At 68.4% G+C, this 53,032-nt stretch carries 68 protein-coding genes (1 of these 68 running past the window's edge); 18 read left to right on the top strand and 50 right to left on the bottom strand.

Features of this window, described 5'->3' with window-relative positions; genetic code table 11:
* The 4 genes from BLS25_RS13700 to BLS25_RS13680 form a co-directional block, all read left to right on the top strand.
* On the top strand, positions 1–1,036 hold the 3' portion of the coding sequence (locus BLS25_RS13700) for a UDP-glucose dehydrogenase family protein (RefSeq protein WP_074696573.1). 290 nt of this gene lie to the left of the window's left edge; 1,036 of the gene's 1,326 nt are visible here — the last part of the coding sequence; its start codon lies off the left edge, out of view; the stop codon is at positions 1,034–1,036.
* A gap of 208 nt (positions 1,037–1,244) precedes the next feature.
* The gene (locus BLS25_RS13695; protein ID WP_056226389.1) at positions 1,245–1,469 is read left to right on the top strand and encodes a hypothetical protein; all 225 of its coding nucleotides are present in this window, start codon (positions 1,245–1,247) and stop codon (positions 1,467–1,469) included.
* Between the two features lie 29 nt (positions 1,470–1,498).
* Positions 1,499–1,906: an MFS transporter permease gene (locus BLS25_RS13690; RefSeq protein WP_074696464.1), complete on the top strand. Its 408-nt coding sequence runs from the start codon at positions 1,499–1,501 to the stop codon at positions 1,904–1,906.
* Positions 1,907–2,158: 252 nt separating this feature from the next.
* Positions 2,159–4,162 carry an ABC1 kinase family protein gene (locus BLS25_RS13680; protein ID WP_074696461.1) on the top strand — a complete coding sequence of 668 codons (2,004 nt, stop codon included), beginning with the start codon at positions 2,159–2,161 and terminating at the stop codon, positions 4,160–4,162.
* A 71-nt stretch (positions 4,163–4,233) separates the two neighbouring features.
* Here BLS25_RS13680 and BLS25_RS13675 read toward each other — a convergent pair whose 3' ends face one another.
* Positions 4,234–4,437, bottom strand: a complete 204-nt coding sequence (locus BLS25_RS13675; protein WP_074696459.1) for a hypothetical protein — start codon at positions 4,435–4,437, stop codon at positions 4,234–4,236.
* A gap of 241 nt (positions 4,438–4,678) precedes the next feature.
* Positions 4,679–4,954: a helix-turn-helix domain-containing protein gene (locus BLS25_RS13670; RefSeq protein WP_056226374.1), complete on the bottom strand. Its 276-nt coding sequence runs from the start codon at positions 4,952–4,954 to the stop codon at positions 4,679–4,681.
* 673 nt (positions 4,955–5,627) lie between these two features.
* Here BLS25_RS13670 and BLS25_RS13665 point away from each other — a divergent pair.
* A complete protein-coding gene (locus tag BLS25_RS13665; protein ID WP_256335598.1) occupies positions 5,628–8,078 on the top strand; it encodes a LuxR C-terminal-related transcriptional regulator in 2,451 nt (816 codons plus the stop codon).
* A 201-nt stretch (positions 8,079–8,279) separates the two neighbouring features.
* On the opposite strand, the gene BLS25_RS13660 is transcribed toward BLS25_RS13665, so the two are convergent.
* The 3 genes from BLS25_RS13660 to BLS25_RS13645 all read right to left on the bottom strand — a co-directional run bounded on the left by BLS25_RS13660 (position 8,280) and on the right by BLS25_RS13645 (position 10,225).
* Positions 8,280–8,972 carry a DUF998 domain-containing protein gene (locus tag BLS25_RS13660; RefSeq protein ID WP_056226368.1) on the bottom strand — a complete coding sequence of 231 codons (693 nt, stop codon included), beginning with the start codon at positions 8,970–8,972 and terminating at the stop codon, positions 8,280–8,282.
* Between the two features lie 570 nt (positions 8,973–9,542).
* Positions 9,543–9,851, bottom strand: coding sequence for a hypothetical protein (locus tag BLS25_RS13650; RefSeq protein ID WP_056226363.1), 309 nt, complete (start codon positions 9,849–9,851; stop codon positions 9,543–9,545).
* On the bottom strand, positions 9,848–10,225 hold the full coding sequence (locus BLS25_RS13645; protein WP_056226360.1) for a DUF7882 family protein: 378 nt from the start codon (positions 10,223–10,225) through the stop codon (positions 9,848–9,850). The genes BLS25_RS13650 and BLS25_RS13645 overlap by 4 nt, the downstream gene beginning before the upstream one ends.
* Positions 10,226–10,305: 80 nt before the next feature.
* Here BLS25_RS13645 and BLS25_RS13640 point away from each other — a divergent pair, with 80 nt between their 5' ends.
* Positions 10,306–10,899 carry a MarR family winged helix-turn-helix transcriptional regulator gene (locus BLS25_RS13640; protein WP_081349853.1) on the top strand — a complete coding sequence of 198 codons (594 nt, stop codon included), beginning with the start codon at positions 10,306–10,308 and terminating at the stop codon, positions 10,897–10,899.
* Positions 10,900–10,980: 81 nt separating this feature from the next.
* The gene (locus BLS25_RS13635; RefSeq protein ID WP_074696455.1) at positions 10,981–12,834 is read left to right on the top strand and encodes a DUF2207 family protein; all 1,854 of its coding nucleotides are present in this window, start codon (positions 10,981–10,983) and stop codon (positions 12,832–12,834) included.
* A gap of 9 nt (positions 12,835–12,843) precedes the next feature.
* Here the strand turns inward: BLS25_RS13635 and BLS25_RS13630 are convergent, their stop codons facing one another.
* Positions 12,844–13,548, bottom strand: coding sequence for an esterase/lipase family protein (locus BLS25_RS13630; RefSeq protein ID WP_074696453.1), 705 nt, complete (start codon positions 13,546–13,548; stop codon positions 12,844–12,846).
* A 111-nt stretch (positions 13,549–13,659) separates the two neighbouring features.
* On the opposite strand from BLS25_RS13630, the gene BLS25_RS13625 reads away from it, so the two are divergent.
* A complete protein-coding gene (locus tag BLS25_RS13625; protein WP_074696451.1) occupies positions 13,660–13,902 on the top strand; it encodes a hypothetical protein in 243 nt (80 codons plus the stop codon).
* Positions 13,903–14,112: 210 nt separating this feature from the next.
* Here the strand turns inward: BLS25_RS13625 and BLS25_RS13620 are convergent, their stop codons facing one another.
* Positions 14,113–14,301, bottom strand: coding sequence for a hypothetical protein (locus tag BLS25_RS13620; protein ID WP_056226347.1), 189 nt, complete (start codon positions 14,299–14,301; stop codon positions 14,113–14,115).
* Between the two features lie 89 nt (positions 14,302–14,390).
* Positions 14,391–16,997 carry an MMPL family transporter gene (locus BLS25_RS13615; RefSeq protein ID WP_074696449.1) on the bottom strand — a complete coding sequence of 869 codons (2,607 nt, stop codon included), beginning with the start codon at positions 16,995–16,997 and terminating at the stop codon, positions 14,391–14,393.
* Between the two features lie 120 nt (positions 16,998–17,117).
* On the opposite strand from BLS25_RS13615, the gene BLS25_RS13610 reads away from it, so the two are divergent.
* The 3 genes from BLS25_RS13610 (at position 17,118) to BLS25_RS13600 (ending at position 20,036) form a co-directional block, all read left to right on the top strand.
* Positions 17,118–17,687 (top strand): TetR/AcrR family transcriptional regulator, encoded by a 570-nt coding sequence (locus BLS25_RS13610; protein WP_074696447.1) that lies wholly within the window; start codon positions 17,118–17,120, stop codon positions 17,685–17,687.
* Between the two features lie 245 nt (positions 17,688–17,932).
* Positions 17,933–18,955: a TerC family protein gene (locus BLS25_RS13605; protein WP_056226338.1), complete on the top strand. Its 1,023-nt coding sequence runs from the start codon at positions 17,933–17,935 to the stop codon at positions 18,953–18,955.
* A gap of 115 nt (positions 18,956–19,070) precedes the next feature.
* Entirely contained in the window at positions 19,071–20,036 is a 966-nt protein-coding gene (locus BLS25_RS13600) for an LLM class F420-dependent oxidoreductase (protein WP_056228305.1), read from the top strand.
* Between the two features lie 33 nt (positions 20,037–20,069).
* Here BLS25_RS13600 and BLS25_RS17255 read toward each other — a convergent pair whose 3' ends face one another.
* The 5 genes from BLS25_RS17255 to BLS25_RS13575 form a co-directional block, all read right to left on the bottom strand.
* Entirely contained in the window at positions 20,070–20,963 is an 894-nt protein-coding gene (locus BLS25_RS17255) for a helix-turn-helix domain-containing protein (RefSeq protein ID WP_056226335.1), read from the bottom strand.
* 314 nt (positions 20,964–21,277) lie between these two features.
* The gene (locus BLS25_RS13590; RefSeq protein ID WP_056226331.1) at positions 21,278–21,769 is read right to left on the bottom strand and encodes an FBP domain-containing protein; all 492 of its coding nucleotides are present in this window, start codon (positions 21,767–21,769) and stop codon (positions 21,278–21,280) included.
* Positions 21,770–22,027: 258 nt separating this feature from the next.
* Positions 22,028–22,405: a PPOX class F420-dependent oxidoreductase gene (locus BLS25_RS13585; RefSeq protein WP_081349852.1), complete on the bottom strand. Its 378-nt coding sequence runs from the start codon at positions 22,403–22,405 to the stop codon at positions 22,028–22,030.
* Positions 22,399–22,932 carry a 2'-5' RNA ligase family protein gene (locus BLS25_RS13580; RefSeq protein ID WP_074696445.1) on the bottom strand — a complete coding sequence of 178 codons (534 nt, stop codon included), beginning with the start codon at positions 22,930–22,932 and terminating at the stop codon, positions 22,399–22,401. The genes BLS25_RS13585 and BLS25_RS13580 overlap by 7 nt, the downstream gene beginning before the upstream one ends.
* Before the next feature lie 16 nt (positions 22,933–22,948).
* Positions 22,949–23,326, bottom strand: coding sequence for a DoxX family protein (locus tag BLS25_RS13575; RefSeq protein ID WP_056226325.1), 378 nt, complete (start codon positions 23,324–23,326; stop codon positions 22,949–22,951).
* Positions 23,327–23,494: 168 nt separating this feature from the next.
* Between BLS25_RS13575 and BLS25_RS13570 the strand changes: the two genes are divergently transcribed.
* Positions 23,495–23,788, top strand: coding sequence for a sigma-70 family RNA polymerase sigma factor (locus tag BLS25_RS13570; RefSeq protein ID WP_074696443.1), 294 nt, complete (start codon positions 23,495–23,497; stop codon positions 23,786–23,788).
* Positions 23,789–23,791: 3 nt separating this feature from the next.
* Here BLS25_RS13570 and BLS25_RS13565 read toward each other — a convergent pair whose 3' ends face one another.
* The gene (locus BLS25_RS13565; protein WP_074696441.1) at positions 23,792–24,118 is read right to left on the bottom strand and encodes a DUF7882 family protein; all 327 of its coding nucleotides are present in this window, start codon (positions 24,116–24,118) and stop codon (positions 23,792–23,794) included.
* Positions 24,119–24,302: 184 nt separating this feature from the next.
* Between BLS25_RS13565 and BLS25_RS13560 the strand changes: the two genes are divergently transcribed.
* Positions 24,303–24,758 (top strand): MarR family winged helix-turn-helix transcriptional regulator, encoded by a 456-nt coding sequence (locus BLS25_RS13560; RefSeq protein ID WP_056226316.1) that lies wholly within the window; start codon positions 24,303–24,305, stop codon positions 24,756–24,758.
* Positions 24,759–24,764: 6 nt separating this feature from the next.
* Here the strand turns inward: BLS25_RS13560 and BLS25_RS13555 are convergent, their stop codons facing one another.
* Positions 24,765–25,085, bottom strand: a complete 321-nt coding sequence (locus BLS25_RS13555) for a DUF7882 family protein (RefSeq protein ID WP_056228297.1) — start codon at positions 25,083–25,085, stop codon at positions 24,765–24,767.
* 75 nt (positions 25,086–25,160) lie between these two features.
* Here BLS25_RS13555 and BLS25_RS13550 point away from each other — a divergent pair, with 75 nt between their 5' ends.
* Complete coding sequence (locus tag BLS25_RS13550) at positions 25,161–26,186, top strand: glycoside hydrolase family 6 protein (RefSeq protein ID WP_074696439.1); 1,026 nt, start codon at positions 25,161–25,163, stop codon at positions 26,184–26,186.
* 121 nt (positions 26,187–26,307) lie between these two features.
* Positions 26,308–27,246, top strand: coding sequence for a response regulator transcription factor (locus tag BLS25_RS13545; RefSeq protein WP_176786377.1), 939 nt, complete (start codon positions 26,308–26,310; stop codon positions 27,244–27,246).
* A gap of 92 nt (positions 27,247–27,338) precedes the next feature.
* Here BLS25_RS13545 and BLS25_RS13540 read toward each other — a convergent pair whose 3' ends face one another.
* On the bottom strand, positions 27,339–28,808 hold the full coding sequence (locus BLS25_RS13540; RefSeq protein WP_056226312.1) for a glycosyltransferase family 2 protein: 1,470 nt from the start codon (positions 28,806–28,808) through the stop codon (positions 27,339–27,341).
* A 143-nt stretch (positions 28,809–28,951) separates the two neighbouring features.
* On the opposite strand from BLS25_RS13540, the gene BLS25_RS13535 reads away from it, so the two are divergent.
* A complete protein-coding gene (locus BLS25_RS13535) occupies positions 28,952–30,031 on the top strand; it encodes a hypothetical protein (protein ID WP_056226309.1) in 1,080 nt (359 codons plus the stop codon).
* 15 nt (positions 30,032–30,046) lie between these two features.
* Here the strand turns inward: BLS25_RS13535 and BLS25_RS13530 are convergent, their stop codons facing one another.
* The gene (locus BLS25_RS13530) at positions 30,047–30,844 is read right to left on the bottom strand and encodes a hypothetical protein (protein WP_056228290.1); all 798 of its coding nucleotides are present in this window, start codon (positions 30,842–30,844) and stop codon (positions 30,047–30,049) included.
* 180 nt (positions 30,845–31,024) lie between these two features.
* Here BLS25_RS13530 and BLS25_RS13525 point away from each other — a divergent pair, with 180 nt between their 5' ends.
* Together BLS25_RS13525 and BLS25_RS13520 are read left to right on the top strand one after the other, a co-directional pair.
* On the top strand, positions 31,025–32,692 hold the full coding sequence (locus tag BLS25_RS13525; protein ID WP_081349851.1) for a sensor histidine kinase: 1,668 nt from the start codon (positions 31,025–31,027) through the stop codon (positions 32,690–32,692).
* Complete coding sequence (locus BLS25_RS13520; protein ID WP_056226306.1) at positions 32,692–33,807, top strand: hypothetical protein; 1,116 nt, start codon at positions 32,692–32,694, stop codon at positions 33,805–33,807. The genes BLS25_RS13525 and BLS25_RS13520 overlap by 1 nt, the downstream gene beginning before the upstream one ends.
* On the opposite strand, the gene BLS25_RS13515 is transcribed toward BLS25_RS13520, so the two are convergent.
* The 33 genes from BLS25_RS13515 to rpsJ form a co-directional block, all read right to left on the bottom strand.
* Entirely contained in the window at positions 33,808–34,446 is a 639-nt protein-coding gene (locus BLS25_RS13515; protein ID WP_074696435.1) for a hypothetical protein, read from the bottom strand. It lies immediately after the preceding gene.
* A gap of 113 nt (positions 34,447–34,559) precedes the next feature.
* Positions 34,560–35,252: an endonuclease/exonuclease/phosphatase family protein gene (locus tag BLS25_RS13510; protein WP_074696433.1), complete on the bottom strand. Its 693-nt coding sequence runs from the start codon at positions 35,250–35,252 to the stop codon at positions 34,560–34,562.
* Positions 35,253–35,321: 69 nt separating this feature from the next.
* Positions 35,322–36,179 carry a tRNA pseudouridine(38-40) synthase TruA gene (gene truA, locus BLS25_RS13505; RefSeq protein WP_056226297.1) on the bottom strand — a complete coding sequence of 286 codons (858 nt, stop codon included), beginning with the start codon at positions 36,177–36,179 and terminating at the stop codon, positions 35,322–35,324.
* Positions 36,180–36,282: 103 nt separating this feature from the next.
* Complete coding sequence (gene rplQ, locus BLS25_RS13500) at positions 36,283–36,846, bottom strand: 50S ribosomal protein L17 (RefSeq protein WP_056226294.1); 564 nt, start codon at positions 36,844–36,846, stop codon at positions 36,283–36,285.
* A 42-nt stretch (positions 36,847–36,888) separates the two neighbouring features.
* On the bottom strand, positions 36,889–37,878 hold the full coding sequence (locus BLS25_RS13495; RefSeq protein WP_056226291.1) for a DNA-directed RNA polymerase subunit alpha: 990 nt from the start codon (positions 37,876–37,878) through the stop codon (positions 36,889–36,891).
* Between the two features lie 178 nt (positions 37,879–38,056).
* The gene (rpsK, locus tag BLS25_RS13490) at positions 38,057–38,455 is read right to left on the bottom strand and encodes a 30S ribosomal protein S11 (protein ID WP_013583990.1); all 399 of its coding nucleotides are present in this window, start codon (positions 38,453–38,455) and stop codon (positions 38,057–38,059) included.
* A 36-nt stretch (positions 38,456–38,491) separates the two neighbouring features.
* The gene (gene rpsM / locus BLS25_RS13485) at positions 38,492–38,866 is read right to left on the bottom strand and encodes a 30S ribosomal protein S13 (protein ID WP_056226287.1); all 375 of its coding nucleotides are present in this window, start codon (positions 38,864–38,866) and stop codon (positions 38,492–38,494) included.
* Positions 38,867–39,009: 143 nt separating this feature from the next.
* Positions 39,010–39,126, bottom strand: a complete 117-nt coding sequence (rpmJ, locus tag BLS25_RS13480; RefSeq protein WP_005050492.1) for a 50S ribosomal protein L36 — start codon at positions 39,124–39,126, stop codon at positions 39,010–39,012.
* A gap of 61 nt (positions 39,127–39,187) precedes the next feature.
* Positions 39,188–39,409 carry a translation initiation factor IF-1 gene (gene infA / locus BLS25_RS13475; RefSeq protein ID WP_013583992.1) on the bottom strand — a complete coding sequence of 74 codons (222 nt, stop codon included), beginning with the start codon at positions 39,407–39,409 and terminating at the stop codon, positions 39,188–39,190.
* Between the two features lie 141 nt (positions 39,410–39,550).
* Positions 39,551–40,255, bottom strand: coding sequence for a DsbA family protein (locus BLS25_RS13470; protein ID WP_056226285.1), 705 nt, complete (start codon positions 40,253–40,255; stop codon positions 39,551–39,553).
* Complete coding sequence (gene map, locus BLS25_RS13465) at positions 40,255–41,094, bottom strand: type I methionyl aminopeptidase (protein WP_074696431.1); 840 nt, start codon at positions 41,092–41,094, stop codon at positions 40,255–40,257. The genes BLS25_RS13470 and map overlap by 1 nt, the downstream gene beginning before the upstream one ends.
* Before the next feature lies 1 nt (position 41,095).
* Positions 41,096–41,692, bottom strand: a complete 597-nt coding sequence (locus tag BLS25_RS13460; protein ID WP_056226282.1) for an adenylate kinase — start codon at positions 41,690–41,692, stop codon at positions 41,096–41,098.
* Positions 41,689–43,011 (bottom strand): preprotein translocase subunit SecY, encoded by a 1,323-nt coding sequence (gene secY, locus BLS25_RS13455; protein WP_056226277.1) that lies wholly within the window; start codon positions 43,009–43,011, stop codon positions 41,689–41,691. The genes BLS25_RS13460 and secY overlap by 4 nt, the downstream gene beginning before the upstream one ends.
* 109 nt (positions 43,012–43,120) lie before the next feature.
* Positions 43,121–43,654: a 50S ribosomal protein L15 gene (gene rplO, locus BLS25_RS13450; protein WP_074696429.1), complete on the bottom strand. Its 534-nt coding sequence runs from the start codon at positions 43,652–43,654 to the stop codon at positions 43,121–43,123.
* Positions 43,654–43,839, bottom strand: a complete 186-nt coding sequence (gene rpmD, locus BLS25_RS13445) for a 50S ribosomal protein L30 (protein WP_013583998.1) — start codon at positions 43,837–43,839, stop codon at positions 43,654–43,656. Before rpmD ends, rplO begins: the two co-directional genes overlap by 1 nt.
* Complete coding sequence (gene rpsE, locus BLS25_RS13440; RefSeq protein ID WP_056226274.1) at positions 43,839–44,519, bottom strand: 30S ribosomal protein S5; 681 nt, start codon at positions 44,517–44,519, stop codon at positions 43,839–43,841. The genes rpmD and rpsE overlap by 1 nt, the downstream gene beginning before the upstream one ends.
* Positions 44,516–44,875: a 50S ribosomal protein L18 gene (rplR, locus tag BLS25_RS13435; protein ID WP_056226271.1), complete on the bottom strand. Its 360-nt coding sequence runs from the start codon at positions 44,873–44,875 to the stop codon at positions 44,516–44,518. The genes rpsE and rplR overlap by 4 nt, the downstream gene beginning before the upstream one ends.
* 2 nt (positions 44,876–44,877) lie before the next feature.
* Positions 44,878–45,414 (bottom strand): 50S ribosomal protein L6, encoded by a 537-nt coding sequence (gene rplF / locus BLS25_RS13430; RefSeq protein WP_056226268.1) that lies wholly within the window; start codon positions 45,412–45,414, stop codon positions 44,878–44,880.
* Positions 45,415–45,420: 6 nt separating this feature from the next.
* Positions 45,421–45,819 carry a 30S ribosomal protein S8 gene (gene rpsH, locus BLS25_RS13425; protein ID WP_013584002.1) on the bottom strand — a complete coding sequence of 133 codons (399 nt, stop codon included), beginning with the start codon at positions 45,817–45,819 and terminating at the stop codon, positions 45,421–45,423.
* Positions 45,820–45,911: 92 nt separating this feature from the next.
* Positions 45,912–46,502, bottom strand: a complete 591-nt coding sequence (rplE, locus tag BLS25_RS13420; protein WP_056226265.1) for a 50S ribosomal protein L5 — start codon at positions 46,500–46,502, stop codon at positions 45,912–45,914.
* A gap of 2 nt (positions 46,503–46,504) precedes the next feature.
* Positions 46,505–46,864, bottom strand: coding sequence for a 50S ribosomal protein L24 (gene rplX / locus BLS25_RS13415; protein ID WP_056226262.1), 360 nt, complete (start codon positions 46,862–46,864; stop codon positions 46,505–46,507).
* A gap of 2 nt (positions 46,865–46,866) precedes the next feature.
* A complete protein-coding gene (gene rplN / locus BLS25_RS13410) occupies positions 46,867–47,235 on the bottom strand; it encodes a 50S ribosomal protein L14 (RefSeq protein WP_013584005.1) in 369 nt (122 codons plus the stop codon).
* A 35-nt stretch (positions 47,236–47,270) separates the two neighbouring features.
* A complete protein-coding gene (gene rpsQ / locus BLS25_RS13405; RefSeq protein WP_056226259.1) occupies positions 47,271–47,597 on the bottom strand; it encodes a 30S ribosomal protein S17 in 327 nt (108 codons plus the stop codon).
* Entirely contained in the window at positions 47,597–47,908 is a 312-nt protein-coding gene (rpmC, locus tag BLS25_RS13400) for a 50S ribosomal protein L29 (protein WP_056226256.1), read from the bottom strand. Before rpmC ends, rpsQ begins: the two co-directional genes overlap by 1 nt.
* Positions 47,908–48,327, bottom strand: a complete 420-nt coding sequence (gene rplP, locus BLS25_RS13395; protein WP_056226254.1) for a 50S ribosomal protein L16 — start codon at positions 48,325–48,327, stop codon at positions 47,908–47,910. The genes rpmC and rplP overlap by 1 nt, the downstream gene beginning before the upstream one ends.
* The gene (rpsC, locus tag BLS25_RS13390) at positions 48,327–49,085 is read right to left on the bottom strand and encodes a 30S ribosomal protein S3 (RefSeq protein WP_013584009.1); all 759 of its coding nucleotides are present in this window, start codon (positions 49,083–49,085) and stop codon (positions 48,327–48,329) included. The genes rplP and rpsC overlap by 1 nt, the downstream gene beginning before the upstream one ends.
* Positions 49,085–49,483, bottom strand: a complete 399-nt coding sequence (gene rplV, locus BLS25_RS13385) for a 50S ribosomal protein L22 (RefSeq protein ID WP_013584010.1) — start codon at positions 49,481–49,483, stop codon at positions 49,085–49,087. Before rplV ends, rpsC begins: the two co-directional genes overlap by 1 nt.
* A gap of 22 nt (positions 49,484–49,505) precedes the next feature.
* Positions 49,506–49,787, bottom strand: coding sequence for a 30S ribosomal protein S19 (gene rpsS, locus BLS25_RS13380; protein ID WP_013584011.1), 282 nt, complete (start codon positions 49,785–49,787; stop codon positions 49,506–49,508).
* Positions 49,788–49,799: 12 nt separating this feature from the next.
* A complete protein-coding gene (gene rplB, locus BLS25_RS13375; RefSeq protein WP_013584012.1) occupies positions 49,800–50,639 on the bottom strand; it encodes a 50S ribosomal protein L2 in 840 nt (279 codons plus the stop codon).
* A gap of 24 nt (positions 50,640–50,663) precedes the next feature.
* Positions 50,664–50,963 (bottom strand): 50S ribosomal protein L23, encoded by a 300-nt coding sequence (rplW, locus tag BLS25_RS13370; RefSeq protein ID WP_056226248.1) that lies wholly within the window; start codon positions 50,961–50,963, stop codon positions 50,664–50,666.
* On the bottom strand, positions 50,960–51,622 hold the full coding sequence (gene rplD, locus BLS25_RS13365) for a 50S ribosomal protein L4 (protein ID WP_056226247.1): 663 nt from the start codon (positions 51,620–51,622) through the stop codon (positions 50,960–50,962). Before rplD ends, rplW begins: the two co-directional genes overlap by 4 nt.
* Positions 51,623–51,624: 2 nt before the next feature.
* The gene (gene rplC, locus BLS25_RS13360; RefSeq protein ID WP_056226244.1) at positions 51,625–52,284 is read right to left on the bottom strand and encodes a 50S ribosomal protein L3; all 660 of its coding nucleotides are present in this window, start codon (positions 52,282–52,284) and stop codon (positions 51,625–51,627) included.
* 8 nt (positions 52,285–52,292) lie between these two features.
* Entirely contained in the window at positions 52,293–52,601 is a 309-nt protein-coding gene (rpsJ, locus tag BLS25_RS13355; RefSeq protein ID WP_013584016.1) for a 30S ribosomal protein S10, read from the bottom strand.
* Positions 52,602–53,032: the final 431 nt, after the last annotated feature.

The following is a 53,032-nucleotide window of genomic DNA, read 5'->3' as shown; positions in this document are numbered from 1 at the left end:
CTACGTCGATGCAGCGATCGACACGCTTCTTCCCTTCCTCGCTCCCGGCGATGTCGTCGCGGGCAAGTCGACCGTCCCCGTCGGCACAGCCGCCCGTCTGGCACCCCGGGTGTCCGAGCGCGGCGCGGTGCTCGTCTGGAATCCGGAGTTCCTGCGCGAGGGCTGGGCGGTGCAGGACACCATCGACCCCGATCGACTCGTCGCCGGCGTTCCCTCGGCTGACGGCTCCCCGACGGCGGAGGGTGAGCGCACCGCACAGATCCTGCGCGAGGTTTACCACCCCTCGATCACCAAGGGAACGCCGTTCGTCGTGACCGACTACGCCACTGCCGAGCTGGTCAAGGTCGCGGCGAACGCCTTCCTCGCCACCAAGATCAGCTTCATCAATGCGATGGCCGAGATCGCGGAGGTGACGGGGGCAGACGTGACCACGCTCGCCGACGCGATCGGCCATGACGTCCGCATCGGACGCCGCTTCCTCGGAGCCGGCATCGGATTCGGCGGAGGGTGCCTCCCGAAGGACATTCGAGCCTTCTCCGCGCGGGCCGAAGAACTGGGCCGCGGCGAGTCCGTCGCCTTCCTCCGAGAAGTGGATGCCATCAACCTCCGCCGCCGCGACCGCGCCGTCGAGCTCGCCGTGAGCGCGCTGGACGGATCCGTCTTCGAGAAGAAGATCGCCGTACTGGGAGCGGCCTTCAAGCCGCACAGCGACGACATCCGCGACTCTCCCGCGCTCGATGTGGCCGTTCGACTGCACGGGCTGGGGGCCCGGGTCACCCTGACCGATCCCGCGGCGATCGAGAACGCGCGACGGGTGCACCCGCAGCTCACCTACGACACCGACCTGGACGCCACCCTCCGCGACGCGGACGCGGTCATCGTCGTGACGGAGTGGGACGAGTACCGACGCGAGCTGAGCCCGGAGCACGCCGCCTCGCTCGCGCGAGGTCGCGTCGTGATCGACGGACGCAACTGCCTCGACCCGGCGGCGTGGCGCGATGCCGGCTGGACCTATCACGGCATGGGGCGCCCCTGACCCGGACACGGTCCGCCTGAACGTGAGCGCATCTGCTCCGAAGGGCGTCGCGCCCCGCGCGCGCGATGACAGACGTCGGCGCTGTCGATCTTTCTTCCACGGCGCGTGACGAATCAGCCGCTCGCCACGTCTCCTTGGTGACGGATCTCGCGCCGAGGGCCCCCTCCCGGCGGAGTGCATCGAGATCCTCGACGACAAGGAGGATGCCATGCGCAACAAGCTCATCGTGATCGGTGCCGTCGCCCTGATCGCCTACGCGGTCGGCACCCGGACCCCGCGCGTCCAGGTGAAGAACCGGGAGTCCGTCGGCCACCAGATCGTCCGGCTGTGGAACGACCCGCGCGCCCGCAAGCGTCGCCACAAGGCGGCGAAGAAGGCTGCCGCGGCTGCGGAGAAGCGCGCGAAGAAGACGTTTCACGACCTCCGGAAGTGATCCGCCCGTCCCTCGAACGGAGGCTCCCCATGTTTCGTTCCTCCTCGAGCAGGACCCTGCTGCAATCGCGGCGCAGCGTCATCGCGGGAGCAGTCGGGGCCGGCGCCGTCGCGATCATCGCGCTGGCGCTGTACCTGCCACTCGTCGGCTTTCTCGGCGGGGCGACGGCGAGCACAGCCGGTATCGTGCCCTTCCCCGCCCTCAGCGTCCTCGCGGTCACCGTCGTCGGTGCCGTCGTGATCGCGGGGCTTCTCGCCCTCGCGATCACGCGGCACCGGGCACCCGCCGCATGGACGCTGGCGGTCATAAGCGTTCTCGTGGCGCTGGCCGTGACGGCCTTCCCACTCGTCGCCGTCGTGCTCGGATCGGCCCAGCGCGTCGGCGAGATCGGACCAGTCGTCGCGATCCTGTGGGAGCAGGTGTCGGGGATCTTCTGAGCAGCGGCCTGTGGATAACACAGGTGCCCGCACATGCGCATGTCAAAATACCTCATGTCCATCTTGGCTTCCGGCGACCGACCCGTGCTTCAGGATGACGGCGACGACGAGATCGCGGGCTTCGCCCCCGCCTGCGCGTCCTGCGGGGGCGTGACCGAACCCGTCCAGCGAGGCTCTGCAGCCTGGTGGGCCTGCCACCGCTGCGGGCTCGCCCGGATCGCCTGAGCCTCGCCCGGCTACGCTGACCACGTGATGGCCAGCCTCCTCATCTCGATCACCGCCGTCGTCTCGGCGCTCCTCGTCGGGTTCGTCGCGCGTCGAGTCCTCGGCACCGCGGTGGGCTGGCCGCGCAGTATCGTCGTCGGTCTGCTGGTCTTCCTCCTGGGAGTACCCTCGGCCGGATGGACGCTGCGACAGACCGGGTTCCCCGATTCCTCGGCATCCATTCCCGCGGAGGACGGCTGGATCTGGGCGGGCCTGATCGCGCTCTCGCTGGCATGGGTCTTCGCCCTCGGCGTCGCCGCCCTCGTGGCGAGCGAGGCGATCTTTCCGACGCGCCCCCTCCCGAATCCGATCGACGTCGTGCGGGCAGCGCTCCGCCAGCGCAAACGGACCCGGCGGTACCTGGAGATCCTCGCGATCGCCTCTCGGCACGGGGTCGGGTGGCTCTTCCACGGCGGACGCGCGCGCGTCGAGGAGCAACTGAGCACCTCGGAGGAACGGGCGCGAGCCATCGTGGCGACGATCAACGATGCCGGGGTGAGTTTCGTCAAGCTCGGCCAGGTGCTCTCGACCCGTCGTGACCTCGTTCCCGAGCCGTATCTGAGCGCCCTCGCCTCCCTGCAGACGAGCGCGACGACGCTTCCCTGGGAAACGGTGCGCGCGGTCATCGAGAGCGACCTCGGCCAGTCGATCGATGCGGTCTACGCCGAGGTCGACCCAGTCCCCCTCGCCGCCGCCTCCGTCGCACAGGTACACCGCGCGCGGCTGCTCGACGGCACCCACGTCGTCATCAAGGTCCAGCGGCCCGCCGCGCGGGCGCAGGTGGAGGCGGATGCCGACATCATCGGCCGCCTCGCGCACCGGGCCGAGGCGCGCACACGCGTCGGACGCGATCTCCGTATCGAATCGGTCGCCCGCGGCTTCACCACCACCCTCCTCGAAGAACTCGACTACCGCATCGAGGCCCGCAACACGCAGATGATCGGTTCGACCCTCGAACTGATCGATCGCGCCGAACCCGGACGCCGCGGGCTCGTGAGCGTTCCGCGCATCTTCTCCGACGCGTCCGGCCAACGCGTGCTCACGATGGGTCTCGTCGACGGAACGGCCTTGAGCGACGCGGCGCCGCTGATCGCCGACCTCGATCCGTCGCAGCGCGATCGCCTCGCCGAGACACTGATGGCGACCGTCCTCGAGCAGATCCTCGTGTACGGGGTCTTCCACGCGGACCTCCACCCCGGCAACGTGCTGCTGAAGAGCGACGGGACCCTGGGGCTCATCGACTTCGGCGCCGTCGGCGTCATCGAGCGCAGTCGACGTCAGCACATGACAGCTTTCCTCCTCGCCGCCCTCAGCGAGAACGATGTCGCGGCGACGGACGCCCTGCTCCTCATCGTCGACGCCCCCGACGACGCCGACCTCGACGCCTTCCGACACGACGTGGGAGTGGTCCTCACCACCGAGCACCTGCGCACCAGCGGGCACGGATCGATCTTCACGCGAATGGTCGACGTGATCCGCCAGCACCACATCGCTCTGCCCGGCGAACTCGCCTCGGCCTTCCGGAGCTTCGCCACTCTCGAAGGGTGCCTGCGCGTCATCGTCGATGACTTCGACATGGTCGGTCGAGCGCTCCCGCTCATGCCGAGCCTCCTTCGTCGGACGGTGTCGGTCAAGCGCATGGCCACCGACCTCCAGGCGCAAACGGTCATCGCCTTCGCTCGCCTTGAACAGATCCCCCGTCGCCTCGACGCCCTGCTCACGGGCGTCGAGAAGGGGTCCATCGGGATCACGTTGCGCAGCGCCGACGGCGAGGACGTCAGCGGCATCCTCGGCCGGGCGACGGGTGAGATCGCCACCACGCTCGTCTCGATCGCCGCCGTGGTCCTCGCCGTCGTCCTGGTGATCGCGGGGGGCGGGCCGGTCCTCGGCGGGTCCATCACCCTGTTCGCCGTCCTGGGCGCCGTCGTCGGCCTGTTCGGCTTCCTCGGCCTCTTGCGCATCGTGCGCAGGACGTTCGGCCGCCGCGGCTGACTCGTCGCGGACCGACGAACGGTCCCGTCGACGCCTCCGCCATCGGCGCGCTGTCCTTCCTGGGCAGGAGATCAGTGGGTCTCGGGTTCGGGAGCGAGGAGGGCGACGAGTTCCCCCTCCTCCTGAAGACCGATCGCGAGTTCGCGGACCGCGCTGACCGGGAGGGAAACGGACGCCCCGATCCCGGTCTCCACGATCACCCACGTCTCGGCATCGGTGGTCCGTCGCAGCAGACCGATCTCCACCTCCGCGAGGAGGCCGGGGCCGAACCCCATCGCGTCTCGCACCCTCGCGCTGACTCCGACGCCTGCGCTGCGGTGATCTTCGTCGTCGGGATGAGCGGTGGAGCCGTGCTCTGTGACGCACCAGCGGAAGGCACACCTTCGGGCACCGGAGGTCCGTTTGGCGCGAGACTGCCGAGTCATGCATGACACCTTTCCGTCGGGGTCGCCGCGGGCGGCGAACCGAACACTGGTGGGCACGAACGCATTACATCGCGAACCTCCGACACCGCCGTCACCGTCCGGGCGGGAGCCCCTTCGGCGGGGTGGGGATCAGGTCGGGCAAAGCGATCCCGAGGACATCCGACAGGGCCACCAAGGTGCGCAGACGCGGGTTCGCGGCGGTCCCGGGATTGGACTCCCCCTTCTCGAGCTTCCGATAGGTGAAGGTCGCGAGCCCCGCTTCGTGGGCGACCTGCTCCTGAGACATCTGCTTCTCGGCGCGGGCGCGGAGCATGCGCACGCCCAACTCGCGGGCGAACTCTGTCCAGGGGTCGGGCGCGTCGTTCATGAGACCAGCTTGATCGGAAGTCAACGCTCACATGAACATGCATACATGCCCGGTCGGTGGGCGCGACCCCCACGGTGGGGATCGAGGCGGGCGAAGGACGGGCGGCCGGAGGTGGAACGCGCCAGGCAGTCTTCGTGTCGTCACCCGACCGCCCGTGCCCCGCGCAGAGAGCGAAGCCCCCGGAATGGAGCCCGAGCCGGTCATTCCCGCGTACCCGCCCCTGCGCGGCGCACCAGCCCAGGGGGCGCCGGCGCCGGGGCGGCACCACGCCCCCGCGCCCGCCCACTCCCCTGATCAGAGCGCCGGGAAGCCACCGCGCATCGGACGCGGATCACGAGAGACGGCGAATATTTCACCCGCGGCATCACCCGGACGACCGACGACGGCTCACCCAACGCCCCCTCTTCCGAGCACGGCGAGGCGACGCCGCTCTTGACGCGAGAACGGCGAGCGACCAGGCGAAGGACGTACCGGCCCGAGAGGGTGATGCGGAGGGGGTGAATCGGGGATGACGCGGGGGATGAAACCTGCGAGATTCGTCCGACCATCGTGCGCAAAACCCGCAGGATCTTCTCGACGGGGTGGGAGTTCACCGCGTCGACCGCAGCCCCACCTCAGAAGGGCGGCAGTCCTTTCGCTCCTGGAGGTCCCGATGTTGATCGGTGTGGATGACATGGTGATCGGCGTTCGAGCCGCCCGCCGCACGAGCCGGTTCTGGGCACCGCGTCCACAGGCGCTGGGCCGTCTCGAAGCGGCATTGCGCACCGATGTCGTCCTGCTCCGTGGACCGACCGGCGTGGGGAAGACCGCGCTGCTGCGCCAATTCGCCGACGCTCTTGCCTCGGACATCGAGCATGGCGTACAGCTCATCGACGGCGCCCTCACGTCGCCGGAATCCCTTCCGCATATCGCGGAGGCATTCGCAGACGGGCCCGCCTCCCATGTTCTCCTCGTGGACGATCACGTCGAAGGACGCGGGGTTTCGACCCACCATCTGCTCGATCTGCTGCGCGCCGACCGGAACCTTCGAATCGTCGTCGCCACCCGCCAGCCGACGGGTTTCGAGAATCCCCTCGTCGCACTGGAATTCGATGTGCAGGCGCTCCCCTCAGGAGACCTGCTGATGACCCGGGAAGAGGTCGCATCGGTCCTCGCCGTGAACGGGGTCGAGTCGACCGACACCGCCACCGACGAGCTCGCCGCACACACGCACGGGTGGCCCGCCCTCGTCCAGCTGGCCAGCACTCGGCTCCGCCTGGAGGGCCTCCCCCTCCACACGCGCGGCGAAGCCGCCACGGCGGCCGCCTACGCGAGCGCCGCGCTCACCCGCGACATGGAGGCGCGATTGGGTGCACCGGTCACGGACGATCTCCGCCTCCTCGCTCTCGCCCCCTACGTCACCGAGCCCCTCGCCCGCGCCCTCGGCGTCGAGTCGCAGAATGGGGCCACCCCCGATCTTCTCGATCGGCTCCAGAGCGCGGGTGTGGTCTGGCCCGGCACGACGCGCGCGCTGTTGGCCGAGCCGATTCGCGAGCGGTGGTTCCAGGAGATCACCGCGAAGCAGCCTTCCCGGGTGTCCGCAGCCCGGCTCCGGCTGCTCGAGCATCTCGTGTCGAACGGCGAGTCCCTGCTGGCGACCCGGCTCGCCGCGGACGCGCGACAGTGGACGACCCTGGCCGGGATCCTGCGCAGGTCGGGGTCCGAGGTCTGGGCGCGCAGCGCCGACGGCTTTTCGCGCGCCCTCGCGCGGCTCCGATCGAGCGCGTCCTCAGCTCCGGTGGTCGTCGAGGCGCTGCTCTCCCTCGACCCCGAGACCGCTGTGTCAGCAGAGACACCCTCGCTCGTGGCCTCCGCTCTCAACCGCCTGCCCGACGTCTCGAGCGTCACAGCGGGCCGCCCCGACGCCCTGATCATCCGTGTGAGTCTTCTTCGCGCCGCGGGGCGATTCGCACTCGCCTCCGAAGCGTCGGACATGCTTGCCGACGCCCTCGGCCGCGCGCGAGATCTCAAACTCGAGACGAAGGCCGAGGGGTGGTATCAGGTCGCGATGACCTTCCTCGCCATGGGGCAGCTGCGCGCGGCGAGCGAGTGCATGTCACGGGCCGAGCACACGGCGCTACCTGCGCAGCGGCTGCGGGCGCGCGGCGCCCTCGCCGTCATCGCTCTGCTCGAAGGTGACGTGCGCACCGCGCGAGCACTCGTCGAGGCGGAGTGCTCGGACACCTGGGTGGCGTCTCCCTGGGGTGAAGGCCTCCGACTGGCGTCCGCGTGGGTCCTCCTCGAGGCCGGCGAAGCGGAAGAGGCGCGCCCGCTCTTCGACGCCCTGTCTTCCACCGCCGCGGCTCGCGAGCTGTGGCCCTACGCGGCGTCGGCCCACGTCCTGACGCTCCTCGTGTCGGGCGCCGCATCCGACGCGCTCGAAGTGCTGCGCACGTGGACGACAGCAATACGCAGCACACCCCCCTCGCACTTCCAGTCGACGCTTCTCCTGACGACGCGAGCGAAAGTGCTCATCGCGCTCCGGCAAGCACGGGACGCTCTCGCCCTGTTCGAGGGCCCGTTCATGCTCTCCCCCCTCACCGCTCCCGCCATCGCGCTGTCTCAGCTGTACGCCGGGCGAGCGCACGACGCCTTCGTCCTGAGCATCAAGTGGGGCCGCCAGCACGAGCCCTCCCCACGCACGACTCTCGAGAGCCTCGTCGTCAGTATCGTGGCCGAGGTGCGCTTGCGTGGGGCCGCCTCCCGCCGCCCCACCCTGGAGCGCGCCGAAGCGCTGAGTATCCGACACGATCTGTGGAGCCCCTGGAGCGCGTTGGCGCCAGAAGACCGCGCGGTGGTCGTGAAGACGCTGTCGTCCACGTCACGCGCTCACATCGAAGCGCGCGCGTCTTACTTCGTGTCATCGGCGAGCGTGCCTCAACTCACCACCCGCGAAAAGGTGGTGTTGGACCACCTCACACCGTCGGCGACGATCGCCGTCATCGCCCGCGAGCTCTCCGTTTCCCCGAATACGGTCAAGACGCAGCTGCGGAGTCTTTACCGGAAGCTCGAGGCGTCGGATCGGTCGAGTGCGATCCGAGCGGCCCACGCGTGGGGACTCATCGAGAGCCCCGAGGACGTGTGACGGAGCGGTCGCGCCGGTGACGGCGAGCTCGTCCGATCAACAGGCGCGCGGCACCGAGAAGGATGATCGCGAGCACGATGCCGGGGAGTGTCAGCGGTACGCCCGCTGACCGGACAACCGCGAGGATGACGGCGAATGCGGCCAGGGGTGCAAGCCACCCCGCGATGCGCCGCAGTCGCCGGAACGCATCTCCTGGGGTACTCACGCGCGCACCCCGAACACATCCGGGTGGCTTCGCCGAATGTCAGAGGCGACCTGCAGGCCCCAGACCCCGAACCACGCGATGGCGAGCGTCGCGGCGGCGAACTCCAGGTTGCCGCCGAGCACCGTGTCACCACGGGAAAGAGCGATCATCGCGCCGGTCAGCGATGTGGCACCGACCGCGACGAGCGTGAAGACGGAGGCCGCGCGCATCCAGGGACGCCGAGGCCTCGCGGCAACCTGTCCCATGGCGACGATCGCCGACAGGAACCCGAGGACGGCGAAGGAGATGTGGATCAGGTCTTGGGGAAGGGCGCCCTCGGTGAAAGGAATGGGGCATCCGGGCGAGCAGGTGACGACGGATGCCACGGCGAAGCACAACCCGCACACGAGCAGCGTCGTGGCGACGGGCCACCCGGCACCGTAACCTTCGCCCCGCCCGGCGAGCGATCTATCGAGCAGGACCGTGGCGATCGCGAGCAGAAGCAGCGCCGTGTTGAACAGGGGCGCGGTGGGCATCGCCGTCGCACCGAGCTGACTCACGTACTGCACACCGGGCTCCCAGAGGCGGCATATCCAGATGAGCGCAGCGCTGACGAAAGCGGCCGAACCGCCGATCGTCGCCGCGAGGGCGGGTGGTGCGCTTCGGAGCCCCTGCGCCCGAGCGAGGGGCCGCTCGGCGGTTTCGGTCATCGGCTCCTCCTGCAACGGGCTCGGCCACCCTATCGCTTCGATCGCGCGCACCCGTCATCGATGGCCGCATCAGCCTCGGCGAAGAGGTGTCCCTCCGTGAACGCCGGCCGATGAGCTCGTTCCGGCGGGGAGAGCCTCGGCCTCACGGAAGAGGTCAGCGTTGCGCGCGGGCCAGCCCCCGTGACGTCGGGAATGGCCCCGACTCGCGTCTGTTCACGCCGCTCCTCCCGGCACTCGTCTAGGCTGGCGTCACGTCCGCATCCGGAGGGGTCCGATGAATTCGCGATCACCACGTCCGATGGGTTTCGCGCTCTGCGTCGTCGCAATGGCCGTTCTGGCCGCCCCGACCCTGGTCTTCCCCGCCGATTCGCCCACCGGGCCCCGACTGATCTTCGGAGCCCTGGGAGGGGTCTGCTTCGCGGTCGCCGTTCTGCTCGTTCGAAAAGAGCCCGCGGCGCGGGGGCCCGTCGACCGGTCAGGCGAGGACGTCACCGAGAACCGGGAACCGGAGGATCCCCCGGGTCGGTGATGCGGACCGTCCCGTGGGTGCGTCCCACGTTGGGGTTTCGGTCATGACTGCGCCCTGAAAAGTCTGGCGATCGTCGCACTGCGGCTGACCTCGCGGAGGAACTGCATCCCGCGGACGGCCGGGTTCTCGCGACGATCCCGGGCGTGGCCGCCCAATGCCGACCGCGCCGCATCGGCGTGGGCGAAGGTGCCGATGTGCCGCCCGTGCGGGTCGAAGGCGAGGAACGTCCCGAGGGAGCGGCGATCGACGTACCCGGCGAAGTCGCCGTCGCGCGTGGCGACAGAGAGGTCGGCGTCCACCCGTGACCAGACGACCGCCCCGTTGGACGCGTGCGGCGCAGAAGGGGTCACGCCGCGCGGACGAGGGAACGCGTCGACTTCGACGCAGAGGCCGACACCCGCGGCGGGACGACTTTCTCCGCGGGCTCCTCGAGGGCGATGTCGAGGCTGAGGCCGCGCGAGGAGTTGGCATCGTTGGCCATGCGCCTGAGAAGGTTCTGGTCGAGCGCCTCCGGCTGCTCCGAGTCGAAGACGAACCGCAGAGGAATGGACGGCTGCAGCCAGATCGTCGATCGTCCCACCGGCTCGTCGGCGCCGTGCACCCACGAGAGCGTGAAGCTCTCACCGCGGCGGAGCTTGGTGGCGACGACCACCTTGACGTGCGCCAACATGCGGTCGTCGATGCGGATCGGCTCGGTCGTCGTGCCGTAGTAGAGCTTCGCCATGATGTACCCCTCTGCTCGTTGCTCACTGATGAACTTACTAGGTAGACTAGCGAATAGGCAAGCGAGATATTAGGAGATCGATGTCCAGCGAGCACGCGGCACCTCCGTCTTACTGGTACAGCGACAGCGTCGAAGACGAGCGCGGGGCGCGCGTCATGGAGGCGATGCGCGCGTACCGTTCAGCGGAGATGGCGATGCGTCGCCGCACTCAGGACTCCATGTCGATGGGCGAGAACGAACTCCTCGTCCTGCGCTTCCTCGCGAGGGCCAGCGGCGCGGGCCGGGACGTCACCCCCATCGACCTCGCCCGCCATCTCGGAGTGTCGACGGCGTCCGTGACGGCCCTGCTCGATCGGCTCGAGCGGTCGGGGCACCTCCGGCGCACGCCGCACCCCTCCGACCGCCGCAAGGTGGTCATCACCGCCACCCCGCACGCCGACGAGGAGATGCGCGAGACCCTCCGGTCGATGCACGCGCGCATGATGCAGGCGACCCGCGGGATGTCCGAGAGCGAGACGGTGGCCGTGACGGCGTTCCTCCAGCGCATGCGATGCGCCGTCGCCGATGCCTGCGAGGTCTCGGGCCGCTCCTGCTGTGCGCTGTTCGCTCCCCCTGTTGCCGCGCCCTCGATCCTTCGGACGGTCGCGGCGGCCACCCCCAGCGCCGCGGCCTGAGCGCTGCGTTCCCTCGACCGCGCACCAGACTCCGCCGCAGGGGGGATCCGCTCGCAACGGGCGGCCGGATAGCGTCTGAGCATGCCGAGCCTCGCCTCTTCGCCTCTCCGGGTCCGCCGCTCGTGGGCGGCCTTCGCCATCGTCGCGTTGGCGTTGCTCATCGCGCTCGCATCGCCTCGTCCCGCTTCGGCCGATACGAGCGACTTCACCTTCGACTCCTTCGACGCGCAGATGACGCTCACTCGGGCGGCCGACGGTCACGCCGAGCTCGCGGTGACCGAAACGCTCGTCGCGCGGTTCCCCGACGAAGACCAGAACCGCGGCATCATCCGGTCGATACCCGATGACTACGACGGGGTGCCCCTGCAGACCCGTGTCGTCTCGGTCGTGGACGCCGCGGGCGCGGCAGTTCCTTTCGAGGTCGAGTCCGACCGCCGCGAGGTGAGGGTGCTCACCGGCGACGACTCCTACGTCCGTGGCGTGCAGACGTACGTGATCTCCTACACGCAGCGCGACACCATCCGCTCCTTCGCGGATACGGACGCCGATGAGTTCTACCGCGACGTGAACGGCACGCAGTGGGAGCAGCCCTTCGGCGCGGTCTCGGTGCGCTTGTCGGTCGACGCGGCGCTCGTCCCCTTCCTGCGAGAGGGGGCGGCCGCCTGCTACGTCGGCTCGGAGGGATCGGACCGTCGGTGCGACATCGCGAGCGGATCCGGCGCCGCCGGCGTCGTGTTCTCGTCGCAGGAGCAGTCGCTCGGCCCCGGCGAGAACCTCACCGTCGCCATCGGGTTCGCCCGCGGGACGTTCATTCCCGGGGAGGTGGTGCGAACACCCCTCGAGCAATTCTCGGTCGACGCGGCCCCCGCGCTGGCCGGCAGCTCGATCGCGGCGGTGGGGATCGGCCTCGCGGGGGTCGGCGTCGCCGCCGCCGCTCGTCGGCGCGGTCGCGATGCGGACGGACGCGGCATCATCGTTCCCGAGTACGGGCCGCCCTCCGGAGTCGACGTGATCGAGGGCGCCGAACTGGTGCACCGGTCGGGTGCCGGCATCCCGGCCGCCCTTCTCGACACTGCCATCGCGGGTCATCTGCGCATCATCGAGACACCGGGGGAACCCGGCTCGCTCGAGCTCGAGTTCGTCGACGACGCGGGGGCGACACCGCTTCGGGCCGCCGTCGTCCACGCCGTCTTCGGCGACGCCCCGGCCGCCGGGCAACGAGTGAAGCCCGGGCCCGCCCGTCAGGATGTCGCCCTCGCTCTGCGGCGGCTGCCGGCCGCGGCCTCGGCGGAGCTCCGCTCGCGCGGCTGGACCGAGAAGCAGAGACCGGGCACCGCGATCCTCGCCGCGGGCAGCGTCGTCCTGGCCTTCGCGATCTCGGTGGCCGCCCTGGTCCTCGCCGCAGCGGGCAGCGCACCGGCCTGGTGGCAGATCGTCGCGATCCCCGCGACGGTGGTTCTCGGCATCCTGACCTTCGTCGTCCTGCGCTATCGGGATCGGATCACGGATGCCGGAGCCCCGGCACGCGATCACCTTCGGGGCCTGCGCGACTACCTGAGCCTCGCCGAAGCGGATCGCCTCCGCGTCCTGCAGAGCCCGGAAGGCGCCGAGAGGACCTCGCTCGACCCGGGTGACCCGACGCAGGTGCTGCACCTGTACGAACGGCTCCTCCCCTGGGCGGTCGTGTGGGGCGTGGAGAAGGAGTGGGCCGAGGCCCTCGACACCCGCGTTCGCGAAGCGGGCGCGGATCTGGGGTGGTACAGCGGCGGCAGCGGGTTCTCGCCCGTGGCCTTCACGGGCATGATGGGGTCGCTGCACACGGCGAGCGCCCCGGCCGTGGCGACGACGAGCGGGTCGGGGAGCTTCTCCGGCGGCTCGTTCGGCGGCGGCTTCTCGGGCGGCGGAATGGGCGGCGGAGGCGGCGGAGGGCGCTGAACCGACCGGTCACTCCGCGGCGCGCAACACTTCGGCGATCACCCGCGGATCCTCCAGGACGCGGAAGTGCCCGCCGCGCGCCAGGACGATGTTCCTCGCCCCCGCGAGCTCGCTCCCCTCGGGGATGTGGGGGTCGAACGGGCCGAAGATCGAGACGATGCGGGTGTTCACGTCCGCCGAGGCGGCGAGCGCGCGCATCGTCGCGTCACCCGAGGCGAAGGCACGCAGCGAGGGGGTCGGCATGAGCCTGCTGTAGCGCGACCCGCCGAACGGGGTGGCGACGGCGACCATCCCCCGCACGCGAGTGCCCGCGGGGCTGAACGCCATGACGTGCTTGCCGATGAGCCCGCCCTTGCTGTGCGCGACGAGCAGCACGTCGTCGAGGCCGCGAGCGACCAACAGCTCTGCCACGCGTCCGGCGGATTCGGCGATCGGCCGACGGTTGCCGCCGAGCTCCGTCACGACGTGCACGGGATGGCCGCGGTCGTGAAGGGCACGCGCGAGCGGCTCCATGAACCGCCACGTCTCGTAGATGCCCGGAAGCAGGACGATCGGGGTCCCCTCGCCCGCGGCGAGCGAATCGGGGGCACCGCGATCCCGCAGAGCGCGCGCCTGCGCCCGCACCGCGTAGACGTAGTCCTGCGCCCACCACCCGGCATCGCGCGCGGCGACGCGCACTCGTTGCGGCAGGGTCGTCACGGCATCCCTCGTCATATCCCCATCGTGTCGCGCTCGGGACGACGATACGGGCGGGTTGCCGCGCACATCGGCTCGTGCGACACAAGCCCGGGATCGCGGGAAGGGCGCCGACCGTACCGTGTGGCCATGGACATCTCAGACATCCGCTGGAACGAACCCGCCCGCCAGAAGATCCTCGACGACGCCGACGCCGTCCTGCGCGAGGCCGTCGTCGCGATCGCCCGGGACAGCGAGGGCATCTCGTCGGACGAGGCCTTCGCGCAGATCAACGCGCGCATCAAGGATCGCTTCATCGATTACGAGCCCGGCCCCGACATCCGCACCTACGCCGACGCGATCGCGGCGGGCGAGATCCCCACGACTACCTGAACCCCCGAGCGACGAAGGCGGTCCCGCGAGAATCCGTGGGACCGCCTTCGTATCGCCTGAGCGAACGCGACCGGAGCGAGGCACCGGCGTAGCCTGCCGGTACCCGGCCCCGGCATCGCCGGCGCGGATGACGCCACTTTCGGCGTCCCCGACGACTCCCGCCCGTCGAGCCCGTCCCCCACTCGGCTCCGGACGGGAGCCGTCGTCCGCCTAGCGGTCCTCGCCGTATCCGCGAATGCTGCGGAGGTCGTCCTTCAGGTCCTGCTGCGCGGGCTCGTCGTCGTGAACGGCGGCGTCCGCCGCGCGCTGCTGCTGCGCTCCGGCCTTCTTCTCCTCCACGCCGGCGTCGGTGGCGCCGTCCATGACGGGGGCGTCCTGCGTCTCTTCACGATCGGTCATCGTCGTCCTCCTCGGAATTGGTCCTTCCCGGCATCCTGTTGCTTCCGCTCCCACGGGAGCCGGGGCTTGCGCCGCCCGGCCGCGGCTGCTCACGACCCGTGATGCCCGGGGTGGCGCCGCTCGAGAGCGGCCCCTTCGACGTCGACGTCGGGAACGATCCGGTCCAGCCACTTCGGAAGCCACCAGGCGGACCCGCCGAGGACGTGCATGATCGCCGGCATGAGCAGCATCCGCACGATGAACGCGTCGAAGAGCACGCCGAGCGCGAGACCGAGGCCCATCGACTTGATGATCACGGAGTCCGAGGCGATGAAGCCCGAGAACACCGCCACCATGATGATGGCGGCCGCCGTCACGACCGTGCGCCCGGCTCGGAAGCCCTGGGCGACGGCCACGCGCGGCGCCGCTCCGTGCGCCCACGCCTCGCGCATTCCCGTGGCCAAGAACAGCTGGTAGTCCATCGCGAGCCCGAACAGGATGCCGACCAGGATCACCGGCAGGAAGCTCAGGATCGGGCCGGGGTTGTGCACGCCCAGCACGCCACCGAGCCACCCCCACTGGAACACCGCCGTCACGGCGCCGTAGGTCGCGAACAGCGACAGGACGAACCCGAGGGTCGCGATCAGCGGCACGAGGAGCGAGCGGAAGACCATCACCATGATGAGGAACGACAGCCCCACCACCACGACGAGGTAGATCGGCAGGACGCTCGCCAAACCCTCGGAGATGTCGATGTTGATCGCCGCGGCGCCCGCCACCCCCAGGTCGATGTCACCGTCCACGGGCGGGATCGCCCGCAGGTCGCGCACGAGCTGTTCGGTGGAGACGGCGTTCGGCCCCTCCTTCGGGATGACCTGGAACGCCGCGAGCGTGCGGTCGTCGGAGACCGCGACCGGGGCGACGGCGGCGACATCGTTCTGCGAGAACAGCTCGCGGGCGACGTCGAGCTGGATACCTCGCACCTCGTCCTCGGCGGTTCCCCCGGGAAGGGCGGCGGTCACGAGCAGCGGGGCGTTCGCACCGGCACCGAACGCCTGCTCCGTCCAGGTGAAGGCCTTGTACGCCGTCGAGTCCTCGGCCTCCGATCCGCCGTCGGGAAGACCGAGGCGCATCGACAGCGCGGGGATCGCGACGACCAGCAGGACGATCGTGGCCACGACCATCGTGACGACGGCACGGAACGTCGACATTGGCTTCACCCCGGCCGCGGCGACCGGGACGGCACCCGTGCGAGCGGCGCGTCGAGGGTGCTCCTGGACGTCCGAGGGCGCGATGCCCTCGCGGGCCGCCCGACGAGGGTGCGCTTCGGCCGCTGCGGCGACGAGTCGCCCGCGCGCGCGTCGGCTCAGGATGCGCGTTCCCGCGAGGCCGAGCAGGGCCGGTGTCAACGACACGGCGATGAGCACGGCGACGAGGACGCTCACCGCACCCGCCGTCCCCATCAGCCCGAGGAACGGGATGCCGGTGATGTTCAGCGCCAGGAGGGCGACGATGACCGTGGTGCCGGCGAACACCACCGCATTACCGGCGGTGCCGTTGGCGAGGCCGATCGAGTCGACGACGTCCGCGCCCTGCAGGAGCTGGCGCCGGTGCCGATACAGGATGAAGAGCGAGTAGTCGATGCCGACGGCCAGCCCCAGCATCACGCCCAGGATTGGCGTGACGGATGCCATCTGCACCAGACCCGAGAACGACAACGTGGCCATCGCGCCGATCGCGACCCCGACCAGTGCGGTGATGATCGGGAACGAAGCCGCCAGGAGGGATCCGAGGACGACGATCAGAACGATCGCGGCGATCGCGACGCCGATCGCCTCGCCCACGCCGAGGATCTCCGGGACCCCCTGCGAGATCTCGGTGTTGAAGGCGACCTCGACCCCATCGACGGGCGCGGCGGTGAAGTGCTCGACCACGGCGTCCTTGGACGCCTGCGAGAGCTCGAGACGGGGTTCGCTGAACGAGACGTTCACGATGGCCGTTGATCCGTCCGCCGCGACCAGGCGGATGGCATCCGCGAAGCCGAGCAGCTCCGACCCGTCATCGAGTTGCGTCTGTTGGGCGTCGATCTGCGCGAGGCCGTCGCTGAGCTGAGTCTGCTGCTGCTCGAGGCCGGACCGCTGCTGGTCGATCTGCTGCTGCTGCGCCTCGAGGGCCGTCAGCTGGGCCTGCTTCTGCGCGGCCGGGAGCGGCGCGGATTCGATCTGCGCCCTCGCCTCGTCGAGCTTCTGCTGTCCCGCCTCGAGCTGAGCCCTTCCGGCGTCGAGCTGTTGCTGACCGGACTCCGCCTGCGCTCGGGCCTGGTCGATCTGCTGCCTGCCGTCGACGACCTGTTGCCGCTGCGCGTCGAGCTGCTGCTGGGCGGTGAAGGGGTCGGTGACACGGGCCACGTCGGGGAGGTCACCCGCCGAGGTCACCAGCGCCGAGATCGCGGTCTTCTGCGCGTCGGTGAGGGGCGAGCCGTCATCGGTACGGAAGACCACGGCGCCCGAGGCGCCCGCGAAATCAGGAAGCTCCCCCTGCAGTTCGGAGATCACCTCTCCGGATGCCGTTCCCGGGATGTCGAAGCTTGAGCTGAGGCCTTTGAATCCGACGAGGAACCCGCCCACGACGATCCCCAGGATGACCAGCCACGCGACGATCACCGTCCACGCGCGACGAGCCGCGAATGTTCCGAGGCGGTGCAGCAGTTCAGCCATGCGGGGTGTTCCTCTCGTGCGGTGCGCGCGAGGGAGCACCGTCGGCTCCGACAAGTCCGGGCAAAGATAACACGCACCGTCTCGTCTCGCTTTGCCCCGCGATCGTCCAGAATGTGTGACATGACTCTTCCGCGCAGTGGACCCGTGCGCAGCGAGGCGGCGCGTCTGGCGATCCTCGACGCCGCGGTGGCGCTCTTCGTCGAACGCGGATACGACCACCTCACGGTCGAGGGCATCGCCCGACGCGCGGGCGTCGGCAAGCAGACGATCTACCGCTGGTGGGCGAGCAAGGGCGACGTCATCGCGGAAGCGATTCTCGAGGGCCGCCTGCTCGGCGGCCGACGCGAGCTCCCCGACACCGGCGACCCGCGCACCGATCTCGCTGCGTGGCTCACCGATCTGTTCACTCTGCGGGCGAGCGCGGACGGCGAGGGGATGCTGCGCTCTCTCGTCGCTGCGGCCGCCGGCAGCGCCGAAACCGGCCGGCGGCTCCGCGCGGAGATCCTCGCTGCCCCTCTCGTCGAGAGCCTCTCGCAGGCCATGGGCGGCGTCTCGGGCCCGCGGCTCGACGCCGCCGCCGACGCCCTGGTGGGGGCGGTCATCCTGCGCGCCCTCAGCCGCGAGCAGTTCGACGCCGCCGACATGCTGGCCCTCGTCGACGCCGTCGTGGGCGGCGCTCCCCCGCGTTGAGGCGCACCGCCGTCGAACGCCGGGGTCCGGCATCCACCGCCGGTTAGCACAGCGGGCGGATCGTCGTCCAGTCCCGGAACGCAGAGCCGGATGCCGTAGAATCGAGCCCAGCAAGGGGAGTACTCCCACCGCGACGTTCTCGTCAATACGGATCACGCCATCGTGAGCCCGGGACGTCGGCCCATCTCGCCGGGTGGAGGAGACCTTGGTGTCTTGCCGTACACCTATTTCCCTTGGAGGCCGCCATGGGCGTCACCCCTCTGATCTGGATCATCACGATCGCGATCACCATCGCCTTCTTCGTGTTCGAGTTCTTCGCGCACGTCCGAAAGCCTCACGAGCCCTCGATCGCCGAATCCGCCCGCTGGTCGGCGTTCTACATCGGCCTCGCGCTCCTGTTCGGCGTCGGCATCGGCGTGTTCTCCGGTTGGACGTTCGGTGGGGAGTACTTCGCCGGTTATCTGACCGAGAAGGCGCTGTCGATCGACAACCTCTTCGTGTTCCTGATCATCATGACCGGGTTCGCCGTGCCGAAGATCTACCAGCAGAAGGTGCTGATGATCGGCATCGTGATCGCTCTGATCATGCGCGGTGCCTTCATCGCCGTGGGCGCCGCCCTCATCGAGAACTTCTCCTGGATCTTCTACATCTTCGGCGCGCTGCTGCTGTTCCTCGCCTATCGTCAGGCGTTCGCGCACGGTGAGAGCGACCCCGCGAACGGCAGATTCATGAAGTTCGTCCGCCGCGTCCTGCCGGTGAGCGAGGAGTACAACGACGACAAGCTGACCGTGCGCAAGAACGGCAAGCGATTCGTCACCCCGATGCTGCTCGTGATCATCGCCATCGGCTTCATCGACCTCGTCTTCGCCGTCGACTCGATCCCCGCGATCTACGGCCTGACGAACGAGGCGTACATCGTCTTCACCGCCAACGCGTTCGCGCTGATGGGTCTGCGCCAGCTCTACTTCCTCATCGGCGGCCTGCTCGAGCGCCTGGTCTACCTCGCGCAGGGCCTCGCGGTCATTCTGGCGTTCATCGGCGTCAAGCTCGTCTTCCACGCTCTGCACGTGAACGAGCTGCCGTTCATCAACGGCGGCGAACCGCTGCTGTGGGTGCCCGAAATCCCCATCTGGTTCTCGTTGCTGTTCATCGCGGCGACGGTGGCAGTGGCGACCTTCCTCAGCCTGCGCAAGACCCGCAACGACGACAAGAAGAAGGAGCGGGAGACCTTCGAGGGCGAGAAGGTCATCCACGCTCCCGAAGACTGACCTCGTCACGGAGGGCCCGCGGCGCGCACCGCTGGCCCTCCGTCGTGTCTGCCGCATCTGCGTGGCGAACGCAACCCCGGCGAGCGCGCGATTCCCCCGCCCTACCGTGGCCGACATGACGCGATTCGGCTACACCCTCATGACCGAGCAGAGCGGCCCCAAGGCCCTCGTCGACTACGCCGTCGGTGCCGAGCGCGCCGGCTACGACTTCCTCGTCTCGAGCGACCACTACTCCCCGTGGCTCACCAGCCAGGGCCACGCGCCCTACGCCTGGACGGTGCTCGGAGCGGTCGCACAGGCCACCACCGACGTCGAGCTGATGACGTACGTGACCTGCCCGACCGTTCGCTATCACCCCGCGGTGGTGGCCCAGAAGGCCGCGACCCTTCAGCTCCTGTCCGACGGTCGTTTCACTCTGGGCCTGGGATCCGGCGAGAACTTGAACGAGCACGTCGTGGGTGAGGGGTGGCCCGCCGTCCACGCGCGTCAGGACATGCTCGTCGAGGCGATCGAGATCATCCGCGCGCTGCACACGGGCGACCTCGTCACCTACGACGGCGAGTATTTCCGCGTCGACTCCGCACGCGTGTGGGATGCCCCCGACGGTGGCGTCCCCATCGGTGTGGCCGTGTCGGGCGAGCACTCGATCGAACGCTTCGCCCCGCTCGGCGACCACCTGATCACCACGGAACCCGACGGCGATCTGATCGCCGGATGGGATGCGCACCACGAGGGCACCTCGCGGAAGATCGGCCAGATCCCGATCAGCTGGGATCCGGACAAGGATGCCGCGGTGGCCCGCGCCCACGATCAGTTCCGGTGGTTCGCCGGCGGCTGGGCGGTGAACGCCGACCTGCCCACTCCGGCCGGCTTCGCGGGTGCGTCGCAGTTCGTGCGGCCCGAGGACGTCGCGGAGTCGATCGCCTGCGGCCCGGACCTCGACGAGCTCGCCGAGAGCGTCCGCCCCTTCATCGACGCGGGGTTCACCGACATCGCGATCGTCCAGGTGGGCGACGAGCAGCAGCAGCGCTTCGTCGACGAGATCGCGGCCCCGCTTCTCGAGAAGCTCCGCGCGCTGTGAGGGGTCGGGGTGCGCACTGCGCGCACCCCGGCATCACGCGCGTCCGACGTACCCCGCCTCGGCGACCCACCGCTCGAGCTTCCAGACGGGGAAGCGGAAAATCCGGGCGACGGTGACCACGTCGTAGTCCGCCTCGGCGACGGCCGCGACCGCGAATTCCCGGAGGGAGCGGAACTCCCGACCTGCGAGAACCCCCTCGCGCAGATCGGAGAAAGTCCGCGGTTCGCGGGCGACACCCGCATCCTGAGCGACGAGGACGTAGCGCGAAGTGGGCGGGGGCGCGTCGCTCTCGGCCACGAGAGGAGCCGGAGGCGCCACGCCGATCTCCGTTCGGACGATCGTGGCGGTGGACGCGGGCGAGACGACCGTCGTCGCCGCCGGGGCGCTCCCCATCCACGGCGCCGGAGGAAGAGCGCCTCCCCACGACTTCTCCGTCGGTTCGATCGGGGGTGACGCGGGCGCAGGGTCGGCTCGCGGCGGCGTGACGGAGGTCGTCTGCGGCGCCGGGGTGCCTCTCACCCACGGGGCGGCGGGGAGCTCCCCTCCCCAGATCACCTCACTGGGCACGACATGGGGGCTCGACGCGGGCGCGGGCGCGGCCGACGTCATCCACGGCGCCGGAGGGAGGTCCCCGCCCCAGGTCACCTCGCTCGGCACGACGTACGGGCTCTTGGGTTCTCGATCGCTCCGGTCCCGAGCCGTCTCGCCGAACAGCTCCGACAGATCGATCTCGAAGGCTTCCGCGAGAGCGACGAGGGTCGCCAGCGAGGCCGTGGTGCGTCCGGATTCGATCGCGCGAACACGCGACTCCGAGATCCCGGCTTCGTACGACAGAGCCGTGACGGACAGGTCGCGCTCGCGCCGCAGACGACGGACTCGGTCAGCGAGGGTGTTCAGGACGGCGTCGAGGCGGTCGTCGACGGACATCGAGGTCACCTTCCGGCCTCAGTGCACTGCACCGATACCGCGCCCCGCGCGGGAGATGGCCCCGAAGGACGCCGGTCTCGAGTCGGAGAACCCGCATCGACCGCGCCGTGTGATCGTACCGACACCGTTCTCCCCCTCAGGCACCAAGCCGTCGACTCATGTCCGGGGGAGACACTGAACACTATCGCGTCCGACGAGCGCCGTGTGAACGCCGCGCGCACCCCCTCGTATGCGCCCGCGCGGCGCCCGCTCCGCCGGCGCCGACCCACCGGACTGACCGCCGACGACTCGTGGGCGGTCAGTCCGGTTCGTCTTCACGCGCCGTCGCGCAGGTCGCGGAAGAACGTGTCGACGTGGGCGCGCAGCGCCTCGACCCGTCGATCGCGAGCGGCCGCGGCGTCATGCCCGAGGTAGGCGGGCGGATCGAGCCGCCGAACATTCCGCGAGCACTCGAACCGCGCGCACACGAGGGTTCCGACGGTGTTGCCCGCGCGCCCGGCCTTCCCGGCGCGGCGGGCGGCGAAGAACACGACGTCGTTCGGCAACGTCACATCGGAGCACCACGAGCATTGCGGGCGCGTGCGCGTCGGTTGCTCTGCTTGTCGCAGTTGAAGACCGACGGGGCTCCCGTCGATGTCGGCGACCACGAATCCGAGGAGCGGGGTCTTGGCGTCACGCCAGCCGAAGTAGTCGAGGCGGTCCCACGGAGCCGCGTCGAGGTCGGTGGGGATGACGATGGAGCTGCGCTCACGCGTGGAGACGTTGACGAAGCTGGAGCGGAGATCGGAGGCAGAGAAGGCGTGCATGGAAAGTCCCGTCGGTGAACCGCGTCGCGCGGGGCGGAGCGGCGACGAACGCGCGGGAAATCGCGCGGCGATAGGCCCGCCTCGAGAGGACGGGCGAGGTGGGCGCGTGCGGCGAAGCCGAGCGCCCGCGCCGGTCACCCGGCGAGGAAGGCGGCGTGCACGGCGCCTGTGCCGTCGGCGCTCCGCGCGCCGACGACCCCCTCACGCCCGGAGGGCATCGACGAGGTGACGGGGGACATGGACCCCACCATACGCCTCTCAGCCTCGGAAAACGGCCGAGCCGAGGACGCGCTCGACGGTCATCTCGAGGACGACCCGATCGGGGTTGACCCGCGGCTGCCGGTAGCGGGCGGCGTACAACTCGACCGCGTGGCTCACGGCATCCGGATCATCGCTCACCCGCGCCGCACCCTCGAAACTGATCCACTTCGCCCCGTCGACCGAGCAGATGGAAGCCCGACCACTGCGGTCCGCGTTGACGAACTTCTGCGTTCCCCGCGAACCGATGACGCGGACGACGCCGTCCTCGTAGGTGAAGCCGACCGGAACGGAATGCACCCGCCCCGACCGCCCGATGGTCGACAGGGTGGCCAGGTGGTATTCGCGGAGGAACTCGAAGGCGTCGTCGGTCAGCACGATTCCAGGGTGCCACGTCCCACGAGATCCGTGACCGTCTTCGTCGCAGCGTCCCACCGGCGGATGCCGACCGCTCGCGCTGCGAGATCCTCGCCGCCTCGTTCCTCGAGGACGCCGAGCGCGTCGCCCAGGCGCTCCAGCGGCACCCGCCGGGCGAGTGTCACGTGCGCCGTCCACGCGCCGGGAACCGAGTGGTCGACGTCGGCCCCCGGCCCGGCGAGCTCGTGGACTCGCGCGTGCAGCGAGAGGAGCTCCTCCGTCGGGACCACGGAGCGTGCGATGACCCGGTTGCGTCCCCTCCCGAACAGGACGGGGGCCCCGAGGCGGAGCGCGAGCGGAAGAGCCGCCTCCAGGGGCGCGACATCGAACGGCGCCAGGTCCGGTCGGACGAGGAGGGTCACGTGGGGGCGGTTGCTCTCGCCACGGTGACGGGCCTGACTGGGCAGGTCGGCGCTGACGAGGGCGTCCCACTCTGCGCGGACGGCGGAGTCGGTCTCGTCGTCGAAGACCAGCTCCAGGCTGACCACATCCGTCACCGTCGCGTCACCGGGTGGACCACCACGCGGCCGCCACCAGGACGGGCTGGAAGAACAACCGCCCGAAACGCTTCTGGTCGGTGTCCAGCCCGAACGCCGAACGACCCTTGCGCCACTGGTCGATGTTGCCGGGGAAGATCGCCACGAAGAAGGCGGCGAGCGCGGCTCCGATCCGACGCCGCTCCTTCGGGAGGACGAGGAGCGCAAGCCCGAAGGCCGCCTCCACCACGCCGGATGCCACGACCACCGCGTCGCGATCGAGCGGACCGTTCTCGACCAGCACGTCGGGCACCTGGGCCTGGAAGTCGCGGCGGGCGAAGGTCAGGTGCGAGACACCGGCGAACAGCATTGCCAGGGCGAGAGCCCAGCGCACGACAGATTTCATGGAGACACCGTACGACGGTCCTCGGTTGCCGCGGGCAGGCTTGACGCCACGTTCCGGCGCTCCCGCGCTCCCCTCACCGATCGCTACGGCACACGTCCCGATTGCGCAACCCCAGGCCGCCGACTGCGCACGGCGGTTGACTGGCATCACGGACGAAGGAGGTGCACCGTGACCATGACCGATACCGCGACCCGCGAGAGTCGAGAGCAGGATCTCGACGCCCTCCTCGTGCGCGCAGCCTCGGGCGACTGCGACGCCTTCGTCGAGTTCTACGACGCCACCTCACCCCGCATCTATGCGGTGCTGCTCTCCCTCACGGGGATGGCGGCTCGCGCCGACGCGCTTCTCGAGGGCATCTACGTCGAGGCGTGGGAACGCATGCGCGGGCGTTCGGCTCCCCCGTGCCCCGGCATGGAGTGGATGTCGGCCATCGCTCACCGCCACGCCACGGCGTCGCGGTGAGTCTCAGCGGGCGTCCGCGACGAGTGCAGCGGTGCTGTCGCCGAGATCGAGCGTGAGACCGCTCGATGAATTCGCCGCGTTCGCCAGGCTCTGTAGCAGGGCGGGGTCGAGCACCTCGGGCTCCGCAGACCCGAACACGAACCGCAGGGGAATCGACGGCTGGATCCAGAGGGTGCTCCGTCCGGCCGGTTCATCCGATGGATGCCGCCACGAGACGGTGAAACTCTCGCCGCGACGCAACTTGGTCGCGATGACGACCTTGACGTGGGCGAGGACGCGATCGGGGATGCGGATCGGGCTCGGAGAAGATCCGTAGAACAGTGAGCCCATCGGCGTCTCCTTCCGGGTGGTTCCGGTCCCCTGATCATACGAGATCCGCCCGGCTGAGCACATGAACCGAAAGGGAAGTCTCAGCGTGATCTCCCTTGTCGGACTCGAGCCGGAATGCATCGGTCGGCTGGAATCTCGGCGACCTAACTAGAATGCCTACACGGGGCCTACCCCGAGGAGACTCATGACGCTCGAGACGCAAGACGATCACGCGATGACGGCGGCGCGCGCGGTCGAAAGGCTCCGCCTCGCGGAAGCCCGGCTCGCTCGGCGGCGGCAGACGGATTGCGGTCCCAGCGAGAACGCCCGCGCGGCAATGCGTCTGATCCTGGAACGCGCCGACGCCGGAGTCACCGTCACCCCGACGGAGATCGCCCAGGCGCTCGGAATCTCCACCGCCTCGGTCACGGGGATGCTGGACCGCCTGCGCGCGGGCGGGTTGATCGATTTCGTCGCGAACCCCTCGGACCGCCGGAGCAAGTTCGTCGTCCCCTTCGATCGCGGCGCCGATCCGGATGCCATCGACCCGGTGACCGCGCGCATCCGCGAATTCGCCCTGGGCCTTCCGGAAGACACCGCGGATCAGCTCGCTGTGTTCCTGGACCGTGTGCGCGAGGTCGTCGACGCCGAGTGCGCCTGAGGGAGCTCAGCCCACCGAGGCGGAAACCGCGTCGGGGTCGGGCTCGGCCGTGATGCTCAGTCCCTGCGGGGAACTCGCCTCGTCCATGAGAGCTTCAACCCACCGACGATTGAGCTGCGGCGCTCGACTGCCGTAGAAGTGGAAGACCAGCGGGATCGACGGTGAGATCCAGAGCGTGCGGGTCCCGCTGCCGTCCCCCATCGGGAACTGGAACATGAAGGGTTCGCCGCGGCGCAGCTTGTTCATGAAGACCACTCGGAGGTGGGACAGGGTCCGATCCTCGATGTCGAAAGAATGCCCGAGGGTGTTGTAAACCAGTTTGCCCACGGCCACAGTCTATAACGCTTCACCCCCTTAACTACCTCGGCCCTGGCCCCGCTCACCTCGACTAGAGTCCTGAACGTGGCGAGATCACCCCGGCCGAGGCGGCCCCGACGGCGGGTCCCGCGCGCGCTCATCGTCGCCGGCGCGATCGTCGCCGTCGTCGCTCTCATCGCCGGAATCGGCGTCGTCGGGAGCCTGGTCACGAACCTCTTCCAGACGCTGTCGGCGAAGCCGCCGGCGGTCGGCACCCGGATTGTCGCGCCGGACGAGTCGAAGGCCGCGCAGGCCGCACGCTCGGGAGAGGGCGACACCGACCAGGTCGCGGCCGCGCAGTGGCTCTCCACGCAGCCCACCACGTACTGGCTGACGCCCGAGCTCGACCCCATCGATGAGGTGTGGGACCGAATCGCTCACCTCGCGGCCGAGGCGCGAGACCAGAAGGCATCCATCTCGGTCGCGGTGTACGGACTCCCGGACCGCGATTGCGGCAATCATTCCGCGGGGGGCCTCGACCCCGCGTCGTACGCGCAGTGGACCAAGCGCATCGGCGACGCCCTCCGCAACGCCTCCGACATCCAGAAGATCGTCGTGCTCGAGCCGGACTCCATCGCCCTGTCCTCCTCGTGCGGGTCGGTGAGCGATCGCGCGGGCTATCTGCAGCAGGCGGTTCAGAACATCCGTGGAACGAACACCTGGATCTACGTCGACGGCGGCCACTCCGCGTGGCATCCCGCCGCCGAGATGGCGAGCCTGATCCAGGCGATGGGAGTCCTCCCCGACGTCCGAGGCGTGGCCCTGAACGTCTCGAACTACCAGGACACCGCCGCGGAGTTCGCCTACGCCCACGAGCTGTCCGACCTTCTCGGCGGAACTCACGCGGTCGTCGACACTTCGCGCAACGGCGCAGGCCCCGCCGGGTCGGAGTGGTGCAACCCCTCGGACCGCCTGGTCGGCAGCCCCGGCGGCTCCTACGGCGATGGAGTGGTCGACACCAACCTGTGGATCAAGCCGGCCGGTGAGAGCGACGGCGAATGCAACGGGGGTCCCGTCGCCGGCGCATGGTGGCCGGCCGCAGCGGCGGAATTGACCCGCGAACAGCGCTGACCCAGGGGTCGACCGCGACCGTGCCGGGAAGTGTGTCAAAATTGCGCTCGTCGCGCTGCGACACCGCGACTCGGGGGAGAACGCGGGCACGGTCCCGTGCGAAGCCGGAAGAGTGGGTGACATGAGCGACAGCACCGAGATGCTGAAGACAGCCGTGATCGTGGAAGACGATCCCGATATCCGCCACCTGCTGGTCGAGGTGCTCGAATCAGCGGGCTTCTCCACCGTGTCCGTCGGCAACGGGATCGACGGGGTGCGCGCGGTCATCGCCTATCAACCGCTCATCACCACGCTGGACGTGAACATGCCCGGCATCGACGGCTTCGAAGCCGCGCGCCGGATCCGCCAGCAGAGTGACACCTACATCATCATGCTCACCGGTCTCGAAGAAGAGGCCGACGTGGTCCTCGGTCTCGGCGCCGGCGCCGACGAATACGTCGTGAAGCCCTTCCGCCCGCGCGAGCTGCGCGCGCGCATCGAGGCGCTGCTGCGTCGCCCCCGGGGCGGAGAGTCGGCCGTCTCGTCGGCACCGCGCCAGGACAGCGTCGGCCCGTCCTTCCCGGCGGGCCGCTCCGAGGTCCCCAGCGTGCAGCCCGCCGCCACCGGTCCCACGGCGGCCGTCATCGTCCCGTCGTCGCAGGGACCGGAGCCTCGACAGGCCGCTCCGGGCGGAGAGGTCGTCCCGCGGTCGGCACCGGGAGAGCTCACTCCGACCGGCGGCGCCTGGGTCGCGCACCGCGACCTGCTCCTCGACCCCGACAGCCGGCTCGTCCGGGTCGGTGGGGAAGAGCTGGAGCTCACGCGGACCGAGTTCGACCTTCTCGCGACCCTCATGGAATCGAAGCGACGCGTCCGCAGCAAGGCCGATCTCACCCTCGTGCTCCGCGGGGAGTCCTACGTCACGAGCTATTTCGTCGGCGAGGCGGACAAGCGCGCGATCGAGGCGCACATGACGAACCTGCGTCGCAAGCTCGGCGACAACCCCGCGAACCCGCGCTACATCGAGACCGTTCGCGGAGTGGGCTACCGGCTCACCTCCGAGCTGCTCGCGACGCCCTGACGCTCCGCGCATACAACGGATGCCTCGACCCTCCCCAGGGCCGAGGCATCCGTTTTCTCTGATGCGTTCGGGCGTATCAGACCGGGTGTCCGTCAGACCTTGAACCCGTGGTGGCGACGGACGAGCTTGGAGAACATGAGGAGCGTCTGGAGGACGGTCACGACGCCGACGATCGGCCAACCGATCCACAGGATCGACGACTGCACCATCGGACCGACCATCACCCAGATCACGGCGAGCGCGATCGCGACGGCGACCAGCACGACCATCGGGGTCCAGTGGCCGAGACCGCCACCGCGTTCGGCCTTGGCCTGCATGGCCCAGTTGTCGACCTTCTTGCGCGAGAGGAATCGGGTCCAGGAGCGCACGAAGTGGCTGATGCGGATCCACATGAAGATCTCGGCAGGGAAGAACAGGACGGCGAAGAGCACGTCCGTGCGATCGACGTTCTTCATCGTGCGGGCGATGCGCAGGTTAAGCAGCATCGCGATCACCGGCGGGATGAGCCACAGCGGCGAGAACACGAAGGCGCCGATCGAGAGCGAACCCGCCAGCAACGTGAGGAAGGCCACGCGGACGAAGAGGTTCGTGAGCATGCCGAAGTTCTCGAACCAGCGCAGGCGCAGGTTGGGGTGGAACGGCTGGCCCTTCGTATCACCGCGCTGGCCCGGCCACATCAGCTCGATGGCACCGTAGGTCCACTTCACCTGCTGGGCGTCGTAGCCGGAGAGGGTGGTCATGCCGCCCACGTCGGCGCGGGCGTACGGGCTGATCTTCGTGAGGTAGCCCGCGCTCTTGATCTGCAGGGACAGCAGCGAGTCCTCGACCTCGGAGTCCTTCACCCAGGGGGTGGACTGGTGGTTCTGCTTCATCGCGTCGCGCAGGGCGTTCGTCGAGAAGATCGAGAACTGCCCACCGAGCACGGCCATGTTTCGGCCGCGGAGCATGTTCTGCAGGTTGAACGCCGCGAACTGCGTGCGCTGACCCGCGGTGAGGAACCGCGCGACGAGACCCTTGATGGGCTTGTCGTCGATCGTGTAGATCGCCGAGATACCACCGATGCGCGAGTCCGAGATCGCCTCGGTCTCGAGGTACTCGACGGCCTTGGAGTCGGCGATGGTGTCACCGTCGACGCCGAGGAGGTAGTCGTACCCCTCGACGAGCGAGTAGCCGTAGTTGAGCGCGCCGACCTTCTTGTCGGGGTTCTTCCCGATGTCGTGCACGAAGACCTCGGTGAACTGCTCGCCGAGTTCGGTGTGCAGCTCGTGCGGTCCGCTGAACTCCGACGCGATCTTCACCGTGGCATCCGAGGTGTTGTTCACGACAACGTGGATGACGTCGGGCACACGGGTCTGAGCGAGGAGGGCCTCGATCACGTCCGCGATCGACTCCTCCTCGTTGTAGGCCGGGATGACGCAGCCGATGGTGGACCGGTGCACGGAGGTGTTCTCCAGCACGGCCGCGAAGTCGTCGGCGAAACCGTGCTCACCCGCGGCCTCGAGCGCACCCTGGTGCATGTCGAAGTCCCTCGTGTGGGGGGTGAAGCTGCGCGCATCAGTCATGGCGGTGTCTTCCTGTCGGTTCTCGCGGCGTATCGGCCGAGTCCTACTCTGATAGGTTCGCCGCAAGACGACCGCTGTACACGACCACCGTCGCCGCAAGATTTGCTCAAGATTGCGGCGGCACCCGAAGGAGACGTCCGTCCGTGATCGTCCTCGCCCTGCTGGCATCCATCGCCGCCGCGGGAGTCGCCCTCACGATGCTCTTCCTGGCCCACGGTCGACCCGACGACGATCGGGGCGGAGAACGCGCCGACATGGTCCGGTACTTCGGTATGTCGGCGATCGCCGCCCTCGTGTGCGGGGCGATGAACGTCATGGAGACCGCGTGGGACTCGGTCGCCGCCGCGGCCGCCGGGAACGCGACCAACATCGTGGCGGTCGGACTGCTGTGGGCCGGCGCACGTCGATTGAACGGTCGACGTGCGATCGGCGCCGTGAGCACGGGCGCCGGCGGCATCCTCCTCTTCGGCCTGACCTTCCTCGTCCCCCTGGACGACGCGACTCTCCTCAAGACGGCCGGTCTCGTCGTGTTCTCGGCGCTGTGCGCGCTGGAATGCGCGCGCCCACCGGTCGGGCAGCTGGGCGGGGCCCGGCTCCTCTCCTGGACGTTGAGCCTCTACGCCGCCTACAACCTCGCCCGCCTCACCGTCGCCGCCGCCTTCGGCATGGGACCGCTGCTTCGGCCCGGGCCGGTATCGGCTGAGACCACGGCGGCCGTGAGCGCGGTCGCGATCGCCCTGGTCTCCGTGGGCGCCGTCTGGGTCGGTCGGCAGCTCGACGACGACCCCGCGCCCGGAACGCGGGCCTTCGCGCGGGGAGCCCTCCGCCGTGAGACCAGTCGCCTGCTCTCGGAGCACGCCATCATCCGCGCGACCCTCGTCCGCGTCCCCGAGATCGACCTGATCCGCGCCGCCCACAGCGGCGAGCGGGGAGAGACGATGCTGCGCACCGTGGCCGACGCCGCGATGGATGCGGTGCCCGGTGCCGTCACCGGGATGCCGGCGCGCGACACGGTGTTCGTCGTCGCCCCCGCGGCGACGGACGCAGCCGGGGTCGAGGAGTCGCTGCGCAACGCCTTCGCGCGCCGGATGCCGTCGATCGATTACGACGACGTCCCCGATCTCGCCTTCGAGCACCATCTGCTCAGAGACGTCGACGACCTCTCGTGGCTCATGGAGAGCCGGCGGTCGCGACCGCGTCGGACGCAGTCCGGAAGCGACTGAGTCCGACGCGTAGGGTCAGCCCTGGTTGGTCGTCTGTCCCCAGCCGGGCGCGCGTCCGTTCGTGCTCGATGTGCCCGTGCTCTGCCCGTTCGTGGACTGTCCCTCGTCGGCGAAGATCGCGATCGGGAGGTACTGGTAGACGGTCTGCTGGCTGAACGAGGTGTCGGTGTTGGCCGTTCCCTCGACGGCGACGTTCAGCGCGAACTCCAAGGTGATGCCGTAGGTGTCCGTCGGAAGCTGCCGGATCGAGGTGGTCGGCACGAGAAGACCACCCTGGAAGCTGTTCAGAAGCAGTCCCCGGTCGGAGCGCAGGGTGTCGGAGGGAACCAGGGTCCGCGGGTCGGCGCTGAACTGGAAGGGACTCGACACCTGGCCGCTGGTCTGCGCGGTCTGCGAAGTGATCGAGATGGACGAGACGTAGACGCGACGCTTCTGGGCGAGGACGGCCTTCTCGTCCACGCGGTTGTCGACGATGTTGACCGCGAACCCGAGCTGCTTCTCGTTGGTCGCGGTCCACTCCATCGTCCGCTTGGGATCGACCGCCCAGACGTCGAGGCGCAGCTCGAGGCCGTCCGCGACTTCCGACGTCAGACGCACGGACCCGTCGTAGGTGAACTGCGAGTCGAAGGGCTTCGTGCCCGCCGACGACTGCGGCACGGGTGTGGGGACGACCACGGAGGCGTTGCTTCCGGCCTGTCCGGGGAATTGTCCGATGGCGTCGGCGATCTGGCTGCAGCCGGACAGCATCGTCGGGACGACGAGGGCGAGGGCGACGGCGGTTGCGGCTACGCGTGCACGACGGCGAGAGGGCATGCTCACAGGTATCTCCTGAGGAACGAGCGCGAAACGCGCGAGAGGTCGATGATCGACCATCACGCTGCAGGATGCAGGCCTCAGGGGGAGTCTGACCGGGCGACGCGATCGGGATCACGCGCGGCGAGCAGAGACAGGATGGCGCGCAGAAGACTACACCACTCTCTATACACTCGGAGAATGGCATCCTTGAGGAGCGTCCCCCCGGCGGTTCCTCCGGAGGGCATTCCCGACGACGACACGACGAATCCGGGCAGTCGCACGCGTTCGGTGTGGCTCCTGCAGTTGGTGCTGGGCGCGAGTGTGGTCATCACGGTGCTGCTGGTCCAGGCTCTCGAGCCCTCCCTCTTCTCGCTGTGGCCGTTCTCGTCCGGTGTGGGCGTCATCATCGCGCTCACGGCGATCGCCATCGTGGTGCCCTGGCAGAAGTTGCCTCGGTCGGCGGTCGCCGCGATCCCGTTCGGCGACATCATCGGCATCGGTCTGCTGAGCTTCGGAACCGACCTCCGCTTCGGTTTCTTCTGGGTCTTCCCCATCATCTGGATCGCCACCCACTTCACCCTCGTCTACCTGATCTCGGCGATCAGCGCGGTCGGCGTCATCATCGTCGTAGATGCCACGGTGCACGCGTCCGGCCCGGTGACGGCGCTCCGACTGATCGTCGTCCTCCTGTCGCTCGCCTTCATCGCCATCACGTCGTTCCTCTCGGCCCGGCAGACGAGGGCGTTCAAGCAGCTGCTGCGACGGCAGGCCAGCCGTCTGCAGGGAACTCTCCAGCGCGTGTCCGGTCAGGAACGGCGCGTCTCGCAGATGCTGAACGGGCTCGACACCGGCATCGCGCGCCTGTCGGTGGACGGCGAGGTGCTCGCCCTGAACGACACCTACGTCGCCCTCTACGGGGTCGAGCGCGACGAACCGCAGCGCCCCGGGTCGGCTGTCGAATACGCGACGCTGAGGGGCGAGCCCCTGCCCGAGGCGGAGCGACCCTTCGCGCGCGCGTCGCGGGGCGAGCAGTTCGACGACGAGCGTGTGTGGCTGTTCGATCCGCACGGGGAGTGGCACGCCCTGTCCGCCTCGACCCGACGACTCATCTCCTCAGACGAGCCCGAGAGCACGCTGCTGATCGTGCACGACATCACCGCACTGATCGAGTCGGAGCGCGCCCGTGAACGCCTCGCCGCCACGGTGTCCCACGAGCTGCGCAACCCGCTGACGGCGATCATCGGACACGCGGATCTCGCCCTCGACGATCCGAACCTGTCCCCCAAGGTCCGGGAGCAGCTCGAGGTGATCGCTGGCGCCGGCGAGCGGATGCAGAAGCTCATCTCCGAGATCCTCGCGACGTCTCGAGGTGTGTTCCGCGAAACCTCCTCCCCCGTCGCCGCCGACGCGAGTCGGATCATCGCGTCGTCGCTGGCGTCGTTCCGCCCCGCGGCCGCAGCGCGTCGGGTGAGCGTCGTGGACGATCTGCCGGAATCGGCCGAGGTCGGAGGAGACGCCTTCCGTCTCCGCCAGGCGTTCGACAACATCCTGAGCAATGCCATCAAGTACACCCCGGCGGGGGGAACGATCCGCATCTCGGGCGAGGTCTCGGAGGAGGACGTGATCCTGAACTTCGCGGACACGGGGATCGGCATCCACCCCGATGACCTCGAGCGCGTCTTCGATCCGTATTTCCGCGCGCAGTCCGTCCGCGAGAGCCCCACACCCGGGACCGGGCTCGGAATGGGCATCATCCGCAGCATCGTCGAGGATCAGGGCGGTTCGCTCTTCCTCGAGAGCGAGCTGGGCGCAGGCACGACGGTCACGGTGATCCTGCCCGCCCGCGCCGAAGCCGGAGCCGCCTGATGCCGTCGGACGTCCTGTCCAATCTCGGTTTGGCGCAGGCGACGGTCGCGACCCTCGGGACCGTGATGATCATCGGGTTGGGCTTCTTGCACCGTCCCTCCCGATCCGCGCTGCTGTGGTCGCTGGCGTTCGTGTTGGCGATGTCGAGCACCTGGGTCTCGGTCACCGGGGCGATCCTCGAGGACGAGACCGTCCGTCGCGCCGGCCTCGGTCTCATGCTGGGGGCCCCCGCCCTCATCTGGTCGGGCTTCCGTGCGCGTCGCGGGGCGCGCGCCCTTCCCTGGGTCGGGGCCGCCCAGGCCGTGGCGACGGCGCTCGTGTTCGTCCTCGTCACCGATCTCAGCGCCTACGGTCTGGTGTTCCGCTTGGCGTTCGTCGGCTCCTCGGTCTTCGCGGGTCTCACCGTGTGGGAGTTGCGTCTCGCCGCCGACCGCCTTGAACGCTTGGCGCTCCCCCTGACGGTCGTCTCGGCCGCCTTCGTGGCGCTGGGGGTCGGGACGCTCATCTCGGGGCTCGCCGCGCCCACGACGCTGGGCGATCTCGAGCTGCCGCGAGTCCTCAACGGGCTGGGGATGCTGATCTTCCTCGTGTGCGCCACGGTCTCACTGCTGTATTTCACCTCGGTCTCCCCGAGTGGCCGACGCGCGGCATCGAGCTGGCCGCACTTCGTCGTCACCGCCACCGACCGCCTGTCTCGCGCGGAGCGCGCGCACGAGGAATCGTGGGCCGTCTTGAGCGTCCGCCTCGACGACCCCGCCCAGCTGCGCAGTGCTGCGGGCGAGAGCGGTTGGCTCAGCCTGGTCGCGCAGTTCGAGGCGATCGTGGCCGATACCTTTCCCGCCGAGGCGGACTTGGGCCGGGAGATCCGCGGCCGCGTGGTGGTCGTCGTCTCCCGTCCGGACTCGGTACTCCGCGAGCACGTGCGCTCCGTCCTCCGCCGGGTCACCGAACTCGACGTCTCCGCCTTCATCGACATCCAGCTCTCCGCGAGCGTCGGATGGGTTCCGGCGGCGACCGGCGGTTACGATCTGACCTCGCTCATCGCCGCAGCGGACGCGGCGGCCGGGGAGGCGACGCGCCACGGCGGCGACCGGTGGGAGCGCGTCAGAGCCTGATCAGCCGCCGGTGCCGGCGTCTCCGCCACCCGCGATCGCCACGGTGAGCGAATCGCTGGCCGTCTGCTTCGCGAACTCGTTCGACGTGGGGGTGGTCTGAACCAAGAACTCGAAGGTGAACTGAAGGGTGACGAATGTCGCCTCCGCCGGAACCTCTCCGACGTTGAACGTCTGCGAGTAGCTGTACGGCGAGAGGACCAGGTAACCCGGAGCATCCGTCTGGTCGCTCTGGGGCGAGAGCGCCGCGAACGACTGCGACGCGTTGCCCGGTACCGCCGTCATCGTTGCCCGCTGCAGGTACACCTTCTGCCCGTCGTTGGGCGTCACCGTCGTCTCCATCGAGAGGTTGACGGGCTTGAGAGCTGTCGCCGTCCAGCGGTCCATCGAGAGCGTGGACCAGTAGTTCACCGTGGCGGCGACGGATCCTGCCGTGAGCGAACGTTGCGTGGACCCGCTCGACAGGTCGTTGCGGACGGGCTGCGGGGCCGTCGTCATCGTGGCCGTGGGCGACGCGGACACGGGCGCTTGACCGCCACCCTGAGCCCACGGAGGAGCTCCGCACCCGGTGAGACCGAGGACGGCCGTCACCGCCACGGCCGTGACGAAAACCGCTCTGCGGCGACGCGCTACGAGACGCATGAATCCTCCCCCGGACCTTTCCCCCCAGTGTAGGTGGCGTGGAGGCGGGTACCGCCGACCACAGGTGCTGGCCTCGTCGGCGCCGGCGGCGCGGGATTCATCGCCGTACCGGTTCACGACGCCGCGAAGCTGTGGCCCTGCGTCACCTCTGCGGTGATGAGGATGGGCAGGTGGTCGCTGAGCCCCTGGGGCAGCGTCTTGATGTGCGCGATGTCGAACCCGATCGACGTCGCGAAGTCGTAGTGGCCCCGGAAGAAGCGGTAGCGGGTGTACGTGCGGGCATCGCTGAGGGTGAGCTCGTACCCCTGGTCTCGCACTTTCTGCCCCAGGTTCTCTTTGAACACCGGGTAGTTGTAGTCGCCCACCATCAGCGCGGGCAGACCGGGGCCGAGGTTCTGCAACTCGGCCAGAGCGGTGCGGATCTGGTGGCGGCGCAGGGAGTTGAGCGCGGTCAGCGGCGCCGCGTGGAACGACGCGACGATGACGTCGCGCCCGCCGTCGATGTCGCGCAACCGCACGCCCAGCATGCGCTCCTCCGCGGGCTTGAGGACGTAGTCGTGCAGGGACTTCTTCAGCCCGATGGCACGGACCTCTTCGGCGCGGAAGGTGTTCTCGCGGTAATAGACGGCGAGACCCAGGCGGTTGCGCTGAGTCGCCTCCGCGAGCCGGAGACCACCGATGTGCTCGGGGATGTCGGTGGAGTCGCACTCCTGCAGGCAGAGCACGTCGACCTCGTGCGTGTCGACGAGGGCGACGAGCTCACCGGCGGCGCGGTGCTTGTTGAGGTTGTACGAGATGACCTTCATGGCCCACACAGCATACGACCGGCGTCGAAGAGCGGGGCGAGGGTTGCGCTCACGCCGCCCGAGGCGGATTCAGGATGCCGCGTCGTCGGCGTCGCGACGGTTGCGCGTCTGCTCGGCCCGCGCGGCGAGTAGGTCATCGGCGGGGTAGCCGACCTCGGCAAGCACGAGACCGCGGGCTGCCAGCACCTTGGTCTCTGGAATGCGCAGGCGCGCGTCCCGGATGGCGACGACGTCGTCGACTCCGATCCGCCCCTCCCCCACGGCGACGCACGCGCCGACGAGGGCGCGCACCATGCTGTGGCAGAACGCGTCCGCGCGCACGTTGGCGACCAGCACACCGTCGTCACCGCGCCGCCAGTCGTATTCGAGCAGGGTCCGGATCGTCGTGGCCTCCTCGCGCGCTTTGCAGTACGCGGCGAAGTCGTGAAGTCCGATCAAGCGCCCCGCGGCGGCATCCATCGCCTCGACGTCGAGCGTGCTTCGCAGTGTCGTCGTCCGCAGCCGGTCGAGGGGGTCGTAGCCGGTCGTCGCGTCGGCCAGACGGTAGCTGTACCGGCGCCAGACGGCCGAGAATCGTGCGTCGAACCCTTCGGGGGCGATCGAGGTGCGACTCACCGTCACGTCGGGATACGCACCGAGGACTCCCCGCACGCGGCCGGCGAGGGAGGCGACGGCATCCCCCTCGTCGTTGTCACGCCTGCGGCGGGGCAGACGGGCCGCCTGCTCCTCGTCGAGGTCGAGATGCGCGACCTGCCCGCTCGCGTGCACACCTGCATCGGTGCGCCCGGCCACGATCAGTCGCGGTGAGCCCCCGACGATGCGCTCGAGCGCGGTCTCGAGATCGCCCTGCACCGTGCGCAGCCCGGGCTGGCGGGCCCAGCCACGGAAATGCGAGCCGTCGTAGGCGATGTCGAGACGGATGCGCACGCCTCCAGCCTACGAGCGCCGAGGGGCGCTCGCGAACGCGAGCGGGCGACAACGACGAAGCCCCCACCCTGATCGGGTGGGGGCCTCGTACGAGCGAGAAGGCTCAGGCCTTGGCGTCGTCCTGGACGGCGTCGTCGGCGGCGGCCTCGGCGGCAGCGCCCTCCTCGGGCGACTCGGCGCCGGCCTCGGCGGCCTCGTCGTTCGAGGTCTCCTCAGCAGCGGTCTCGTCGGCGGTGGGCTCCTCGGCGGCGGCCGGGGCGGCAGCGGCGGCGGGGGCCGCAGCGGCCTTGTTCGACGCCTTCTTCGCGACGGGCTCGAGCACGAGCTCGATCACGGCCATGGGGGCGTTGTCGCCCTTGCGGTTGCCGACCTTGGTGATGCGGGTGTAGCCGCCGTCACGCTCGGCCACCAGGGGCGCGATCTCGGTGAAGAGGGTGTGCACGACCTCTTTGTCGCCGATGACGCTCAGCACGCGACGACGCGCGTGGAGGTCGCCACGCTTGGCGAAGGTGATGAGGCGCTCAGCGAGCGGGCGGAGGCGCTTGGCCTTCGTCTCGGTCGTCTTGATCGACTTGTGCGTGTAGAGGGCTGCCGCGAGGTTCGCGAGAAGCAGACGCTCGTGGGCCGGGCCGCCTCCGAGGCGGGGACCCTTCGTGGGCTTGGGCATGTCTTATTACTCCAGGAGAAGGTTCGGTCGGGTCCGACGGGGTCAGACGGTTTCTTCGTCGTAGCCGCTGTAGAACTGGGCGCCGTCGAAACCGGGCACCGAGTCCTTGAGCGACAGGCCGAGGGAGGTGAGCTTGTCGCGCACCTCGTCGACCGACTTCTGACCGAAGTTGCGGATGTTCATCAGCTGCGTCTCGGAAAGGGCGACCAGCTCCGAAACGGTGTTGATTCCCTCGCGCTTGAGGCAGTTGTACGAGCGGACCGACAGATCGAGGTCTTCGATCGGCATCGACAGCTCGTTCGAGAGGACGGTCTCGACCGGCGCGGGGCCGATCTCGATGCCCTCGGCCTCGACGTTCAGCTCGCGGGCGAGGCCGAAGAGCTCGACGAGGGTACGACCGGCGGAGGCCACGGCATCGCGCGGGGCGATGGAGGCCTTCGACTCGACGTCCAGCACCAGCTTGTCGAAGTCGGTGCGCTCACCCGCACGGGTGGCGTCGACGCGGTAGCTGACCTTGAGCACGGGCGAGTAGATCGAGTCGATCGGGATCTGACCGGCCTCGGCGTACTCATTGCGGTTCTGGGTCGCCGAGACGTAGCCGCGGCCACGCTCGATCGTCAGTTCGAGCTCGAACTTGGCGGTGTCGTTGAGCGTCGCGATGACCAACTCGGGGTTGTGCACCTCGACACCCGCGGGAGCGGAGATGTCGGCGGCGGTGACCTCACCGGCGCCGGTCTTGCGCAGGTACGCCGTGATGGGCTCGTCGCGCTCGCTCGAGACGACCAGCTGCTTAATGTTCAGGATGATCTCGGTGACGTCTTCCTTCACGCCCGGGATGGTGCTGAACTCGTGCAGGACGCCGTCGATGCGGATGCTCGTGACGGCCGCGCCGGGGATCGACGACAGGAGGCTGCGACGCAGCGCGTTGCCGATCGTGTAACCGAAGCCGGGCTCCAGCGGCTCGATGACGAAACGGCTGCGGAACTCCCCGATCTTCTCCTCGGTCAGAGTGGGACGCTGTGCGATGAGCACTATGTGTTCCTTTCGATCACGTGCCCGCTATATGACACGTGTAATGGGGTGAGGTGTTGAGTTGTACTCGCGGGATGCCAAGTGACCTCGACGGTCGCTCGGGGCATCCGGAAGTCTGAATCGCGCGGGAGCGCGGCGTTCCCGGGGAGTGACGAGCACTCCCCGGGAACGAAACGCATCAGACGCGGCGACGCTTGGGCGGACGGCAGCCGTTGTGGGCCTGCGGCGTCACGTCCTGGATCGAGCCGACCTCGAGGCCGGCCGCGGTGAGCGAACGGATCGCGGTCTCACGACCCGAACCCGGACCCTTCACGAAGACGTCGACCTTCTTGACGCCGTGCTCCTGCGCCTGGCGAGCGGCCGACTCCGCGGCCATGCCGGCGGCGTAGGGCGTCGACTTGCGCGAGCCCTTGAACCCGACACCGCCGGACGAAGCCCAGCTGATGACGGCACCCGAGGGGTCGGTGATCGAAACGATGGTGTTGTTGAACGTCGACTTGATGTGGGCCTGACCCACGGCGATGTTCTTCTTTTCCTTGCGGCGCGGCTTGCGCGCGGCGGACTTGGCCTGTGCCATGTGCGTTCTCCTGAATCCTGACGCTCAGCCCGCGGCTTAGCGCGCCTTCTTCTTGCCGGCGACGGTGCGCTTGGGACCCTTGCGGGTACGCGCGTTCGTCTTCGTGCGCTGACCGCGCACCGGGAGGCCGCGGCGGTGGCGCAGGCCCTCGTAGGAACCGATCTCGACCTTGCGGCGGATGTCGGCGGCGACCTCGCGACGGAGGTCACCCTCCACCTTGTAGGTGCCTTCGATGTGGTCGCGCAGAGCGACCAGCTGGTCGTCGGTGAGGTCCTTGACGCGGATGTCCTGGCTGATGTCCGTTGCGTTCAGGATCTCGACGGAGCGGGTGCGACCCACGCCGTAGATGTAAGTAAGTGCGATCACCACGCGCTTGTCGCGCGGGATGTCGACGCCGGCGAGACGTGCCATGCGGCTCTCCTCAGAGTGTCGTGGAGGTGTGGAGCAGGATCGGTGCTCGGGCCTCCGACCCGAGGTGTCCCCCATCCGCCTTCGCGGACGGGATCTGATCCTGCCGTTGTGTATTCAGTTGGAAAAGGTGTCGAGCTGGAAGCTCAGCCCTGGCGCTGCTTGTGGCGCGGGTTGCTCTTGCAGATCACCATCACGCGCCCGTGACGACGGATCACCTTGCAGTGGTCGCAGATGGGCTTGACGGAGGGGTTGACCTTCATGATGTTCCTGATTTCGCTGTCTTCGAGACCGCGGAAGCGGCTCGTTACTTCTCGGCCGGACTCAGCGGTAGCGGTAGACGATACGACCACGGGTGAGGTCGTAGGGGCTCAGTTCGACGACGACGCGGTCCTCCGGGATGATGCGGATGTAGTTCTGCCGCATCTTGCCCGAGATGGTCGCGAGCACTTTGTGCCCGTTCGTCAGCTCGACACGGAACATCGCGTTGGGCAGTGCTTCGGACACCGTGCCCTCGATCTCGATGACACCGTCTTTCTTCGCCATAAACTCGCTCACGCTCAGTTGCAGACCGGCCGGTCTGCGGTGGATGGGGATTCGGTGCTTCGACACGCCAATGAAGGCGCAACGCACCAAAGATCAAGCATACGTGGTATCGCCTGACCCGGCAACTCGCCGGGAGTGTCGTCAGCCGTTGAGGCGGGCGACGATGTCCTTCTGCGGGTCGCCGGACAGGTCGGTCTGGTTCTGCAGGACGGTGCCGTTGACGGCGATCGTCGGCGTGGCCACACTGGTCGCGTTCGGCTGCAACGGGGTCTTCTGCGTCATCGCCGTCACGAACTTGGTGTACGTGCCCGACGTGATGCAAGAGGACACGGCATCCGATGCTCCCGCTGACGTCGCGATCGAGGCGAGGGTCGCGTCATCGAGGCCCGCGGTGTTCTCCTTGGGCTGCTGGGCGTAGAGCGCCTTCACGAACGCCGGGATGTTCGCGGAGTTGTCCACCGCGACGCAGTACGCGGCGTTGGCCGCACGCGTCGAGTACTGGGTGCCCTGCGAGAGACGGTCGAGGATGGCGATCGGGTGGATCTTCAGCGTGATCGTGCTGTCGTCGACGAGCTGTTGCAGGGTCGGGCCGTACGCCTGCTCGAACGAGTTGCACACGGGGCACATGAAGTCGATGTAGGTGTCGACGGTCTTCTCACCCGATCCGACGGAGATCGCACCGGTCTCGGTGTCGACCGCGGAGGCCTGCGGCAGCGTGCCGGGCGAGGTCGCCTGGCTGTTGGCGAACCACACCACTCCCCCGACGATCAGGACCACGACCAGAGCGGCGGCGGTCACCCCGATCGCGAACCAGTTGGTGGTCTTCCGCGCGGCGGCCATCATCATCAGTCGATCTCCTTCGGCACCACACCGAACGGCGCCAGTTTCTCGGCACCGCCGTCATGCGCGGTGAGGACCCAGATGCCTCCATCATGCACGGCGACACTATGTTCCCAATGGGAGCCGGCCGTGCCGTCGACGGTCGAAACGGTCCACCCATCGTCCTCGGTGAACGTCTCCTGGTCGCCGATGACGACCATGGGCTCGATCGCGACGGCCAGGCCGGGGCGCACCTCGGGTCCGCGGTCCGGAACCGCGTAGTTGAAGATGCTCGGCGACTCGTGCATCTTGCGGCCGATGCCGTGACCCACGTAATCGCGCAGGATGCCGTAGCCCCCCGCGGGCGCGTGCTCCTGGATGTACTGCTCGATGGCCGCACCGACCTCGGCGAGGTGGCTGGCGCGGCTGAGCGCCGCGATCCCCGCCCACAGCGATCCCTCGGTCACCTCGGACAGTCGCCGACGCGGTGCCACGAGTTCTTCGGGCGCCTCTCCCGGCACGATCATCGTGAAAGCGGAATCGCCGTTCCATCCGCGGAACTCCGCTCCCGCGTCGATCGAGAGGATGTCACCCGCCTGCAGAGGACGATCGTTCGGGATGCCGTGGACCACCTCCTCGTTCACGGAGGCGCAGATGGTGTGCCGATAGCCGCGCACCATCTGGAAGTTGGACACCGCTCCGCGCGCCGTGATCAGCGCGGACGCCGCCGCATCGAGCTCGAGCGTCGTGACGCCCGGCGCGATCAGTGCGCGGACGGCATCCAGTGCATCGGCGGTGATGAGTCCGGGTTCGACCATCGACCGCAGCTGCGCGGGCTTCTTGTAGATCGAGGAGCGCAACCCCACGTCAGGCGGCCGGTGTCGCGGCGATGCCGCGCGCTTCGAGAGCAGCGAAGATCCGGGCCGTGACCTCGTCGAGGCTGCCCACCCCGTCGATCTCGTCCACGATGCCGCGCGTGCCGTAGACATCGAGAATGGGGGCCGTCTCGCGCTCGTAGATCCCCAGACGGGTCGCGATCGCCTCTTCGGTGTCGTCGGCGCGGCCCTGCTCGGCGGCGCGGGCGGTGAGACGCGACAGCGACTCCTCTCGGGGCACCACGAGCGCGATCACGGCATCGAGGGACTCGCCGCGGCCCTCGAGGAACTCGTCGAGGTGCATGACCTGCGCGAGGTTGCGGGGGTACCCGTCGAGGAGGAATCCCTCGGCGGCGTCGTCCTGCGCCAGACGGTCGCGTACGACGGCGCTGGTCAGCTCGTCGGGAACGAGGTCGCCCCCATCGATGATGGACTTCACCTGTAGGCCGAGCTCCGTGCCGTCCTTGACGTTGGCGCGGAACACGTCACCCGTGGAGACGACCGGGATGCCGAGGGCGTCGCCGACGCGGACGCCCTGGGTTCCCTTGCCCGAGCCCTGCGGCCCGACGATCAGAAGGCGAGCGGTCATCGCAGCAGCCCTTCGTAGTGGCGCTGCTGAAGCTGCGCGTCGATCTGCTTCACCGTCTCGAGGCCGACACCCACGATGATGAGGATCGAGGCTCCGCCGAAGGGGAAGTTCTGGTTGGCGCCTACCGTGGCCAGCGCCACCAGAGGCAGCAGCGCGATCAGACCGAGGTAGATCGAGCCCGGCAGCGTGATGCGGGTGAGCACGTAGTCGAGGTACTCGGCGGTGGGGCGACCGGCGCGGATGCCCGGGATGAACCCGCCGTACTTCTTCATGTTGTCGGCGACGTCGACCGGGTTGAACGTGATCGCCACGTAGAAGTACGCGAAGCCGATGATCAGGAGGAAGTACACGAGCATGTACAGCGGGTGGTCGCCACGCGTCAGGTACTGGGAGATCCAGGTCACCCACGGGGCCGGCTCCTGGCCCGCCTGCGGCTGGTTGAACTGGGCGATGAGCGCCGGGATGTACAGCAACGACGAGGCGAAGATAACCGGCACGACACCGGCCATGTTGACCTTGATCGGGATGTACGTGTTCGTGCCGCCGTAGGTGCGGCGTCCGACCATGCGTTTGGCGTACTGCACCGGGATTCGACGCTGCGACTGTTCGACGAACACCACGAGGGCGACGATCACGATGCTGACGGCGAGCACGAGGAGGAAGACCTCGACGCCGCGGGCGTTGAGGATCGAGATCATCGCGCCGGGGAACGTGGCGGCGATCGAGGTGAAGATGAGGATCGACATGCCGTTGCCGACGCCGCGCTCGGTGACGAGCTCGGCGAACCACATGACCAGGCCGGTGCCGGCGGTCATCGTGATGATCATGAGCAGCTGCGCCCACCAGATGTCGTTGGTGAGGAGCTGCTGGCACTCGGGCACACCGGCGGAGCCGAAGAGCTGGCCCGAGCGCGCCACCGTGACGAGCGTCGTCGACTGCAGAAGAGCGAGCGCGATCGTGAGGTAGCGGGTGTACTGCGTGAGCTTGGCCTGACCCGCCTGGCCCTCTTTGTAGAGGGTCTCGAAGTGCGGGATGACCACGCGCAGCAGCTGCACGATGATGGTCGCCGTGATGTACGGCATCACCCCGAGGGCGAAGATCGACAGCTGCAGCAGAGCGCCACCGGAGAACAGGTTGACCAGGGAGAGCAGACCCTCGGTACCACCCGACTGGTTCAGACACTGCTGAACGTTCGGGAAGTCGACGAAGGGCGTCGGCACGTGGGCACCCAGCCGGTAGATGGCGATGATGCCCAGCGTGAAGGCGATCTTCCGCCTCAGGTCGGGCGTGCGGAAAACCCGCGCGATGGCGCTGAACAAGGGAGATTCCTCCAGAACGATCTCGGCACGCGACGGGGCGCACACCAAATCAGACTAACCCAGAAGGGGCCGACGGCCGTAAGGCCGCCGGCCCCTCCAGGGTCGGGCGTCAGTTGACGGAGCCGCCAGCGGCGACGATCTTCTGCTCAGCGGAGCCGGAGACCTTGTCGACCGAAACGGTCAGCGCGACCGAGATGTCGCCGGTGCCGAGCACCTTGACCTTCTCGTTCTTGCGGACGGCGCCCTTCGCCACCAGGTCGGCGACGGTCACGTCGCCACCCTGCGGGTAGAGCTCGCCGAGCTTGTCCAGGTTCACGACCTGGTACTCGACGCGGAACGGGTTCTTGAAGCCGCGGAGCTTCGGGGTGCGCATGTGCAGCGGCATCTGCCCACCCTCGAAGCCGACCTTGACCTGGTAACGGGCCTTGGTTCCCTTGGTACCGCGACCCGACGTCTTACCCTTCGAGCCCTCACCGCGACCCACACGGGTCTTGGCGGTGCGGGCGCCCGGGACGGGACGCAGGTGGTGGACCTTGAGCACGCCGGGGCGCGCCGCGGGGGCTTCCTTCTTCTCGGCCGTCTTACGAGCCGATGCCTTCTTCGGGGCGTCGACCGTGGCGGTCTCGTCCTTCTTGGCAGCCATTAGTCGATCTCCTCAACCTTGACGAGGTGGGCGACGGTCTTGACGTAACCGCGCGTCTGCGCGTCGTCGGGACGGACGACCGAGTCGCCGATCCGCTTGAGACCGAGCGAACGCAGCGTGTCACGCTGGTTCTGCTTCTCGCTCACCTTGGACTTGATCTGCGTGACCTTCAGACGCTCGGCCATCAGGCACCTACCTTCTGAGCGGCGGCCTCGGCGCGCACGAGGCGGGCCGGGGCGACCTGGTCGAACTCCAGGCCACGGCGGGCGGCCACGGCGCGGGGCTCCTCGAGCGACTTCAGCGCCTCGACGGTCGCGTGCACGATGTTGATCGTGTTCGACGAGCCGAGCGACTTCGAGAGGACATCGTGGATGCCGGCGCACTCGAGGACGGCGCGGACGGGACCACCGGCGATAACACCGGTACCGGCAGCGGCGGGGCGCAGGAGCACCACACCGGCAGCGGCCTCACCCTGGACGGGGTGGGGAATGGTCGAGCCCGAGCGGGGGACGCGGAAGAAGTTGCGCTTGGCCTCTTCGACACCCTTCGAGATGGCGAGGGGGACTTCGCGGGCCTTGCCGTAACCGACACCCACGACGCCGTTGCCATCGCCCACGACGACGAGCGCCGTGAAGCTGAAGCGACGGCCACCCTTGACCACCTTCGACACGCGGTTGATCGTCACGACGCGCTCGAGGAACTGGCTCTCGTTGCGGTCGCGCGAACCACGGTCGCGCTGGTTGGTGTTGCGCTCGCGACCACCGCGACGCGGCTCGCGCTCACGCTCGGCGGGGGCCTGAGCCGCAGCCGCACCCTCAGCCGGTGCAGTCTGCTCGGTCACTTCGGTCTCCTTGTTGTCACTCACAGGTTCAGCCCTCCTTCGCGAGCTCCGTCGGCGATCGCGGCGACACGACCGGCGTAACGGTTACCGCCGCGGTCGAACACGACGTCGGACACGCCGGCGGCCTTCGCACGCTCGGCGACGAGCTCGCCGACCTTGCGGGCCTTGGCGGTCTTGTCACCGTCGAAGCCGCGCAGGTCGGTCTCGAGGGTGGAGGCGGAGGCCACGGTGTGGCCCTTGCTGTCGTCCACGACCTGGACGAAGACGTGGCGAGCGGAACGCGTCACCACGAGGCGGGGGCGCAGCTCGGTACCGACGATCTTCTTGCGAAGACGAAGGTGGCGACGCGAGCGAGCGACGGACTTTGTCTTGACAGCCATGGCTACTTACCACTCTTTCCGGCCTTGCGGCGCACGACCTCGCCCGCGTACCGCACACCCTTGCCCTTGTAGGGCTCGGGCTTGCGGATCTTGCGGATGTTGGCGGCGGCCTCGCCGACGGCCTGCTTATCGATGCCGCTCACGGTGACCTTGTTGTTGCCTTCGACCGTGAGGGTGATGCCGGCGGGCGGGTCGATCAGGACGGGGTGCGAGAAGCCGAGGGCGAACTCGATCGAGCTCCCCTTCTGCGCCACGCGGTAACCCGTACCGACGACCTCGAGGCCCTTGGTGTAGCCCTCGGTGACACCGATGATGTTGTTGTTGATGAGAGTGCGGGTCAGGCCGTGGAGCGACCGCGACTCGCGCTCGTCGTCCGGACGCGTGACGAGAACCTGGTTCTCTTCGACCGCGACCTCGAGGGGCTGGGCAACGGTGAGCGCGAGCTCGCCCTTGGGGCCCTTGACGGAGACCTCCCGGCCGTTCACCGAAACGGTGACACCGGCGGGGATGTCGATGGGAAGACGTCCAATACGCGACATGTCAGATCACCACACGTAGGCGAGAACTTCTCCGCCCACGCCCTTCTGCTCGGCCTGACGGTCGGTGAGGAGACCGGAGGAGGTGGACAGGATGGCGACGCCGAGGCCACCGAGGACCGTGGGGACCTCGGTCGACTTCGCGTACACGCGGAGGCCGGGCTTCGACACGCGCTTGATGCCGGCGATCGACCGCTCGCGGTTCGGGCCGTACTTCAGCGTCATGTTGAGGGTCTGGCCGACGCGAGCGTCTTCGACGCTCCAGTCGGCGATGTAACCCTCCTGCTTGAGGATGGCGGCGATGTTCGTCTTGAGCTTGGAGCTCGGCATCGACACGGAGTCGTGGTGCGCCGAGTTCGCGTTGCGCAGACGGGTCAGCATGTCTGCGACCGGGTCTGTCATCGTCATGTGTTGCTTCTTTCGATCATGAGGTTTCGACTGCCGTTACGCGACAGTCGACCTTCTATGAGGGGCCCCCGGAAACCCGGGGGCCCGAGGTGTCAGGCCTGCGCGTCGGCCGACTGGAAGGGGAAGCCGAGCTGGCGGAGCAGCGAGCGACCCTCGTCGTCGGTCTTGGCGGTGGTGACGATGGTGATGTCGAAACCACGCACGCGGTCGATGCGGTCCTGATCGATCTCGTGGAACACGGACTGCTCCTGGAGACCGAAGGTGTAGTTGCCGTTGCCGTCGAACTGCTTGGCCGACAGTCCGCGGAAGTCGCGGATGCGGGGCAGGGCGAGGTTGACGAGGCGGTCCACGAACTCCCACGCACGGTCGCCACGGAGGGTGACGTGCGCACCGATGGCCTGGCCCTCGCGCAGCTTGAACTGCGCGATGGACTTGCGGGCCTTGGTGACGATGGGCTTCTGACCGGTGATCTTGGTGAGGTCGTCGACCGCACCATCGATCACCTTGCTGTCACGAGCCGCCTCACCGACACCGGTGTTCACGACGACCTTGACCAGACCGGGGATCTGCATGACGTTCTCGTAGCCGAACTCGTCCTGCAGCGCCTTCTTGATCTCGGCGTTGTACTTCTGCTTCAGGCGGGGCTGGATCTTGCCAGCCGCCGCGGCAGTCGAGGTGCTCATGTTCAGAGGTCCTTGCCTGACTTCTTCGCGAAGCGCACGCGGACGGTGCGCTTGACGCCGTCCTTCACCTGCTCCTCGACCCGGCGACCGACACGGGTCGGCTTCTTGGTCGAGGGATCGACGATCGCGACGTTGGAGATGTGGATCGGAGCTTCGAAGGTCTCGATGCCGCCGGTCTTGGTGCCGCGCTGGGACTGACCCACGCGGTTGTGCTTGGTGACGTAGTTCACGCCCTCGACGATGACGCGGTTCTGCTCGACGAGGACCTCGAGGACCTTGCCCTGCTTACCGCGGTCGCCGCCGCGCTCGGGCTTCGCGCCCGAGATGACCTGAACCAGGTCGCCCTTTTTGATTTTCGCCATGATCAGATGACCTCCGGGGCGAGCGAGACGATCTTCATGAACTTCTTGTCGCGAAGCTCACGGCCGACCGGTCCGAAGATACGGGTGCCGCGGGGCTCCCCGTCGTTCTTCAGGATCACGGCGGCGTTCTCGTCGAACTTGATGTACGAGCCGTCGGGACGGCGGGTCTGCTTGACGACACGGACGACGACGGCCTTGACCACGTCGCCCTTCTTGACGTTTCCACCGGGGATCGCGTCCTTGACCGTGGCGACGATGACGTCACCGAGGCCGGCGTAGCGACGGTTGGAGCCGCCGAGCACGCGAATGGTGAGCAGCTCCTTGGCGCCGGTGTTGTCGGCGACCTTCAGCCGGGATTCGTTCTGAATCACTTTTTACTCCTTGGATTCCAAGTAAGCCGCGAGGCTTACTTGGCCTTCTCGAGGATCTCGACCAGGCGCCAGCGCTTGGTGGCGCTCAGCGGACGGGTCTCGTTGATGACGACGAGGTCGCCGATGCCCGCCGAGTTGGACTCGTCGTGCGCCTTGACCTTCGAGGTGCGGCGGATGACCTTGCCGTAGAGCGGGTGCTTCACACGGTCCTCGACCTCGACGACGATGGTCTTGTCCATCTTGTCGCTGACGACGTAGCCACGACGCGCCTTGCGGTAACCGCGGGCGTTCTCGTCGCGAACGTCGTTCTCGGAGTGCTCGTGACCGGCGACCTGCGCCTCGGCCTTCTTCGCGGTAGCCATTACTCCGCCTCTTCCTTCGCGGCGTCGTCAGCGGAGTCCGCCTTCTTCGCCTTGCTCTTCTTCGCCTTCGTTGCCTCGACCGGGGCCGGGGTGGCGCGGATGCCGAGCTCGCGCTCACGGATCACGGTGTACAGACGCGCGATGTCGCGCTTGACTGCACGGATGCGACCGTGGCTCTCGAGCTGGCCGGTGGCCGACTGGAAGCGCAGGTTGAACAGCTCTTCCTTGGCCTTACGCAGCTCCTCGACGAGGCGCTGGTCTTCGAACGTGTCGAGCTCGCTCGGGGCGAGCTGCTTGGTGCCGATCGCCATTACGCGTCGCCCTCCTCGCGCTTGATGATGCGTGCCTTCAGGGGCAGCTTGTGAATTGCTCGGGTCAGAGCTTCGCGAGCGAGCTGCTCGTCGACGCCCGCGACCTCGAAGAGGACGCGGCCCGGCTTGACGTTCGCAACCCACCACTCGGGGGAACCCTTACCCGAACCCATGCGGGTTTCGGCGGGCTTCTTCGTGAGGGGGCGGTCGGGGTAGATGTTGATCCACACCTTTCCACCGCGCTTGATGTGACGCGTCATGGCGATACGAGCGGACTCGATCTGACGGTTGGTCACGTAAGCGGGGGTCAGCGCCTGGATCCCGAACTCACCGAACGACACCTGGGTGCCACCGGTGGCCTGGCCCGAACGGCCGGGGTGGTGCTGCTTGCGGTACTTGACCTTGCGGGGGATGAGCATTACGCCGACGCTCCTTCTGCCACGGGGGCCTCGTTACGAGGGCCACGACGACGGTCGCCGCCGCGGTCGTCACGACCGCGGGACTTGGGCGCGTTGGCCTGCTCGCGGGCGAGCTCCTTGTTGGTGAGGTCGCCCTTGTAGATCCAGACCTTCACGCCGATGCGGCCGAAGGTGGTCTTGGCCTCGTAGAAGCCGTAGTCGATGTTCGCGCGCAGGGTGTGCAGGGGCACACGGCCTTCGCGGTAGAACTCCGAGCGGCTCATCTCGGCGCCGCCGAGGCGGCCCGACACCTGGATGCGGACACCCTTGGCACCGGCACGCTGAGCGCCCTGGAGACCCTTGCGCATCGCGCGACGGAACGCCACGCGAGCGGTGAGCTGCTCCGCAACACCCTGAGCGACCAGCTGAGCGTCGGCCTCGGGGTTCTTGACCTCGAGGATGTTCAGCTGGATCTGCTTTCCGGTGAGCTTCTCGAGGTCGGCACGGATGCGCTCGGCCTCGGCGCCGCGGCGACCGATCACGATGCCCGGACGGGCGGTGTGGATGTCGACGCGGACACGGTCACGCGTGCGCTCGATCTCGATGTTGCTGACACCGGCGCGGTCGAGCGAGGTGGTCAGCAGGCGACGGATCTTGATGTCCTCGGCGAGGTAGTCGGCGTAACGCTGACCGGCCTTCGTCGAGTCCGAGAACCACCGCGACACGTGGTCGGTCGTGATGCCGAGGCGGAAGCCGTACGGGTTGACTTTCTGTCCCATTACTTGCTCGCCTTCTTGTTGGCGCGAGCCGGGGCCGCCTCAGCGGTCTCGGGCGTCGCGAGCACGACCGTGATGTGGCTCGTGCGCTTCTTGATCTGGAAGGCGCGACCCTGAGCGCGGGGCTGGAAACGCTTGAGCGTCGTGCCCTCGTCGACGTACGCGTTCTTCACGTACAGGTCGGCGTCATCCAGGTACTCGTTCGTCTTGTCGGCCGTGACGCGAGCGTTCGCGATGGCCGAGGCGACGAGCTTGTAGATCGGCTCGCTCGCGCCCTGCGGCGCGAACTTCAGGATCGCGAGGGCCTCTTCGGCCTGCTTGCCCTTGATGAGGGCGACGACGCGACGAGCCTTCTGAGGGGTCACGCGGATGTGTCGCACACGTGCGATGGACTCCACCATTTCTCTCTCCTCCTCGGTCGCCTTAGCGGCGACGGCCCTTCTTGTCGTCCTTCACGTGGCCGCGGAAGGTGCGGGTGGGCGAGAACTCGCCCAGCTTGTGGCCGACCATGGTCTCGGTCACGAACACGGGGATGTGCTTGCGACCGTCGTGCACGGCGATGGTGTGTCCCAGCATGGCGGGGATGATCATCGAACGGCGCGACCAGGTCTTGATGACGTTCTTCGAACCGGCTTCGTTCTGCGAGACGACCTTGCGAAGCAGGTGCTCGTCGACGAAGGGGCCCTTCTTAAGGCTGCGAGGCATCTTCCTCTACTCCTACTTGCGCTTCTTGCCGGCGGTGCGACGGCGGACGATGAGCTTGTCGCTCTCCTTGTTCGCGTGGCGGGTGCGGCCCTCGGCCTTACCCCACGGCGACACAGGGTGACGACCACCGGAGGTCTTACCCTCACCACCACCGTGCGGGTGGTCGACCGGGTTCATGGCGACACCACGCACGGTCGGGCGGACGCCCTTCCAGCGCATGCGGCCGGCCTTGCCCCAGTTGATGTTCGACTGCTCGGCGTTGCCGACCTCGCCGATCGTCGCGCGGCAGCGGACGTCGACGTTGCGGATCTCGCCGGAGGGCAGACGCAGCTGCGCGTAGGGGCCGTCCTTCGCGACCAGACGCACGGAGGCGCCGGCCGAACGGGCCATCTTCGCGCCGCCACCGGGACGGAGCTCGATCGCGTGGATCACGGTACCGGTGGGGATGTTGCGCAGCGGCAGGTTGTTGCCGGGCTTGATGTCAGCACCGGCACCCGACTCGACGACGTCGCCCTGCGACAGCTTCGCCGGAGCGAGGATGTAGCGCTTCTCACCGTCGGCGTAGTGCAGCAGCGCGATGCGCGCGGTGCGGTTGGGGTCGTACTCGATGTGAGCGACCTTGGCGTCGATGCCGTCCTTGTCGTTACGACGGAAGTCGATCAGACGGTACTGACGCTTGTGTCCACCACCGATGTGGCGGGTCGTGATGCGGCCCTGGTTGTTGCGGCCACCGGTCTTCGACAGCGGGCGCAGCAGCGACTTCTCAGGCGTCGATCGGGTGATCTCGGCGAAGTCGGCCACCGACGAGCCGCGGCGACCGGGGGTCGTGGGCTTGTACTTGCGAATAGCCATTGTTCTTGTCCTCTATCCCGACCGTCAGCCGACAGACGTGAAGATGTCGATGGTGCCCGACTTGAGCGACACGATGGCGCGCTTGGTGTCCTTGCGCTTGCCGATGCCGAAGCGGGTGCGACGGGCCTTGCCGACGCGGTTGATCGTGTTGACCGAGGCCACCTTGACGCCGAAGATCTTCTCGATGGCGAGCTTGATCTCGGTCTTCGACGAACGGGGGTCCACCAAGAAGGTGTACTTGCCCTCGTCGATGAGCGAGTAGCTCTTTTCCGAGACGACCGGCTTCAGGATGATGTCGCGCGGGTCCTTGTTGACGGTGGTCATGCCGAGACCTCCTCGGTGGCTGCGGACTTCGACGCGACGAACGCGTCGTAGGCGGCCTTGGTGAAGACGATGTCGTCGGAGACGATCACGTCGTAGGTGTTCAGCTGGCCGACGGTCAGCACGTGGACGTACGCGAGGTTGCGGACGCTCTTGATCGTCAGCTCGTCGTCGCGGTCGATGACCACGAGGACGTTCTTGACGGCACCGAAGGCCTTCAGCGCGGCGGCAGCGGCCTTGGTCGAGGGGGCACCCTCGATGGCGAAGCTGTCGACGATGTGCAGACGCTGCCCACGAGCACGGTCGCTGAGCGCACCCAGGAGGGCGGCCGCGATCATCTTCTTGGGGGTGCGCTGGCTGTAGTCGCGGGGCTTGGGGCCGTGGACGATGCCACCACCGGTCATGTGCGGCGCGCGGATCGAGCCCTGGCGGGCGTTACCCGTGCCCTTCTGCTTGAAGGGCTTGCGACCGGCACCGGAGACCTCGCCACGACGCTTGGTCGAGTGCGTGCCCTGGCGAGCCGCAGCGCGCTGCGCCACGACGACCTGGTGGATCAGCGGGATGTTCGTCTTGACGTCGAAGAGCGCGGCGGGCAGCTCGACAGAGCCGGCCTTCTTGCCGTCGGCCTTCACGACGTCGAGCGCGAGAGTCGAGTCAGCCATGATCAGGCACCCTTCACTGCGTTGCGGACGTAGACGATGCGGCCACGAGCACCGGGGACGGCGCCCTTGACGAGCATGAGTCCCTTCTCGGCGTCGACGGCGTGCACCGTGAGGTTGAGGACGGTCACGCGCTCGCCACCCATACGGCCGGCCATGCGCATGCCCTTGAAGACGCGGCTCGGGGTCGACGAGGCGCCGATCGAGCCGGGCTTGCGGTGGTTTCGGTGCGCACCGTGGGATGCGGAGACGCCCTTGAAGTTGTGACGCTTCATGACACCGGCGGTGCCCTTGCCCTTGCTGGTGCCGACGACATCGACCAGCTGGCCGGCCTCGAACAGACCGTCGACGGTGAGCTCCTGGCCCAGCGCGTAGTCTGCGGCGTCAGCCGTGCGCACCTCGGTGAGGTGGCGGCGAGGGGTGACGCCCGCGGCGTCGAAGTGAGCCGTGAGCGGCTTGTTCACCTTGCGGGGGTCGATCTGGCCGTAGCCGATCTGAACGGCGTTGTAGCCGTCCTTCTCGAGCGAGCGCAGCTGGGTCACGACGTTCGGTGCGACCTCGATGACGGTGACGGGAACGAGCTTGCCGTTCTCGTCCCACACCTGGGTCATGCCGAGCTTGGTGCCGAGGAGGCCCTTGGAGATCTTGGAGTTGATGTCAGCCATGTCGAACCTCAGAGCTTGATCTCGATGTTGACATCGGCAGGAAGGTCGAGGCGCATCAGCGAGTCGACGGCCTTGGGCGTCGGGTCGATGATGTCGATGAGGCGCTTGTGGGTGCGCATCTCGAAGTGCTCGCGGCTGTCCTTGTACTTGTGGGGCGACCGGATGACGCACACGACGTTCTTCTCGGTCGGAAGGGGAACCGGGCCCACCACGGTGGCACCGGCACGGGTCACGGTGTCGACGATCTTGCGCGCCGACGAGTCAAGCCCGGCGTGGTCGTACGACTTCAGGCGAATGCGGATCTTCTGTCCCGCCATTGTCTGCTCTCTCTCTTTCTCGCGTCTTACCCGACCTGGGGCATTGGACGCACGGTGGCGCTTTCGCGCCCTGGCACTTCCCCTCGCTTTCGCGAGAGATGCTGCACCGCTGTTCAGCTGTGAAACCGGATGCCATGGCATCCGGCCCGCCCCTCGCACGCACGCGCGCGAATCTCACGAGGAGATGAAGGGGGTTCGGTGTGGTGTTCTGCTGCCCGCGGCCCAGGACCCTGCGCTGACGCGCCGCCTGTGCACTGCCGAGACAGTGATCCTGGCGCACGCCGAGCGCGCACCGGAATGTGGAACTGGACTAGTCTACGTACCGCTCGGGCGAGTCGCAAACCCGGGCGTGTCGCGCCCGGCCGATGCACAGCAAACCGCAGTCCGAACGACAGCGGCGCCGCCCCGATGCTCGGGGACGGCGCCGCTCC

This window comes from Microbacterium testaceum StLB037, assembly GCF_900104345.1.
Taxonomy (GTDB): Bacteria; Actinomycetota; Actinomycetes; order Actinomycetales; family Microbacteriaceae; genus Microbacterium; species Microbacterium testaceum_A.
This window is presented reverse-complemented; position numbering and strand designations above follow the sequence as displayed.

Coding starts and splice junctions, on each gene's coding strand:
- BLS25_RS13660 (WP_056226368.1), bottom strand. CDS start 8,972: ATGACCGAAACCGCCGAGCGGCCCCTCGCTCGGGCGCAGGGGCTCCGA.
- BLS25_RS13470 (WP_056226285.1), bottom strand. CDS start 40,255: ATGATGATGGCCGCCGCGCGGAAGACCACCAACTGGTTCGCGATCGGG.
- BLS25_RS13520 (WP_056226306.1), top strand. CDS start 32,692: ATGCCGTCGGACGTCCTGTCCAATCTCGGTTTGGCGCAGGCGACGGTC.
- rpmD (WP_013583998.1), bottom strand. CDS start 43,839: ATGGCCGAGCGTCTGAAGGTCACGCAGATCAAGTCCAAGGTGAGCGAG.
- BLS25_RS13680 (WP_074696461.1), top strand. CDS start 2,159: ATGGCCAGCCTCCTCATCTCGATCACCGCCGTCGTCTCGGCGCTCCTC.
- rpsM (WP_056226287.1), bottom strand. CDS start 38,866: ATGGCACGTCTCGCCGGCGTCGACATCCCGCGCGACAAGCGCGTGGTG.
- rpmJ (WP_005050492.1), bottom strand. CDS start 39,126: ATGAAGGTCAACCCCTCCGTCAAGCCCATCTGCGACCACTGCAAGGTG.
- BLS25_RS13625 (WP_074696451.1), top strand. CDS start 13,660: ATGGACATCTCAGACATCCGCTGGAACGAACCCGCCCGCCAGAAGATC.
- rplX (WP_056226262.1), bottom strand. CDS start 46,864: ATGGCGAAAATCAAAAAGGGCGACCTGGTTCAGGTCATCTCGGGCGCG.
- BLS25_RS13510 (WP_074696433.1), bottom strand. CDS start 35,252: ATGAAGGTCATCTCGTACAACCTCAACAAGCACCGCGCCGCCGGTGAG.
- BLS25_RS13515 (WP_074696435.1), bottom strand. CDS start 34,446: ATGCGTCTCGTAGCGCGTCGCCGCAGAGCGGTTTTCGTCACGGCCGTG.
- BLS25_RS13530 (WP_056228290.1), bottom strand. CDS start 30,844: ATGCCCTCTCGCCGTCGTGCACGCGTAGCCGCAACCGCCGTCGCCCTC.
- BLS25_RS13540 (WP_056226312.1), bottom strand. CDS start 28,808: ATGACTGATGCGCGCAGCTTCACCCCCCACACGAGGGACTTCGACATG.
- BLS25_RS13665 (WP_256335598.1), top strand. CDS start 5,628: ATGGTGATCGGCGTTCGAGCCGCCCGCCGCACGAGCCGGTTCTGGGCA.
- rplE (WP_056226265.1), bottom strand. CDS start 46,502: ATGAGCACCTCGACTGCCGCGGCGGCTGGCAAGATCCAGCCCCGCCTG.
- rplV (WP_013584010.1), bottom strand. CDS start 49,483: ATGGTGGAGTCCATCGCACGTGTGCGACACATCCGCGTGACCCCTCAG.
- BLS25_RS13690 (WP_074696464.1), top strand. CDS start 1,499: ATGTTTCGTTCCTCCTCGAGCAGGACCCTGCTGCAATCGCGGCGCAGC.
- rpsC (WP_013584009.1), bottom strand. CDS start 49,085: ATGGGACAGAAAGTCAACCCGTACGGCTTCCGCCTCGGCATCACGACC.
- BLS25_RS13620 (WP_056226347.1), bottom strand. CDS start 14,301: ATGACCGATCGTGAAGAGACGCAGGACGCCCCCGTCATGGACGGCGCC.
- rpsQ (WP_056226259.1), bottom strand. CDS start 47,597: ATGGCTACCGCGAAGAAGGCCGAGGCGCAGGTCGCCGGTCACGAGCAC.
- rplF (WP_056226268.1), bottom strand. CDS start 45,414: ATGTCGCGTATTGGACGTCTTCCCATCGACATCCCCGCCGGTGTCACC.
- BLS25_RS13545 (WP_176786377.1), top strand. CDS start 26,308: ATGAGCGACAGCACCGAGATGCTGAAGACAGCCGTGATCGTGGAAGAC.
- BLS25_RS13615 (WP_074696449.1), bottom strand. CDS start 16,997: ATGGCTGAACTGCTGCACCGCCTCGGAACATTCGCGGCTCGTCGCGCG.
- rplW (WP_056226248.1), bottom strand. CDS start 50,963: ATGACCACCGTCAACAAGGACCCGCGCGACATCATCCTGAAGCCGGTC.
- rplP (WP_056226254.1), bottom strand. CDS start 48,327: ATGCTCATCCCCCGCAAGGTCAAGTACCGCAAGCAGCACCACCCCGGC.
- BLS25_RS13600 (WP_056228305.1), top strand. CDS start 19,071: ATGACGCGATTCGGCTACACCCTCATGACCGAGCAGAGCGGCCCCAAG.
- rplC (WP_056226244.1), bottom strand. CDS start 52,284: ATGGCTGACATCAACTCCAAGATCTCCAAGGGCCTCCTCGGCACCAAG.
- BLS25_RS13460 (WP_056226282.1), bottom strand. CDS start 41,692: ATGACCGCTCGCCTTCTGATCGTCGGGCCGCAGGGCTCGGGCAAGGGA.
- BLS25_RS13590 (WP_056226331.1), bottom strand. CDS start 21,769: ATGCACGCCTTCTCTGCCTCCGATCTCCGCTCCAGCTTCGTCAACGTC.
- BLS25_RS13635 (WP_074696455.1), top strand. CDS start 10,981: ATGCCGAGCCTCGCCTCTTCGCCTCTCCGGGTCCGCCGCTCGTGGGCG.
- BLS25_RS13565 (WP_074696441.1), bottom strand. CDS start 24,118: ATGGGCTCACTGTTCTACGGATCTTCTCCGAGCCCGATCCGCATCCCC.
- BLS25_RS13670 (WP_056226374.1), bottom strand. CDS start 4,954: ATGAACGACGCGCCCGACCCCTGGACAGAGTTCGCCCGCGAGTTGGGC.
- BLS25_RS13610 (WP_074696447.1), top strand. CDS start 17,118: ATGACTCTTCCGCGCAGTGGACCCGTGCGCAGCGAGGCGGCGCGTCTG.
- BLS25_RS13630 (WP_074696453.1), bottom strand. CDS start 13,548: ATGACGAGGGATGCCGTGACGACCCTGCCGCAACGAGTGCGCGTCGCC.
- BLS25_RS13560 (WP_056226316.1), top strand. CDS start 24,303: ATGACGCTCGAGACGCAAGACGATCACGCGATGACGGCGGCGCGCGCG.
- BLS25_RS13645 (WP_056226360.1), bottom strand. CDS start 10,225: ATGGCGAAGCTCTACTACGGCACGACGACCGAGCCGATCCGCATCGAC.
- rpsJ (WP_013584016.1), bottom strand. CDS start 52,601: ATGGCGGGACAGAAGATCCGCATTCGCCTGAAGTCGTACGACCACGCC.
- rplQ (WP_056226294.1), bottom strand. CDS start 36,846: ATGCCCAAGCCCACGAAGGGTCCCCGCCTCGGAGGCGGCCCGGCCCAC.
- BLS25_RS13525 (WP_081349851.1), top strand. CDS start 31,025: ATGGCATCCTTGAGGAGCGTCCCCCCGGCGGTTCCTCCGGAGGGCATT.
- rpsH (WP_013584002.1), bottom strand. CDS start 45,819: ATGACGATGACAGACCCGGTCGCAGACATGCTGACCCGTCTGCGCAAC.
- BLS25_RS13695 (WP_056226389.1), top strand. CDS start 1,245: ATGCGCAACAAGCTCATCGTGATCGGTGCCGTCGCCCTGATCGCCTAC.
- BLS25_RS13605 (WP_056226338.1), top strand. CDS start 17,933: ATGGGCGTCACCCCTCTGATCTGGATCATCACGATCGCGATCACCATC.
- infA (WP_013583992.1), bottom strand. CDS start 39,409: ATGGCGAAGAAAGACGGTGTCATCGAGATCGAGGGCACGGTGTCCGAA.
- BLS25_RS13640 (WP_081349853.1), top strand. CDS start 10,306: ATGTCCAGCGAGCACGCGGCACCTCCGTCTTACTGGTACAGCGACAGC.
- rplR (WP_056226271.1), bottom strand. CDS start 44,875: ATGGCTGTCAAGACAAAGTCCGTCGCTCGCTCGCGTCGCCACCTTCGT.
- BLS25_RS13675 (WP_074696459.1), bottom strand. CDS start 4,437: ATGGGGTTCGGCCCCGGCCTCCTCGCGGAGGTGGAGATCGGTCTGCTG.
- rpmC (WP_056226256.1), bottom strand. CDS start 47,908: ATGGCGATCGGCACCAAGCAGCTCGCCCCGAGCGAGCTCGACACGTTC.
- rplB (WP_013584012.1), bottom strand. CDS start 50,639: ATGGCTATTCGCAAGTACAAGCCCACGACCCCCGGTCGCCGCGGCTCG.
- BLS25_RS13575 (WP_056226325.1), bottom strand. CDS start 23,326: ATGAAATCTGTCGTGCGCTGGGCTCTCGCCCTGGCAATGCTGTTCGCC.
- rpsS (WP_013584011.1), bottom strand. CDS start 49,787: ATGCCTCGCAGCCTTAAGAAGGGCCCCTTCGTCGACGAGCACCTGCTT.
- rpsK (WP_013583990.1), bottom strand. CDS start 38,455: ATGGCACAGGCCAAGTCCGCCGCGCGCAAGCCGCGCCGCAAGGAAAAG.
- BLS25_RS17255 (WP_056226335.1), bottom strand. CDS start 20,963: ATGTCCGTCGACGACCGCCTCGACGCCGTCCTGAACACCCTCGCTGAC.
- rplO (WP_074696429.1), bottom strand. CDS start 43,654: ATGGCTGCCAAGAAGGACGAGACCGCCACGGTCGACGCCCCGAAGAAG.
- rplD (WP_056226247.1), bottom strand. CDS start 51,622: ATGGCTGACTCGACTCTCGCGCTCGACGTCGTGAAGGCCGACGGCAAG.